Origin of the sequence: Dermabacter sp. HFH0086, assembly GCF_000413375.1 — a bacterium.
In the GTDB taxonomy this organism is placed as follows: domain Bacteria; phylum Actinomycetota; class Actinomycetes; order Actinomycetales; family Dermabacteraceae; genus Dermabacter; species Dermabacter hominis.
The window spans coordinates 1,129,531-1,187,201 of sequence record NZ_KE340308.1 but is presented as its reverse complement, the minus strand read 5'-3'; the positions used below and the strand labels follow the sequence as shown (position 1 = coordinate 1,187,201).

Here is a 57,671-nt window from a genome sequence, read left to right as displayed (position 1 = left end):
CAGTATCGCCTCGGTGTGCTTCAATCAACTTACCGAGGGCGTGCGAGGGTGAAGCTATTTGAAGCCCGGTTCTAAACTTAGGGTCAGAGCCAATGGGATTGAAGTAACGCAACGACAGTACGTTGAGGTCGCTCGCCGCAGCGATGTCTTGAAGCATTACCTCAAACATCGCCTTGCTTCTAGCGTATGGACTCGTAGGGGCCAGTTCTGAGCTCTCGTCTACCGAAAAGTCCTCGCTCACAGCGTAGATTGACGCCGAACTACTGAACACAAGCTGCGAACAGCCGTTCGCGATCAATCCGCGCACGAACGCCAGAGACTTGCTGATGTTCGCTTCGTAGTATCCCAGCGGGTCCGCAACCGAATCGGGAACCACTATCAGTGCTGCAAAATGAAGCACGACTGCGATGTCAGGATGCTCCTCATAGATCCGGTCTAGTAGGGCACGATCGTCGATATCACCCTCATAGAACGTCAAGCCCTTAACGAACTCACGTCGACCGGTGATGAGATTGTCCAGAACGACTACCTCGAAACCTTCGTCCCGAAGCCTAGAAGCAACCGTGCTTCCAATGTAGCCAGCTCCCCCTGAAATGAGCACTTTGACCGGGTGATTCATGAGCAACTCCTCAGATAGTCACAATAGTGGTTCAGATCCAGTCAATATAAATTCGTCAGAAACTTCCCAGATAGCCTGCGCCACGATCTCGTGTCCAAGCACCATTCCTGACCATTGATTGACATCTCGAGCGATCCGTGAAGGATCGGTGTGTCGGTAATTCTCAACTGTCAAACGTGACGGTCCAGCAGCCTCTAGGCCCAATGTAGGAACAACCAACTCAGGACTAAGCAACAGGGATTGCTTCTGCTCGTCGGGCAACTCCTCAACCTCCGCCACCTCGAATGAACATTGATCTATGTCAACGTTCGTGCCTGTCCCGCTCTTAAAAGACATACCGAACCAAGCTTCAGGAGTCATAATCTCCAGGCGCGAACTCGCCATAAACTTCGGTGACCGACACGACTACCGGTCCCCCAGCTAGAGCTACACCCGGCACCTCCGGGCAATGTCCGAACAGCTCTCAACTAAATTTATCATGGCTGACTCCACTTACCGAGAGGGTCCGAGTCCGAAGCCTGTTGGGAAGTTCAATCCTCATCATTCGCAAAACCTTCCTCACAGGGCATCAATTCGCAACAGAACTCGCTCACTGCTTCGTGAAGTTCAAGCCTATGATTTTCCACGAACGAGTTCCTCTGAACTCGTCTAAATAACTCGTTCGGATTGGACTTGCACTCACCTATTGGAGCAGCGCTGCGGTCGAGGCCGCGAACACCGGCACCAAGAACATCAAACGCACCGGCCGCGGATTCCGCAACCCAGAGAACTACCGGATGCGCATCCTGCTGACCAGCGCCGCAAAAACCGTAGCGTGAATACCCGCCCCAGCAGGATCATTCACCACAAATCGCGAAGAGCCGGTTATGGGGCTTCGGCGGAACCTCACGGATTTACCGCACCATTACCCCCACAACCCCTATGCAATTCAGTTATGAGTGGGTTAGTCCTCGTCGTCGTTCTTTCGCAGAAGCCAGATAGCCACGGCGATCGCGAGCAGCGCCACCACAATCACCGGGAGCCACAGCGCCCAGTTGAACGACTTCTTCTCATCGGTGACAACCTTGTCGGGTGTTTCGATCGACGTCGCAGTGGCCTCCGCGCTCGCCTTGTCATTCTTGTCGCCCTTACCGGCCGCATCGCCGCTCTTACCGGAGTCACCGGACGCCGAGCCACCGTCGGCCCCTTCGCCCGCGCTCTCTTCCGTGGCGGAGCTTGCCGCCTCCTCGGACGGCCTGCTCGGGTCTTCCTTGACGGTGTAGGTGAGCGTGCCCGAAATCGGGTGGCCGTCGGAACTCACGACGCGCCATTCGAGGGTCATGTCGCCGGGAGCTGGGAGCTGGTCGAGCTCGACACGGACCTCGTGTCCATCAACCTGGGGTTCACCCTCGAACAGAACGGTTCCGGCAGAATCCTTCGCGCGCACCTCGTTCCCAAGCTTGAGCGGTTCCGCAGAAAACTCGAGCGTAATGGTGCGAGCCTCCCCCTGGAGGATCTCGGCGCCATCCGCCGGCGTCGAGCCCACGAGTCGGTCGTGCGCGAGTGCAGGCGCCGCGAAAATCATCATCGCGGCAAGAGCCGCACACACGAGGGTAAAAAAGCGAGAAGCGGGGCGTGATAGCGCGTGCATGAAAGTCCTTTCGCAAACACCGGCAATCAGCGGCGCGAGCGGGCTTGCTCGAGCTGCTCGGGTGAATCAATATCGCTCAACGAGCGGGCCACTAGCTCCGGCGCTAGTCCGCTCGCGCCTGCAAGCGTACCAACGTCAAGCCACGCCGCCTGAACGGGCTCGGGCGTAAGCTCGCCGAGAGCGCGATAGAGGGACTTTGCGCTCGCCCCAACGAGAGAGCCGCCCTCCCCCGCAACATGCGAAAGGGCGCGCGCAAGCACCGCGCGCGGCCACGCGGCGCACAGGAATTGCCGACGCCCGCCCGCATCCACGGCACCCGCAACCTTTCCGGGTGCTTCCGCGCACTCTTTTAAGAGAGCGCCGAGCACGCGCGGCTCGAGCCATGGCATGTCTCCGCCGAGCACAAGCACCACCTCATCAGTACTCCCGAGCCGCTCCAACTCAGCCAGTCCGCGCGCGAGCCCCGCGACAGGGCCGGAAAAGGGCGGGTCCTCCCGCACGCACACCGCACCGACACCCTGCACGTCCGCGCCCGGCTCCCCCACGAGGACGAGAGGCGCACCCTCGCCGAGCGCCGAACGCGCCGCCAACAGCGCGCTCGCGCGCATGGACCGCTCCTCCACCTCGAGAGTGGGTTTATCGACGCCGCCCATGCGCGAACCACGGCCGCCGGCAAGCACGATGGCCGCACCTGTAACCTCGAAAGCTTCCATGTCTCCATCCTCCCACCCGCGCCGCTTCGCGTGACATCCGCTTCCGCGCACCGCTTGGAACTTTGAGGCTGCGACGATCGCCGCTAGAGTGGAAGGGCTCGAAAGCGTGAAGCATGCGCTTTTCGATTGCCCTCGTAGCTCAGGGGATAGAGCACCGCTCTCCTAAAGCGGGTGTCGGACGTTCGAATCGTCTCGGGGGCACAACGAAAGCCCAGGTCATAAGGCCTGGGCTTCGTCGTACGACCTTCCGGTACGCAGCGGATACGCAGTAGCTTCCACCGCCAGGCGACCGCCGCGTCAGCGCAGTGGCACGGGCCTTCCCGTGCGCACCGACTCCTGCGCAGCGTTCACGACCCGCACTGTGCGCGCACCAACGGCGCCCGACGGCTCTTGTGCCTCGCCGCTGCGCACGGCTTCAAGGAAGGCATCGAGAAGGAGCGCATCGAGGTTGAGGCCGAAGGGATGCCACTGCCCGGGACCATCGACGCGTTGCGAGAACGCATCGATCTCGAGCTGGCCGCCCGTGCCAGCCACGTGCAGTTTCAGGCCTCCCCACGTGGGGGCTTCGGCGGGCTGCGACCACGAGCAGTCGATCGTCGCGGTTAACCCGTTCGCGTAGCGAAGCGTCACGAGACCGCCGGTCTCGGCGTCGCCGTCGTTCGTGTGGCCGTACAGCACGCCGTTCGCGACCGCGTGCACGGATTCGGGTTCGCCGAAGAGCGAATCGAGAATTTCGGCGATGTGCACGACGTGGTCGACGAGCGCCCCGCCACCGGCAGCTTCCGGGTCGGTGAACCAATCGCGGCCTGCGGGAAGCTTGCCGTTGTTGGCGCCCGCGAGCGCGATGATTTCGCCGAGGCTGCCGTTGTCGACGGCTTGGCGCAGCGCAGCAACCTGGGGCGAAAAATGCACGGGGAAGGCCGTCATGAGCACGACTGAGGCGTTCGCGCAGGCGTCGACCATCTCCTCGGCGTCCTCAACGCTCGTCGCGAGCGGCTTCTCGCACAGGACGTGGATGCCACGACGCGCAGCCTCGAGCACGAGAGCTTTGTGGCCGGCATTGTCGCTACAGACGACGACGGCGTCGGGAGCCTCGCCGTCGAATGCCGTCCATGCCTCGTCGATCGTTGCGACGGTGTGCTCGGCGGGAACGTCGCCGTAGCCGTCTGGATCCGCGAGGATCACCTCGGTGTCGGCGCGGCTTTCCAAGAGGCGCACGTAGGAGGCAGCGTGGACGTGGGCGGCGCTCAGTACGGCCACGCGGAGGGCGCGGCCCGCAAGGGTGGGGTCGGTCGCGTTCACAGCACGATCCTTTCGCCGGTACGGATGGATTCGCGAGCGGCCTCGGCTACGGCGATGGCGCGGGTGGCGTCGGAACCGTTCACGCGCGGGGTGGGCCCGGGGTTTCCGACGCTCGCCTGCTTTACGCAGTTCCAGAAATCCTCGATCTCGGCCCCATAAGGGTCGCGCATCCCGGCGACGCTCGGCAGGTAGCTCTTGCTCTCACCCGACGAGGCGACCGCGTCGAATTCGATCCCGGTGTTTTTTGCGGAGTCGTACGTGAGTTTGCCGCTGCTTCCCGCGACGTCGAAGGAGTAATGGAAGACGGTGCCTTTCGCACCCCACAGGCCGCGGCAGAACGTGAGTGCGCCGTTTGCGTGGGTGAGGATCACGTGAGCGGCGCGCACGCTCTGATCACCGCTCGAGATGTTCTGCGTGGCGAAGACGCTCGTCACTTCGCCCGCGAGCCACAGCGCCTGGTCGATGTCGTGGATCATCTGGTCCATGATGATGCCGCCGCTGACGGATTCGTCGGCGAACCAGGGCTGCACGGGCATCGAACCGGAGCGCTCGAAGCGAAGCACGGCGAGTTCACCGAGGCGGCCAGCATCAACAGCACGGCGAAGCGCCTCGTATTGGGGGAAGAACCGCACGACGTGTGCGGGGAAAAGAAGCAGGCCTGCCTCGCGAGCGTGCTCCGCCATGCGCGCAGCCTCACCCGATGAGAGGGCGAGCGGCTTCTCGCACAGCACGTGCGTGCCGTGATCGAGCGCGGCGTGCACGTACTCGGGATGCGAAGGGGTCGGGGTACACACGTCAATGACGTCGACCGCCCCGAGGAGACTCTCGAACGAGTCGTGGATCGTGACGGGCGCAAACTGGGCGGCGAAGTCTTCCGCTCCCTGGTTGCTGAACACGTGGATGTCTGCGTCGAGGGCCCGCCAGCCGCGGGCGTGGGAACGGGAAATGCCGCCCGTGCCCACGATGCCCACGCGCGGGCGCGGCTCAGATTGGAGGATCATTCGTTCATTCTTTCAGGTGACACTGAACCGAAGGTTTTAGCGGAAGCTCGAGAGGGCAAAGCCTTCAATGACCTTCTTTTGCATGATGGCGAATGCGAGGAACACCGGGGCCATGGCCATGAGGCTCGCCGCCATAATCATCGGGTAGTCGGGCCCCACCAGGTGGTCGCCCTGGAGCATCGCGAGGCCTACTGCCACCGGGTATTTCTCGGTCGAGTTGATAACGACGAGCGGCCACAGGAGGCTGTTCCAGGCCGACAGGAGCGTGATCACGCCGAAGGAGAACAGCGCCGGTCGCGCGAGCGGAAGCATGATCTTCCAGAACATTTGCCACGGGTTGCAGCCATCGAGCTTCGCGGCGTCGACGAGTTCCTCGGGGATGCGACGGAAGTACTGCATCATGAAGAACACGCCGAATGCACTCACGAGGCCCGGGGCAAGGATCGCGAAGAAGTTATCGAGAAGCCCTGCCGCGTCGACCATTTGGTACTGCGGGATGAGGAAGATTTGCCCGGGAACCATGAGCACCGTGAGCAGAAGGAAGAAGATGACCTTGCGGCCACGAAAGCGCATCCGCGCGAACGCGTATCCGGCGAGTGAACACGTCACGAGTTCCGCAAGGACCCTCAAGATCGCGTAACTGACGGTGACGGTCATCTGCTCGGTGAACGGCACGAACTCGAAGACACGCGCGAAGTTCTCCCACCGGAGTTTCTCGGGCCAGAGGTTCATCGGGATTTCGACGACTTCGGCGCGGGTGCTGAGCGCGAGCTTGATCTGCCACAGGAACGGGAACAGCATCGTGAGGGCGCCGATCGCGAGGATCAGGTGCGCGTCCCACGTGTGCCCGTGCAGGCCTTTGCTGCGCTTTCGCTTCTTCTTTTTCTTCGCCTTGGTGTCGTCGAAGGGAAGATCGGGAGCGAGGGAATCAGTCATAGTTCACCCACTTCTTCTGGACCCGGAACTGGACGATCGTGAGAATGCCGACGATCACGAGGATGAGCAGGGCGATCGCGGAGGCGTAGCCCTTATCGTCGCCCGGGAACGCCGCGCGGTAGAACAGGTACACGAGCGAGAGCGTCTTCTTCGTGACGGGGTTGGCGTCGCCAAGAACCGCGAAGATGAGGTCGAAGAGCTGGAAGCCGCCGATGATGCTCGTGACCGTGAGGAAGAAGATGCTCGGAGTCAGCAGTGGAATCGTGATCGAGAAGAACTGACGCCACGTTCCCGCGCCATCGAGCTGCGCCGCCTCGTACACTTCGGGCGGAATCGTTTTCAGACCCGCACCGAGCACGATGATCTTGAAACCGATGCTCATCCAGAGCCCCACAATCGCGACGACGATTAGGGCGACCCATTCGGTTGTGATCCACCGAGGGCCTTCGATACCGAAGAAGCGCAAGATGACGTTCACGATGCCGGCTTCGCTGTGGAAAATCATGCGCCACACCATCGAGATCGCTGTGGGCATCGCGATGTACGGCAGGAAGAACAGGGCTCGGTAGATCCCGGCACCCTTGAGGCCCGGGCGCTCGAGCAGCGCCGCGAAAAGAACGGAGATCGGAATCGCGAGCAGAATGATGACCGTGTAGATCACCGTGTTGAGGAACGCACGCGGTAGTTGCGGATCCTCGGCGAGGCGTTTGAAGTTGTCGAGCCCCACGAAGTGGGCGGGCTCGAAGGTTGACCACGACGTGAGCGACATGCCGAAGCTCATGATCATCGGCACGAAATACATGAGGCCAATGCCGATCACGGTCGGGGCGATGAAGAGCCACGGCCAGATGCCGTCGCTCATGCTTCCGCGGCGTTTCTTCTTCCGCGGGGCCTGCTGGCCCGCCTCATGAATCTCTTCAGAGGCGGCGCCAGCGGCAGCGTTCGAAACGTCGAGCGAGCTCACTCGCCCTTCTCCTTCGCGAGCACCTCGTTCATGGCCTTCGCGAGCTCGGTGCAGCCTTCCTCGGCAGTGAGTTCACCGGTGAAGACCTTCGTGAGGTACTCCCCTTCGAGCTCCTGCCAGTCCGGGCAGCTCTTTGAAATGGGGAACGCCACGCCGTTCTTCTCGGCCTGGTCGATAAACACCTGGAGGTTGAGCTCCGGGTGAGCGTCGACGTAGCCATCCTGAGTGCCGTTGAGGGCGGGGTTCGCCGCGCCGGATTCGGCGCTGATCTTTGCGGCCTCTTCACCGGCGAGGAAGGCAACGAGAGCCTGAGCCGCCGGCATGTTCTTGGTGAATGCGGAGATGCAGTTGCCGATGCCGTGCACGACGGTCTTCGGGATATCGCCACCGGGCAGCGTCGCGACGGTCACGTCGTCCTTGGTCGAGGCCTTGAGCATGGCCGGCACGCGCCAGTTGCCCGACCACTGCATCGCGCATTTACCGCTCTCGAACATGGCGTAGGCGGAGTTCTCGGCTAGGTAGTCAAGGTCGGGGGATGCGCCGATCTCGATGAGATCGCGCCAGAACTTCACGCCTTCAATGGTCTTGGGATCGTCGTACCCCGACTTCTTCTTGTCGTCGGAGATCACATAGCCGCCCGTAATGGCGATCGAGTGGTAGTAAGACGCGGTGCGCGAGAACACCTCCGCGCACCCCCACACACCGTCGGGCAGCTTCTCGCCGAGTTCGACGGCCTTCTCCTTGTAGGTGTCGAGCGTCCAGGTCTCGTCGGGGTAGGCGACGCCGGCCTGATCAAAGAGCTTCTTGTTGTACCAGATGGCGACGGTGTCGAAGTCTTTCGGCGCGGCGAAAGGCTCACCGTCGACGCTGTACATGTTGGCGAGCGCTTCCGGGTAGTTCTTCGGATCGAACAGACCCGCATCCTGGAGCCCCTTGAGCGAGGCGAGCTGGCCGTTCTCGGCGTAGGAGCGGAAGTGCGGGCCCGTCATCCAGAACACGTCGGGAAGAGCTTTCGAGGACACCTGAGTGCGCAGCTTCCCGAAGTATTCCTTCCACGGGGTCATCTGGAGGCTAACCTTCACGTTCGGGTACTTCTCGTTGAACGCCTTGATCATTTCCTCCAGCATTTCCTGCTGGTTAACGTCCCAAAAGGCGTAGGAAATGCTGCCCTCGATCTTTGCGGGGTCGTCGCCGATTTCGTTCTTCGTGCCCTTACTCGAAGTGCCTCCGGTGCCGGAACCGCCACAGCCAGCGGCGGCGGCTGCGAACGCAGCGCCACCCGCGGCGAGGAGGGAACGGCGGGCGATGGTGGATTTAGACATGGTGTGCTCCTTGGATAGCGGGTATAGGGGTAGGGGTCAGCTGGCGAGCGCGTGGCTCGGGTGGTCAGCCCGCTCGGTTGCGGGGTCGTTTTCGGTCAGGGTCGTGGGGGCGGGCAGTTGCCAGTGTGCGAGCGCGGGTGCGCTCGGGTTCGTGAACGCGGTGTAGAGGGCTCCGACGGCTGTCGAATAGCGCCCGTGTGCCGAGCGCCTGATCCGCGGCAGGAAGGGGACGGTGAGGCGTTCCTTCAGGTAGGGGGCGAGGAAATCCGCGAGCGGTGCGGATGTCTCGCTCAGCGCGCCCGCGAGAACGAGAACCTCCGGGTCGAGGATCGCGACGAGGCGCGAAAGGGGGTCGGCGAGTGCTTTGAGATAGTCGTGCAGGCTCGCGAGGCATTCGGCATCCCCCGCGTGGGCCCGCTCGGCGGTCTGGAGGGGGCTTCTGCCAGATGGCCACTGCCAGTCACCGCATACCGATCCGGGGGTCCATTGAGTTCCGACGGCTGTCGTCATTTCGCCGGCGACGCCGTTGGCGCCTTCGAAGAGCTCGCCATTGAAGGTGACCGCGCTCGAGACGCGGCGCCCGAGCCACACCGTCACCTGGGATGAGTCGACCGTGCCGGCCCCGAGGCGGGCCTCGCCGAGCGCTGCAGCCTTGACGTCGTTACTCACAAAAAGCGGCACGTTTATGAGGGATTCAATTTCGCGATGAAAATCCCAATCATTAAGGTACGGCAGAACACGCGAAAGCTTGACCTTCTGCGCTTTGACGATACCCGGAACTGCGAGGCCAACCCCCGCGATCGAGGCGCCTTCGCCCACGATCCGAACCACGTCGTCGAGGTCTCGCAGGAACGTGTCGCGCGAGGGTTCGCGCACGCGATCCGCCTCGTAGCGCGCAAGAATGCGGCCCGCGCGATCGGTGGCGATCGCCCTGATCGCGTGCTCACCAATATCGACGCCCACCATCCTGTCGCTAGGAACGAAGGTGTATGTTCGCCCTGGTCGACCGGCTTTTCCTGTGGGACGTAGATCCGAGGTTACGATTTTTGCCGTCTCAAGAGAACGCAGAGCAGCGTCAATCGTGGGCCGCGAAAGATCGGTGCGGCTCGCGATAGCGCTTGCCGTGAGCGAGCGGTGGTCGCGCAGCAGGAGGAGGCACTGTTCTTCGGGGGAAACGTGAAGACCGGTTGCGCGCAGTTCGGGTTGAACCGAGCGCGATGCTGCACTCACATTTCGCGTGCGCGCCATGTGCGAACCTCCCCACCTCAGCGACTGCCGCGTTCGGGCCAGTAGTTTTTAAAGCCGCTTTAAATAAATCAATGCCGGGAGTTTTCGGCAAGACAAGCATCGAAATGTCGGAACCTGTTCATCGACAATTAAGATTCGCGCCGACCTCACGCCGTTTCCAGTAGGTCAGCGCACTATCAACCGCTCGTGGCAGCAAGAAGCCCCGAATGCGGGCGAGGCTACCAGCGCTCAGGATATCCGCCCTGTGTCGCGGGAATCGCCTGGCGCTGCGCGGCCGACCGTCGCGCCGCAACGATCGACATGCCTGTGACGGCAGCGATGATGAGGCCGAGACCCGCGAGAGCGCACAGGACCGCCGGAACGAAAACGTCGTGGGCAGCAACGTCGAGAACGCGCTGGACCACGGGCCCGGCAACGGTCGAATCGGTCAGAGTCTCGGGCACCCACAGCGCGTGGCCGTAGAGCACGCCGATCCAAGTCAGGGCCGTCACCAGTACGGCGACGCCCAGGAGCATGAGCGTGCGCAGCCGAACGCTCGACACGAGAAGCGCGCCGATGCCCGCAGCAATACCGACGACGGTAAGGAGGGTTGCGTTTACGGCGATGGCCTCAAGAATCTCAAACCAGCCGGCATCGAACGTACCGAGGTTGACGACGGTCGGTCCGACATCGGGGATGTCGAACGGGAGAATTGATTTCACGGGCGCGAGGAGCGCATCCCAGATTGGCGTGAGATCGGCGTGCACCGTCACGGTCGTGGCGCCGCTCGTGAGCTGGTCGTGGATGTCCCCCATCGTTCCCGACCACATCGTCCCGTAGGCCTCGGTGCCTGTGACCGCACCGACTTGGGACAAGAGCATGTCCTGCACCCCTGCCCGTAGGCTCTCGGGGATGGGGAGCCCCGCACCGACCTGGTTCATCGCCTCATTCGCGAGAGTCTTTTGCAGGTCGAGGTCGCGCGCGAGGGGGCTCGTGAGCGTCAAGAAGCCCTCGCGGTTCACGATGCGGTCGCGCACCCACGCGGCGGGCACGCTCACGGTTGTTGCCACGAACGAGACAAGCACCAGGAGCACGGCCCCGATTTCACGCACGATAGTCATAGGCTCACCTTACCGAACCGGCCATACCTCTTAAAAGGAAACGCCACCCCGGCACGATCCGGGGTGGCGTTCTCAAAGTCGTGATCAGTCAGCGATGCGGTAGAAGGACCAGTTCGCGTTCCAGAGCTTGCGGATGCTCGTGTTCTTTGCGCTGTTGCCCGCGTCGAGGATCATGCCGTTGCCGGCGTAGATGCCGACGTGGCCGGGGTAGTAGGCGAGATCGCCGGGGCGAGCCTCAGAGCGGGAGATGCGCTTGCCCATACGTGCCTGGGCGCCCGCGCTGTGCGGGAGGTGGATACCGTGCTGGCGGTACACCCACGACGTGAAGCCGGAGCAATCCCAGCCCGAGGGCGAGCTGCCACCGAACACGTAGCGAACGCCGATGCCTCGCTTAGCAGTCGAGAAGATCGAACCAGTAGCAGCCGACGAGCTCGGGGCTTCTTCGGTCTCGTTGTCGCGCTCCTCGCTCTTCTTTTCGCGCTTCTTGCGATCGGAGGTGTCCTCGGAGTTGTCGGTGTCCTCCGACTCGTCGTTTGCGCGCTCTTCGCGGCGGTCCGAGCGACGCTCTTCGGTCTCGTTGGTCTCGCGCGAATTCTCTTCGGTCTCGCGCGAATCCTCTTCGCGGTTGTCGGATTCGTCTTCGTCGCGGTCATTAAGAGCCTCGGGCTCTTCAACCTCAACCACGGGAGCTTTGGGCTTGAGGGTCGCGGCCGAAGCGGCGAACACGCCGAAAGCTGAGTCGTCGTGCTTCTGAGCGACGGGGATGGTCACAGCCGGGGCGGTGACGGGGGCGATGACATTCGTCGACTCGGCAGCGGCATCGGCCTGAGTCGTGCCGTCAGCGAGTGCGCCGGTGGAGCCGGTGAGCACGAAGGTCGCAGCGAAAGCAACGCCAGCGGTGCCACGGGTAGCGCGCGCCACGGGGGTAACGGGGCGCATCTGGCGGCGATGGGTGTTCGCGAAACGATTCGACACGTGGGGACCTTCCATGTTCTCGACCTTGCGGCTCCTGCCTAAGAGTTCGAGCTTCCCGGAGCAGGTATGAAAATCCAGGAGCTAGGGCGCGGCTCTTCCGCAACCGAGTACGACTCTACGAAACAAAACGCCTCCGTCAGTGGGATCTGACGGAGGCTGTTCCAAGTCTTTGACAGTCCTTTACCTAGACGGAATCAGGTCACACTGGATCGACCCCGATGTGGCCCGCATCGGAAGGAGTAAGCGAGATCGGTTCGCCGCCCTCGGTCTCGAGAACGATCGCATCCGCGTCGGCATAAACGCGCACGTCAGCACCGGGAACGACCCCGTGGGCCTCGAGATCCGCCAGGAATGACACGTCCGACTGAATGACCTCCCCGATCGACGCAACCCGCACAGTGCACGGCCCTGCGCTCAGGTCACAATCCACGAGTCTTTGACCCGCACTTTGCCGAACTCCCGAGCCGTTGACCCCCTCGGCTACACCGGGGTGGATATCTTCAAGGCCGCCCTCGAGTTCGGCGAGGCCCGGGATCGGATTTCCGTAGGGATCGCGATACGGAGGGGTGAGGAGCGACGCGATCTTACGCTCAACGTCGAGGCTCATCACGTGCTCCCAGCGGCACGCCTCTTCGTGCACTTTCGAGTACTCGAGGCCGATGACGTCGATGAGGTGGCGCTCGGCGAGGCGATGCTTGCGCATCACGCCCGTGGCAATCCGCTCTCCCTCGATACTCAAGTGAATGACGCGCTCATCGTCAAGGAAGAGCAAGCCATCGCGCTCCATGCGCGCAACCGTCTGCGAAACGGTGGGTCCAGACTGATGCAGTCGCTCCGCGATCCGCGCCCGCATCGGCGTAATCCCGAGTTCGAGCAGCTCGAACACCGTTTTCAAGTACATCTCTGTCGTATCGATCAGGTCAGTCACGATGCTCCTTCGAGTGGGGCGCACGGGGCGCAGAAAATATGGGGCGCTAAATATGGGGGCGCTGCTCGATTCTATAAGTGAGGTTCCGACGGCAGCCCGGCAAGCGTCGGACCCCACATTGCTTGCGCTCCCCCGCCTCGACCGAGACGCACAAAGCGCCTCGCACTACACGTCGTGTGCCACGATCCTCGCGAGTAGCGTGAGCACTCCTGCCGTCGAGGCAAAAAACGCCGCAATCGCCGCAACGGAACCGACGAACATGCCGGCGGTATCCCCGTCCCGGACTGCACGCGCGAGAACCCACGCGGCTAGGGCGAGCCCCGCCACTGCGAGTCCGATGCCGATGCCTATAACAATCGCCCACTTGAGGAGCCCGAGTGCGCCGCCCACGATTGCGAGAAATAGAGCGCCAATGGCAAGAGCGGGCAAAAGGAGCGGAGAGCGCGAAGGGGCGGGGGCGTGCATGGTCACGGTGTCACCTGGCCTCAAGTTTCAATGGGATTCGTTCGCTATGCCATTCAATTAACACGCCACTGCACGTTATGCTCCACGCCATCGTCATCCTCGTAGGCCCGTACCCCCTGGTGTGCGCTGCTCGTGAGCCAAAATTGCCTCGCGTTCGCATTGCTCCCGTTGCTCTTCGCGGTGACCTGAACCTGGCCCGCATCGACGGGAGTGCCGGGCGTTCCGGTCTGAAGAGGTGCGGGCGTGGGTTGCGGCTGATTCATTCCGGGACCGAGGGACGGTGCGCTCATGCGGCCATCATAGACGCCGGCCGGCCACAAAGGTATGACAGGTCACACCCTCCCGGTGCGAATAAAGAAATCGCCCCGCACCACGCTCCTCGAAGGAGATGGCACGAGGCGAAATCGCATTGAGCAGAGGTGTGCTACGACAGCATCGCGATGAGGCCAATGATGATGGACACGACGCCGATGATGATCGTGATAACCGAGAGCACCGACGCGATGATGCCGAGCGCCTTGCCACTACCGCCCTTGAAGCCGCGCGCGGCGCCCCAAGCACCGAGCACGAGCCCCACGAGGCCGAGCGGGAGTGCAAGGGCATACACGAACATGAGCGGCACGAACGAGAGCCCGATACCGATCAGGGCCAGCACAAGACCAATGATGGCGAGCACAGTGCCGTTCTTCTTCGGTGTGCTTGCGGCGGTGGGCGCTTGCTGGTTGTAGCCCGCGGGGGTCGGGTAGCCGGTATTTGCGCTCGGTGCCGAGTAACCGCTTTGCACACCCGGGTTGCTCGGCTGGAACTGGTTAGCGCTCGAGTTCTGGGCGCTGTAGCCGCCCTGCGGCGCTGCCCCGTGATCGCCGGAGTTCATCGCACTGTAGCCGCCCTCGGGGGCCTGCTGCTGGCCATAGCCCTGGGCGTAGCTAGGCTGCTGGTTCTGCTGGCCGTAGCTCTGCTGGCTGTAGTCGTTGCCGTAGCTCTGCTGGCCATAGCTCTGCGCTTGGGGTGCGGATTCACTGCCGTACCCCTCGCTCACGGCGCTTGAAGTCTGGGCGCCGAAGCCCTGCGCTTCACCGGGCTGCTGGAAGGCCGACGCCTGCCCGGATCCCGCGGCGGTCGAGTCAAACTGCTGCGGCTCGTTCGCCGAAGGGGCCGACGGAGCCGAGTACGCGGGAGCTGCCGAGGTTGCCGACGCTGCCGGGGTTGCCGAGTTTGCCGACGCTGCGGATGCTGCCGTGCCGTACTGCGCGGCGCTGCTGTCCGTATTCGAGTAGCCGCTATCAGGCGCGCCACTCGGGGCGCCATAAGTCTGGTTCTGCTGCGACGAACCGTAGCTGGGCGCTTCGCTCGGCGCGCCATAGCTGGGTGCGCCGTAGCTGGCCCCGCCGTAGCTCTGCGACTGGGACGCCGCGCCCTCGTGGCCCGGTGCGCCGTAGGCGCCAAACTGCGTGGATTGCTCGCTGTGCTGCTCGGTGGCGCTCGACTCACCGCCGTGCGACGGTGCGCCGTAGGAACCAAACTGCGTGGATTCTTCGCGCGGCTGTTCGGGCTCAACGCCCGCCGGCTCACCCTGAGCAGCCTCGACCTTTTCCGGCTGCGCCTGCTCATTCTGTGCGGACGCACCGTAGCTCGGAGCCGCGGGAGCCGCTTCTGCGGCGTTGCCGTAGTGGGCGGGCTGGTAGGTCGAGCCGTACGACGGCACGTCTTCGCTTGTGTCCGGAGTCGCTTCGGGATTCTGCGAAGCTTCGGGGGACTTTCGATCTCCCTCAGCCTCAGCATTCTGCGAGGCGAACGGGCCGACCTCGTGCACAACGCCGCCCTCGGGCGTCGCAGCAGCGGACTCGTCGTGCGAAGGGGCGAGCGCTTCCTGCGCCTGCCAATTCGGTGCCGATGACTGCTCCTGCTGGGCGTTCTCGACGCTCGGCGAATTCTCGGGTTTCTCGGGCTCTGGGTAGCCCTGGGGGTTGTTGACGGGATCGTTGCCGTAAGGAGTACTCATGCCTCCCATCCTAAAAGCGGCTTCCTTAGAAACCTTTGGCAACGCGTGGGGCGAGAAACCGTCGGATCTCAGGCCTTCCCCACCGGCATGAGGAACATAAACGCGTACGGAGTCAGCCCGAAGAACACGAGCGGGAACGAGGCGGCGATCGCGGCAAACGAGAGGAGGACGCTTCCGCCCTGTCGCTGCGAAAGGCGGACGCTCAAAAACGCGAGCACGAGCGCGAGAGCCGCGAGGGGCAGTGTTCCAAGGCCAAAGCGCTCGAAAGGTTCGACGAACGAGCACACGACGCAGACAAGACCGAGAAAGCTCAGCACGAGCGAGAGCGCGGCGAGGCCGAGACCCGTGCCAAAGAGGTACTTGAGGAACGCGCCGCTGCGAGAGGTGCGCGCGGGCGTGGAGTCCCAATTCGAAGCGCCCTCAAGCATCGAGGGGTTGAAGCGTGGGGCCTCGCTCGGCGTTTTCCTGGTGGGTCCTGATGTACTCATGCGGCAAGGCTACTGAGTGTGCCGGCGTCGCGGGGCGCGCAACTTGTCGCAATCTTGAGACAGCGAACGCGGTGCAGGACTCGCGAGCGAGCGAGGTCGAGCTTCGCCTATCCGTGACGGGAGGGGACGCCCGCTAGAGGCCCTCTCGTACGAGCCTCGCGGTCTCACTCGGACTCGTTCCCACGCGCACACCCGAAGACTCGAGCGCCGCCTTCTTCGCGCGCGCCGTTCCGCTTGAGCCGCTCACAATAGCGCCCGCGTGCCCCATTGTTTTGCCTTCGGGAGCGGTGAAGCCAGCGATATAGCCGACGACGGGTTTCGTGACCTTCGCGCGGATGAATTCGGCGGCGCGCTCCTCGGCGTCTCCCCCGATTTCACCGATCATGACGATCACCTCCGTCGCGGGGTCTGCTTCGAAAGCATCGAGGGCATCGATGTGGCTCGTGCCCACGACCGGGTCGCCGCCGATTCCGATCGCGGTCGTGAAGCCGATGTCGGAGAGTTCGTGCATCATCTGGTACGTGAGGGTGCCGGATTTAGAAACGAGCCCGATCGGGCCCGGGCCCGTGATGTGGTCGGGGATGATCCCCGCGTTGGACAGACCCGGCGAGACGATCCCCGGGCAGTTCGGCCCGATGATGCGCGTGCGACCACTGCGCTGCGCGCGCGCATAAAACTCGACGGTGTCCAGAACAGGGATGCCCTCCGTGATGACGACGACGAGTGGCATACCCGCCTCGATCGCTTCGATCACGGCCCCCTTCGCAAACCTGGGCGGCACGAAAACCACGGAGACATTCGCGCCGGTTTCGCGCATCGCTTCGGCCACCGTGCCGAAAACCGGGGTCCGACGGTTGCCGAGGTCCACGTCGCTCCCGGCTTTCTTCGGGTTGACCCCACCCACGATCTGGGCGCCCGCGGCGCTCATGCGGCGCGCGTGCTTGAGACCCTCGCTTCCGGTGATGCCCTGCACGATGATGCGGGAGTTGTCGTCAAGAAAAATCGCCATGATTGCCCTACTTTCCAGCGGCGAGCGCGGCGGCTTGCCTCGCGGCGTCGTCCATTGAATCCGCGATGTGCACGAGCGGGTGCTTCGCGCGGCGAAGAACCTCGCGCCCCTCCTCCACGGCGTTGCCGTCGAGTCGCACGACAATCGGCTTCGCTGCGCGGTCGCCGATTCTCTCGAGGGCGCCGACGATGCCGAGGGCGACTTGATCGCACGCGGTAATACCGCCAAACACGTTGATAAATACGCTTTTCACCTGAGGGTCGGCGAGGACCAACCCGAGCCCATCGGCCATGACGCTCGCCGATGCACCGCCGCCGATATCGAGGAAGTTCGCCGGATGAATCCCGCCGAAGTCGCGACCCGCGTAAGCGACAACGTCGAGAGACGACATCACGAGGCCTGCACCGTTGCCCACAACGCCGACTTCGCCGTCGAGCTTCACGTAATTGAGGCCGAGGCGCTGGGCCTCTTCCTCCAGGGGGTCCTTGCTGTCGGTTGAGGCGAGGGCGGCAAGGTCGTCGTGACGAAACAGCGAGTTATCGTCGATCGACACTTTGCCGTCGAGGGCGAGGATCTCTCCCCTCGTGGTGGTCACGAGGGGGTTGACCTCGACGAGAGTCGCGTCTTCGTCGCGATAAACCTCCCAAAGCCGTTCGAGAACCGGGACGATGGCGCCGATCTGCTCGGCATCGAAGCCCGCAGCTTCGAGAAGATCGCGCGATGCTTCCGCCGTGAGGCCCTCGAGCGGGTCGATTTCGTGGCGCGCGAGCGCCTCGGGCTTGTCTTTGGCGAGTTGCTCGATCTCGACGCCTCCCTCTTTCGAGCACAGCGCCGTGAGGCCGTGCGCCGAGCGGTCGAGAAGAATCGAAAAGTAGTGTTCCTCGGCGATCTCGGCGCCCTCGGTAACCAGGACGGAATGCACCGTGTGCCCCTTGATGTCCATACCGAGGATCGCGCGGGCTGCATCTTCGGCTTCCGCTGGAGTGCGAACGACCCGAACGCCGCCGGCCTTTCCGCGACCGCCGACCTTGACCTGGGCCTTCACGACCAGCACGGGAGAGTCGAGCGACTCCGCGGCTGTGCGCGCTTCCTGCGGTGTAGTCGCGAGACGGGCGTCGAGAACGGGAACGCCGTGGCGGGCGAATAGCTCACGCGCGTGATGTTCGAGAAGGTCCACGGGGGTCCTTTCATGGCAGGCAATTGTCACTCCAGGTTAGGGGATCGCCACAGCCAAGCGGCTCAGCGGACACCCGCGCGCCCGTCACACCCGCCATACCGGGCCCGTTACGATGGAACAATGACGAGCCCCCGCCCCCAGCGTAGAACGCTCCGCCAGCGCATCATGGATCACCTTTTCTTTTCCGTCGTGGTCATGACGCTCTTTTTCGTGGTCCTCTCACTCATGGGGATCAAGGCGAAGTTCGCAAGCCTCGTGCTGTCGATCCTGCTCACGCTCGCGCTCAACGTGGGGCTTTCCTACTACTACGAATGGCGTCGCGACCGCGAGCGCGCCGCGATCCGCGAAGGCCGCGCGAATGTGCGCGACAGACGCGATGGCGATATCCGCATGAGGGATGAGAAGTAATGGCCAGTTGGAAGACCTACGCGAAGGCGGCCCGCAACACGGCGCGCAAGCAGGCTCCCGGCGCGAAGCGCGCCGTGCAGCGGGAGGCCCGCGCCTACGCGAGCGGAGCGCAGAAAGTGTGGGAGGCGAAAGCAGCCGATAACGTGCGCCGTGGCGCCGAGAGCGCGAAGAACTCGGCGAGCGAATCGGCAAAGACGATGCGCGCGGCCGCGAAGGTCGCGGGGCGCCGGTATCGCCGCGCGAATATGACGAAGCGCCTGCTCGCGGCCCTGCGCGACACGTCAATCATCGCCCTCTCGCTCGGCGCGATCTGGTTTGTGTTCTCGAGGATCATCCCTATTCCGGTGACGTGGATGCTCATCCTCCTCGCGGTGATCGTGCTCTTGCGGATCATTGCCGCTCTCATGCAGGACGCCTACGAAGAAACAGACCTCGACGATCCGGAGGGCATTCCTGGCGAGGAGCTCCCCGAAGGCGCGAAGGTCAAGAGGTTTAAGTCCTGATCGAGTTCCCTTTTCGTCGATAGCATGAACGGGGCGCTTTTCGCGCCCCGTTTGTCGTCCCCGCACGGAAGGTCAGCCTTGCACTCGACCGAGAATCGCCCCAAAGGCTTCACCCGCCGCAGCTGGCACAGGAAGGCCACGAAACCCGTCTCCTACTGGATGATCGCGCTCGTGATCGCCGTCGCCGCGCACCCGTTCATCCCGCAGTTTCGGTGGCTACTCGTGCACATGGTGACGCTCGGCCTCGTGACGACATCGATCATGATTTGGGGCCAGCACTTCACGGAGGCGCTCCTTAAGACTCGCCTCGCCGAGGAATCCCGCCCGACGCAAGTGGGGCGCATTTGGGGCCTCACGGCGTCGATTGTGCTCACGATGGCGGGCATGCTCGCGAATCTCCCGCCCGTCACGGTGCTCGGTGCCGTCGGCGTGAGCGCCATGATCCTCTGGTATGCCTTTGCGCTTGGCGCGCAGCTCAAAGCAGCCCTCGCCCCGCGTTTCTCGTTCGTCGTGCGGGCCTACCTCATTGCCGCGTGCCTCCTCCCCTTCGGTGCAACGCTCGGCGCGATCCTCGCCTTCTCCCCCGGCGAACCGTGGCAGGGGCGTCTGCTCCTCGCTCATCAAGTCGTCAATATCCTCGGTTTCGTGGGCGTCACGGTCTCGGCAACGCTGCTCACGCTCTGGCCCACGGTCTTGCGCACGAAGCTCGATACGGCGAAAGCCTCGCGCGCCTCGCGTTTCCTCATCGTCATGGTGATCGGCACGCTCATCGCGATGCTCGGTGCGCTCGTCGACAACGTCCTCGTGGGGCTCGCGGGCCTCACCCTCTACATTCTCGGTCAGGTCGTCCTCGGCTCGCTCCTCGTGGCGCTTGCGCGACAATCGGCTCAGCAAACCCGTCGCGAGCCGCTCGCCCTCTTCCCCGTGCTCTCGATCGGCACGGCCGCGCTGTGGTTTCTCGGCACGTGCGTGGCGCTGTGGGGGCTGTGGTTCAGCTCGATCGGCAGTTCCGACGGTTCCCCGGTCACCTCGCCCCTCAACTTCTCGCTCACCGCGGCACGCCTCCACGATCTGAGCGTCCCCTTCGTCGCGGGCTTCCTCTTGCAACTTCTCCTGGGCGCGATGAGCTACCTTCTGCCGGCCTCGATGGGCGGCGGTCCGCGCGCTCTCAAGGCGGGTCTCGCCGTCATGAGCCGCTGGGCGATCTTCCGCGTAGTGACACTCAACCTCGCACTTGGCATGTTCGCGTTCGCGAGCGTCACCGGCACGGTTGGCGAGGCGCTCTTTGGTGCTCTCACATTCGGCACCTTCGCGCCGAGCCAGTTCGGCTCGGTCACGCGCGTTCTCGTGTCGGCGGTGGCGTTTATCGTACTCGCGTCGTTCATCGTCCTCATGCTCCGCATGGTCAAGGTGAATCTGCGCGAGCGCCTCGAGTTCAAGGAGCGCTCGGCGCAGCTTGGCATGCCGGGAGTGGGCGCACCGACCGCACCGATGCACGCAGCAGGCGGTGCTACTTCGGCATCCACGTCCTCTGCCGTGAGTGCACCTCGTGCGGACGCGCGCGAAGCACAGCCCTCGCGCGAACCCGCGATGCTCGACCGGCGCCACCTTACGAGCGCACTCGCTGGCGTAGGGACCGTGTTCTCCCTTGCCGCGGTCGGGCGCGCTTTCGACGGCACCCTTGCAGGCGCGGCGGCCGTCGGAAACCCCGCCGGAGGGGCCGAGCACACGAACGGTGCGGGCCCCGCCATCGCCCCGACCGGTCGCACGACGCGCCTCAAGGTCGAGGCGAATGCCGACATGCGCTTCGTTCCGAACACGCTCGAGGTGCCCGCGGGTGACCGACTCGAAATCGAGGTCCGCAACGTCGATCCCGCGAATACTCACGACCTCGTTCTCGCCACGGGCCCACACACGGCGCGCCTCCACCCAGGCGACACCGCCGTGCTCGAGGCCGGCATCATCACGGAACCCGTCGAAGGCTGGTGTTCGATCGTCGGTCACCGCGCGATGGGCATGACCCTCAAGATCACCCCAACCGGGGCGAGCACGAGCGAAACCGAGGGCGGCAACGCTGGCGCAGCAGGCGTCGGAACCGACCCCCTCACCCGAGTAAGCGCCGACCTCACTGCCGCGCCAGGTACCTCACGCACGCGGCGTGACCCGGTCGTGCCTGCAGTCCCCTCCCCCGGTACGCCGCAAAAACTCGCCTTCGACGTGACCGAGGCGAACCTCGAGATCGCACCCGGCATCGCGATGGAATCGATGGTGTACAACGGCGAGGTCATGGGGCCCGTCGTCACCTCCCCCCTTGGCGGAAAAGTCGAATTAACCCTCACCAACAGCGGCGAGATGGGCCACTCGATCGACTTCCACGCCGGCACCGTCGCGCCGAGCACCTACATGCGCACGATCGCGCCCGGCGAGAGCCTCGTGTACCCCTTCACCACTGACTACGCGGGCGCGTGGCTCTACCACTGCTCGACCGCACCCATGACCATGCACCTGTCTGGCGGCATGTATGGAATCCTCATCGTCCCGCCACAGGGACTTGCACAGGCCGACCGCGAATACGTGCTCGTCCAATCCGAGCACTACCTCACCCCGGAGGCCAGCACCGGCGCGGATGGAAGCCCTGTTCAGGGGCCCGACGGTTGCGCGGTTCACGCCATCTCCTCGGAAAAAATCTTCGCCGAACGCCCCGACTTCACCGTGTTCAACGGACACGCGAACCAGTACGTGCACGCACCCCTCGAAGCGAAGGTCGGCGAGCGCGTGCGCATCTGGGTACTCGCCGCCGGGCCGAGTCGAGGGATTGCCTTCCACGTCGTCGGTACCGTTTTTGACACCGTCTTCAAGGAAGGCAAATACCTGCTGCAGCCCGACAACACCACCGGCGGCGGCTCGCAAGCTCTCGACCTCGGCAGCTGCCAGGGAGGTTTCGTCGAAATGGTGTTCCACGAGGAAGGCACCTACAAGGCCGTCAATCATCAGTTTGCGGACCTCGAACGCGGGGCGCTCGCGCTCATTAACGTGACAGCCTGAGCGCCGGGCACCGGTGGTCCCTGCCCGTACGCGGCGGTGCGTGGCAGGCTGGAAGTACCGAACACGACCGCGAAGGAGCACCCATGAAAGCCCTCATCCTCAACGCCTCGATCTACGGGCACTCCGGCCGATACGCCGAGATGATCGCGAGCGCCCTCACGGATGCGGGCTGGGACGTGCACACCCTCACCACCAAAGGATTCACCGTCGAGGCGGCACGAGAGACGCTCGGAGGTGAACCCGACCTCGTCGTGTACGCGGGCGGCAACTATGCGGGTAAGCTCCACGACGTCAAGGCCTTCGTGAGTGCCGCGCACGCTTTCGAAGGCGCCCGCCTCGCCTTGCTCTCCGTTGCCTGGGCTGACCCGAGCCGCACCGACGAAGTCGATAAAGTTCATCGCGCGAACCTCCCGAGTGACGTGTATGCGCGCACCGAACGCTTCCACGCGCGCGGCGGACTTGCCCACTCCAAGGTGTCTTTCGCCCACAAGGCTGCACTCACCGGCGTACACGCTTTCATGAAGGCGGTGCCCGCGAGCAAGCGCCACGCGAACGACCAGGAAATGCTCGACACGTGGGGCACGGACACCGATTTCGTGAAGCGCGAAAACATCGAGCCAATGCTCAAAGCGCTCCTCGACTCCTGACTCCGGCCCTAGGACCCGCGGGCAAGATTGCCGCATAAAAGGGCCTCGCGCCCACCCACTACGGGTGCGCGCGGGGCCCTTGGCTGAACGAGAGAGGCTAGAGCGCCTTCGAAATTGCCTCGACGGAAGTCTTCGCGTCGCCGAGCAGCATGTCCGTGTTCTCGTTGAAGAACAGCGGGTTCTGAACGCCCGCGTATCCGGCGCCCATCGACCGCTTGAACACGACGACACGCTTCGCGTCCCACACCTTGAGCACGGGCATGCCCGCGATCGGGCTGCCCGGCTCCTCGGCAATCGGATTCACCGTGTCATTCGCGCCAATCACAAGCACGACATCAACGTCGGCGAAGTCGTCGTTCACCTCGTCCATCTCAAGCACGATGTCGTAGGGAACTTTCGCCTCGGCAAGAAGGACATTCATGTGCCCGGGCAAGCGGCCCGCAACCGGGTGAATACCAAACGTGACCTCCACGCCGTGTTCGCGGAGCTTCTTCGTGAGTTCCGCGACCGGGTACTGCGCCTGTGCCACAGCCATGCCGTAGCCGGGAGTGATCATGACCGTCGAGGCACCCTTGAGAAGCTCCGCCGTCTCTTCAGGCGTGATCTCGGTGTGCTGCCCGTAATCACGCTCGACGGTGGAGGAGCCACCGTCGGAACCAAACCCGCCGAGGATCACCGAGATGAACGAACGGTTCATCGCCTTGCACATGATGTAGCTCAGGTACGCACCCGACGAGCCGACGAGCGCACCCGTGATGATGAGCAGGTTGTTGCCGAGCATGAAGCCCGCGGCCGCCGCGGCCCAGCCCGAGTAGCTGTTGAGCATCGAGACGACGACGGGCATGTCGCCACCGCCGATCGCCGCCACCAGGTGGAAGCCAAGGAAGAGCGCAAGGATCGTGAGCAGAAGAATCGAGGCCCAGCCGGCAAAGCCCTCGCCGCCGCTCGCCATGAACGCGATCGTGAGAACGAGCGAGAGAACGAGGACGCCGAGGTTGATCCAATTGCGGCCCGGAAGCATGAGCGGCGCGCCCTTGATCTTCGCCGAAAGCTTGAGGTAAGCCACGATCGAGCCCGTGAACGTCACGGCGCCGATGAAAATACCGAGCGCCACCTCGCCCAAATGGAAGGTCTCCATCGCGGGGGAAATACCGTGCGGATGAAGGAAGCTATTAAAGCCAATCAGCACCGCCGAAAGACCCACAAACGAGTGAAGCATGGCGATGAGCTCGGGCATGCCCGTCATCTCCACCTTCTTCGCGAGCGGAATGCCGACGCCGGCGCCAATCCCCATCGCGAGAATGATCAAGATGAGGGTGACGATCGGGCCGTTGAAATGCTCGGGATCCACGTGCGAGTTCGCGAGCGCACGCGCGATCGTGGCAACGAGCGCAATGGCCATACCGGCCGCACCAAAAATGTTGCCGCGCTTCGCGCTCTTTTGCGCGCTGAGCCCCACGAGCGCGAGGATGAAGAGAATGGCCGCGGCAATGTAGGCGAGGGTCGTGAGCCTCAACGTCCAGTCAACCAGCTGCATGTCCATCGATCAGCCCTCCCTCGAAAACATGGAGAGCATGCGGTGCGTGACCGTAAACCCGCCAAAAATGTTGATGCTCGCAATCACGATCGCGATGAACGACAGAATCGCCACGGCAATATTCGCGCTGCCCACCTGCAAAATCGCGCCCACGAGAATAATCCCGGAAATCGCGTTCGTCTCGCTCATGAGCGGCGTGTGCAGCGAATGCGTGACCGACGTGATCACGTAGTAGCCCACCACGATCGCGAGCATGAGCACCATGTACTGCTCCGCCACCTGGAAGGGGCTCGCAAGCACAAGCGCCACACCGAGGATTCCACCAATGATCGCCGCGATAGTCCCCGCGTGGGACTTCTTCGCTTCGGGCGCTTCGGCAGGAGCCGGTGCCGCTTCGGGTGCAGGTGCAGGCGCCGCCGACACCTTCACGGGAGGCGGTGGCCACAGCACATCCGCCTGGCCATCGTGCGCGAACGTCACCGTGATGCCACGAACGATCGTGTCCTCGAAATCGAGCATCATCACGCCATTCTTCTGAGGCGTCACGAGCTTCATGAGGTTCACGATGTTCTGCCCGTACAGCTGGCTCGCCTGACCGGGAAGCCGGCCCGCGAGGTCGGTGTGGCCCACGATCGTCACGCCATTCTCGATCTGGTAGACCTCGCCAGGCCTCGTCAACTCACAGTTGCCGCCGTTCGCGGCAGCCATATCCACGATCACCGAGCCGGGCTTCATGTTCTGAACATCAGCGGCGGTGAGAAGCACCGGCGCCTTGCGGCCCGGGATATTCGCGGTCGTAATGACGATGTCCGCCTCGGCCGACTGCCGCGAATAGAGCTCCGCGGCCGCCTTCGCTTGGTCCGCCGTCATCTCCTTCGCGTAGCCATCCTCAGACTTCTCCGTCTTCGCCTCGATCGGGACGAACTCCGCGCCCATCGACTCGACCTGCTCGGCAGCCTCGGGGCGAAGATCGGTAGCCTTCACGATCGCGCCCATCGAATTCGCCGTTCCGATAGCCGCGAGACCCGCAACGCCGGCCCCGATTACATACACGTTCGCGGGCGGCACCTTGCCAGCCGCCGTGACCTGCCCCGTAAAGAGACGCCCAAAGTTGCTCGCCGCCTCGATCACCGCGCGATAGCCGGCAATGTTCGCCATCGAACTGAGCACATCCATCGACTGTGCTCGCGAAATACGAGGCACCGCGTCCATCGCGAGAGCCGTCAGGCGATGCTCCTTGAGTTCGTCGATGAGCTCCGGGTTGCGACCCGGCGCCATGCGAGAAATGAGCACGGCACCGGCGAGCATCCTCTCGCGCATCTCGCGCGGGGGCGTATCGAGCGTCGTCACGATATCGGACTGCCACACCTCCTCCCCCACGATCTCGGCGCCAGCGTCGGCGTAGGCGGCATCGAGGTATGAAGCGCGCTCCCCAGCACCGCGCTCAACCGCGACGTCGTAACCAAGCTTCCGGAGCTTGCGTACGGTGTCGGGCGTGGCGGCGACGAGCGGCTGATCCTCGAGTGTTTCTCTCGGGATTCCGATTCGCAATGTCACTCCTTAGTGCGAGATGCCCATGTGCGCATGGGACCTGCTACGAATCTACCGCGTGCCTGCGAGACGTACAGCCCGAAACTCACGAGGGTCGAGAAAAACTGCGTCTCGAGCCCGAGAAACGGATGCCCGGACGGTCGCCGGCCCCACTCGCTCAGAGCTTCGTAATCGGCGCGTAGCGCACCAGGAGGCGCTTTTTCCCGTGCGGCTCCCGGAACTGGACCTCGACCTGGAGCTTCTCCCCCGCCCCGGTCGCGGAAACGACGGTCCCCATGCCGAAGCTGTCGTGCGTCACGCGGTCGCCAACCTCGAGGTTCGGGATTTCGCTCGCCGTCTTCGCCTTCTTGCCGGAACCGAAACTCGGCCGCGATACGTCGCGGCGGCCGCCGCCGACGCCTACGCCGGTAACAGATGGGCCACGCCTGCTCGAAGTACCCCAACCGTCGGAACCGCCGAAGCCGCCACCAAAGCCACCGCCGAAATCGGCGTACGCACGCGCGTTGCCTGCGCGCGCTACGTGCACGAGGGCCTCGGGGATCTCTTCGAGGAACCGGGACGCGGGGAAGAACTGCGGCGTGCCCCACGCGGCGCGCACGCTCGCACGCGTAATGAACAGCCGCTCGCGCGCTCGGGTAATCCCCACGTAGGCGAGGCGGCGCTCCTCCTCGAGTTCTTTCGGGTCGGCGAGGGTCCGCTGGTGCGGGAAGGTGCCGTCTTCCATGCCCGTGAGGAACACGATCGGGAACTCGAGGCCCTTCGCGGTATGGAGGGTCATGAGGGTCACGAACTGATCGTCGCCCTCGGGGATCTGATCGGAGTCGGCGACCAGCGAAACCTTTTCGAGGAACTGATCGACGAGCGAACCACTAGGGGCCTCGGGGCCGCCCGGCTCGTCCTCGAACTCGGAAGCCGCGGCTTCGGCGGCCGCGAGATCCGCCTCGAAGTCAGCGGCGACACTCACGAGCTCCGCGAGGTTCTCGAGGCGGGATTCATCCTGGGGATCGTCGCTGCTCTGGAGGGAGGCGTAATACCCGCTCTCGCTCAGGATCTCTTCGAGAACGTCGCTCGGGCCCTCGCCCTTTTCGACCTTTTCGCGCACGCGCGACATGAGTGACACGAACTTCTCAATCGCGCCCAGGGAGCGCGTTGCAATGCCGGGAGCTTCGCTCGCACGCTCGAGCGCCTCGCCAAAACTGATCCGCTCCTGCTCCGCGAGCACTGACACGGCGGCCTCAGCCCTCTCGCCGATTCCGCGCTTTGGCGTATTGAGGATGCGGCGCAGATTGATTTCATCTGCGGGGTTCGTCAGCACGCGAAGGTACGCGATCGCGTCCTTAATTTCTCGCCGCTCATAAAAGCGCGTTCCGCCCACAACCTTGTACGGGAGACCCACGCGAATGAGCTGATCCTCAAGCGCGCGGGACTGGGCATTCGCCCGATAGAACACCGCGATGTCGCCAGCCTTCGCCCCCTCATCGATGAGAGCATCAATCTGGCGGGTGATGTACCGCGCCTCGCCCTGCTCATCGTCGGCCACATACAGCGTGATCTGCTGGCCCTCGCCCTGATCGGTCCACAGCTTCTTGGGCCGCCTGCCCTGGTTTTCCTTGATGACCGCGTTCGCGGCGCTGAGGATCGTTTGGGTCGAGCGGTAGTTTTGCTCGAGCACGATCGTGCGGGCGCTCGGGAAATCCTGCTCGAACTCGATGATGTTGCGGATCGTCGCGCCGCGGAACGCATAGATCGACTGGTCCGAGTCGCCCACGACCGTGAGGTCCGCATGAGGGTCATCGCCGACGAGCTCGCGCACAAGCCTGTACTGCGCGGTATTCGTGTCCTGATACTCATCCACGAGCACGTGCCGGAACCGACGGCGATAGCCTTCGCGAATCCCCGGATTCTCGGCGAGCAGGCGCACAGTCAGTGCGATCAAGTCGTCGAAGTCCACGGCGTTCGCCGTGCGCAGCCGCTCCTGGTACTGGGTGTAGATCTGCGAGATCATCCGTTCGGCGGGGTTCTTCGCGTTCTCCGCCTGGGCAGCGTATTCCTCGGGCGTCACGAGCTCGTTCTTGAGGGAGGAGATTTTTGCCTGGAACGCTCGGGGCGAGTGCCTTTTCGAGTCGAGCCCCATGTCCTTCGCGATGTTCGTGATGAGCCGCTTGGAGTCTGCCGAGTCGTAGATCGAGAACGTGGACTTGAGCCCGGCTGCGGCCGCATCTCGCCGCAAAATACGCACGCACGCCGAGTGGAAGGTCGACACCCACATGTACCGGGCCGCGGGCCCAATGAGCGCCTCAACCCTCTCCTTCATCTCGGAGGCAGCTTTGTTCGTGAAGGTGATCGCGAGAATTTCGCCCGGAAGAGCCTCTCCACTTCGCAAAAGGTGAGCGATGCGGCGGGTCAGCACGCGGGTCTTGCCGGAGCCTGCCCCGGCAACGATCAACAGCGGGGAGCCGCGATGTTCGACCGCATCGCGCTGGGGCGGGTTGAGCCCCTCGACGATCTCCTCGAGAGCAGCCTCATCGCGCCCGCCCCAGGCCGCAAAACTCTCATGACGCACGGGCTCGGGCTCATCCGGAACCGGCTCAAAGTTCACCCCCGCCTCGGGATTGGGCGATTGCGACACCTGCTCGTCAAACGCGGTTTCCCAATCCTCGGGCGGGGCATCCTCGGAAAAATCCCATTCGTCGGGAGGCGGGCAAGCGTCGGACTCCCCTCGCGCACCCCCGCTCTGTGCGCGCGCACCCGTGCCACCCTCGCCTTTGATTCCCTTCCCGGCCTCGCCAAGCGCGCGGAAGGATTCGGGAAGTGGAAAATCGTCAAAAAGCGAGGACATAGAGGCACCTTCACGTACGGATAGGGCGGATAGTTAACGGATGCGTGGGCGCGCATGCACAGGTTCATGCGCTGCGGGCCTACCCCGTGTAGCGGCTTGCCCGTGCACGGGGGCGCTTACACGCGCTCTCACATGAACAGCGCAACCGCGATATTCACGACGATGCCCGTAGGAATCGCGAACCAGACCGGCGCGGGCGTTGCTTCGCGCTTCTTGATCGCGATGAACGCACACACCGCAACGATGACCGACAGCACAAGCTTGATACCGATCACCATGTGGTTGATACCCATGTCTGCGGCGATCCCAATGAGGGCGGCGATCAGGCCAAACACGGGTGCGGCAGCGGCCATGTGCGCCATGCCGGGACGAGGCTGGCGGTTCTTGGCAGCGGCGATCCACATGCCGAAGGCGCCGGCCCAACAAAGGATGTGGAGGAAAACAAAAATCATCATGAACGTATGCATGACTCCACTCTACGAAAGGGGTGAGACATTTAAACTCAGGGGCCCCGACGGGGTCGCTCGCATCACGTCGAGACCGCGCGTTTCTGCGAGAATGGTCCGCGATGAACGACTCCTCCAGCCCCACGCCCCTCACACGCGAACAAAAACTTACGCGCGCCCTGCTCGCCGTCGGCTCCATTGCCCTCGCAGCAATTCTGATCGTGTGGCTCATCCCCCGCGCTCTCGACACATCGTGGACACACATTTTCGCGTCCTTCACCGGGATCAGCGTGTGGTGGGTCCTCGCGCTCCTCGCGGTCGCGCTTGTCGTCCTCGCGATCGACTCAATCGGTTTTTCCGCCTGCTTTCGCGGCGTGAGCCTCAGGGCCAGCGCCGAAACGAATGCTGTTGCCCAAGCCGTCACCGTCGCAATCCCGATGGGATCAACCATCTCCCTCGGCCTTATCTACGCTCGACTCAAACGCGCGGGGGCGAGCGCGAAAACGATCGCCTCGGGCACCCTTCTGGCTTCGATCGCCGACATCCTCGCGCAGATCCTCCTGCCGATCCTCGCCGTTACCCTCCTCGCTCTCGCCCCGCTCGACATTCCGCTGTGGGTCCGCATCGCCCTCGTCGTTGCCGCCGCGCTCGGCCTCGCCCTTACGAGCACGGCGCTCGGACTAGCCTCGAGCGAAACACTGCTGCGCACACTCCTCGAACGCGTGCAAACGATCACCGACGCCTTCCACGAGGGCTACGGCGGGCGAAGCCGCGACATCGTCACACCCGCCCTCGCCACGCGCAACATGGCGATCGCCGACGCTCAGGGTTCACGCGCCTTGATCCTCGGCGCCCCCACCATTGCGCGCATAGTGCAGGGCCTCGCGTTCATTGCCTGGTGCACGTTCGGCTACGGCTTCACCATCAGCCCGCTCCTCCTCTTCGGCATCTATGCCCTCAGCCGCTTACTCGCCCTCATCCCTCTCACGCCGGGAGGCATCGGCGTGATCGACGTCGGCGTCGCGTGGGCCCTCGTGCAATGCGGCGCACCAAACGCCGCGGCTGTGTCGTGTGCGCTCGCGTTCACGCTCAGCCAAATACTCACGCCTGCCCTCGCCGGTGCGCTCGCCATCCCGATCGGGGTTCGCGATGCCGAGGCTGACGCCAAGGCCAGAAGGGCCTAAAGTCCGCGCCTCTCCATGAATGCGGCAAGCTCAGCGAAAAACATCTTCCTCGGGGCCTCGAACGCGAGGGCCATGTCGTGCGTTGCTCCAGGAATCCGCGCGATCGTCAGATCTCGCCCCGCGTTGCGCGCGTTCCTCACCTGCTGCTCGACGTTCAAGATCGCATCGCTCGTGTAGGCACGGCGCGTGAAAAACGGTTCGAGAGCGGATCGCGTCGAGGCCGTCATGAAAATAGGCTCGCGGATATTGAGCCCGCTCGCGAGCTGATTCTGGGCCCGTGCAACGGCAGCGAGTGTGCATGCCGGCATCGGGAACGACTCGAACGGCTTGTACGGCACATGCCAATCCCAATGCCCCCCAAAGTGGGTGTGAAGCGTCCGGGCATAAAAATCGGGCGTGCCCGGAATTACCGAGCTTAGGGGCCGCGTGCGCGCGAGCGCCTCGAGCATAGGAAGGAGGGCTCGGCGGACGAGCGGCCCGCCATGCAGTTCGAGCCACGGCGAATTGAGCAGAAGGGCCGACGCTTGCCCCGGGTTCCTCGCCGCCCAAGTGACCGTCGTGATCCCTCCCGTCGAGTGGGCATAGATGACCGGTTTCTTTGGGGTGAGGCCACGCTCGCGGGCGGCCGTGCTCGCCATGTCGATCGTGCGGCTGATCTCCTCTGCGTAGTCGCTTAGGTCGCCAATCGCGGTCGCCACATCTCCCTCGCGCAGCGAACGACCGTTTCGGCGCAGGTCGATCGCCCAAAAATCGTAGCCGCGGTCGTTAAAGAAGTTCGCGACGTGCGGGTGAAAGAAGTAGTCGCTCCAGCCGTGGAGGTACAACGCGATGGCGCCCGTCGCTCGCTCTTTCGGTGCGGGCCGCGCGATCGTCGTGAATCCCCACGGCCCGAGTGCGTCCTCGCCGCCGTCGTGGTGGCTGATGTCGAAACCATGCGCGACGAGAGCTGAATCGTCAACGGGCGGATAGGTGCGGTCGTGTTCGGCGGACATGGCTGGAGCTTTCTTTCGTCGCTATTCGCACTCGGTAGCAGGGCATTTTTCCCGGTGACGGAGCCGCCGTCGGGTGTGACGTGGCCCCGCGCGGGCCTGCTTCTACTTTAAGTCCCAGGCGCCGCAGTGTAACCTAGAGTCCGAAACTTACTCTCCAGGGCGAAAGACGCCCGCATGTTCGACGCACAGGGGGTCGTACCTATGGGTCGTGGCCGTCAGAAAGCCAAGCAGGCCAAGATTGCTCGGGACCTCAAGTACTACAGCCCGCCCACGGATCTCAACGCTCTTCAGCGTGAGCTGAGCGGGAAAAAGAACGAGTCCGCTTCGTGGGACGAAGATGACCGCTACGAAGACAAGTGGGCAAGCGAGTACGACGACTGGGCTGACGAGGACGAGGAGTCCTGACCGCCCCTTCATTGTGAACTGACGCCGCCAAACGAAGGTAATTCGCGAGAACTACAGCCGTTTGGGGGCGTCATTTTTTATGCGGTGAAGCCCACCCCCTCCCCGGTCCCCGCCCCCTCGAATTGCATAGGGTTTGTGGGGGTTTGGTTCGCGCCCAAAACCCCCGCAGCGCCTATGCAATTCAGATTTTTGGGGACAGTTACGTAGTGACGAGGACGGGGCCGCCGTGCGCCCCCTTTGCCCCCTGCACGAGCACATCGCTTTCGCCGCGCGGCTGTGCAAGATCCTCGCGCCGGGTGACTTCGCCGATCACCCGCGAGCGCACGCCCTCGGCCTCGAAATGCCGCACAACCGCGTCGGCGCTTTCTTCGCTCACAACCGCGACCATGCCAATACCCATGTTGAGAGTCGCCTCGAGGTCCGCGAGCGGCACATTTCCCCACTCGCCGATCGCGCGGAACACCGCACCGGGCTCCCAAGAGCCACGGCGAACGTGAGCGCCACAATCGGTGGGAATCACACGGGCAAGATTCGCGGCAAGGCCACCGCCCGTCACATGAGAGAGTGCGTGGAGGTTTCCGACGCCTGCCTTCTCGAGTACGCGCAGGATCTGTGCGCTGTAGATGTGGGTCGGGGTAAGGAGTTCCTCGCCGAGGGTCTTGCCGAAATCGTCGATGTGTTGGTCAAGGCTCAGCCCTGCGTGGTCGACGACGGCGCGCACGAGGGAATAGCCGTTGGAGTGCAGGCCGCTGGAGTCCATGCCGATGAGAACGTCGCCGGCTTTCACACGCTCGGCGCCGAGCATCTGGGAGGCTTCGACGACGCCGACGGCTGCGCCCGCCACGTCGTAATCATTCTCGCCCATGAGGCCGGGGTGCTCGGCCGTTTCGCCGCCCACGAGTGCGGTCTCGGCAAGGATGCAGCCCTCGGCGATGCCGCGCACGATGTTGGCGATCCGCTCGGGGTGAACCTTCCCGCACGCGATGTAGTCGGTCATGGCGAGCGGTTTCGCACCGCTCACGACGATGTCGTCTACGACCATCGCCACGAGGTCCTGACCGATCGTGTCGTGCACATCGAGCGCCTGGGCGATCGCGATTTTCGTCCCCACGCCGTCGGTACTCGAGGCGAGCAAGGGCCGCTCGTAGTTTTTGAGTGCACTCACGTCGATGAGACCGGCGAAGCCGCCAACACCGTCCACGACGCTCGCGCCGTGGGTCTTTTTTACGGCGGCCTTCATGAGTTCGACGGCGCGGTCCCCCGCGTGCGTGTCGACGCCGGCAGCGGCGTAGGTGAGGCCCTCGCCTTTCGGTGCGTTGGTCATTTCTGGATCTCCTTGTCGGCCATGCCAAGCAGTTCGCGGCCCTCGGAATCGGGAGCGGGCAGTGGGATGGGATATTCCCCGGTGAAGCATGCAGAGCACAGCTGGTTCGGTTGTTGCGCGGTCGCGCGGACCATGCCGTCAAAGCTGATGTATCCGAGGGAGTCGGCACCGATCGACCGGCAGATCTCTTCGGTATCAAGACCGTTGGCAATGAGTTGGGCGCGATCCGCAAAGTCGATGCCGTAATAGCAGGGCCACTTCACAGGCGGTGAGCTGATCCGTACGTGCACCTCGCTCGCGCCCGCCTCGCGGAGCATGCGAACCACGGCTCGCTGCGTGTTGCCGCGCACGATTGAATCGTCGATAACCACGAGGCGCTTGCCCTCGATAACTTCGCGAAGCGGGTTGAGCTTGAGGCGAATACCGAGCTGTCGAAGTGTTTGCGTGGGCTGGATGAACGTGCGACCCACGTAGGCGTTCTTGACCATGCCCTGCCCGTAGGGGATGCCGGATTCTTGGGCGTACCCGATCGCGGCGGGTGTGCCCGATTCGGGCGTGGGGATCACGAGGTCAGCGTCGACGGGGTGTTCGCGCGCAAGCTCGCGCCCCATCTCGATGCGCGACTCGTTCACGCTCCGCCCATTGAGGTTCGTGTCAGGGCGCGAGAGGTAGACGTACTCGAATACGCAGCTCTTGCGCGCGGGTTCGAGGACCTGCTCGCAGCGCAAGCCGTCTTCGTCAATCGCGATGAGCTCGCCGGGCGCTACTTCGCGCACGAAGCTCGCGCCGCAAATGTCGAGGGCGGCGGTCTCGGAGGCCACAACCCACCCGTTCGACAGCCTGCCGAGCACGAGCGGGCGGATGCCTTGCGGGTCGCGCGCCGCGTACAGGGTCTTTTCATTCATGAGCACGAAGCAGTAGGCACCGCGGATACGGCCCATGAGGTCTTTGAGGTTCTCCTCGAGGCTCCCGTCGTGATTGAGAAGCGCCGTCACGATCGCCGTGTCGGTCGTGTTGCCCTGCTTGAGCTCACCGATTTTCGCGCTGCCCTGGCGCTCGTGGAGAAGCTCGAGGAGCTCGAGGGTGTTCACGAGGTTGCCATTGTGGGCGAGGGCGATCGTGCCATCGGGGCGAGGGCCGAGCGTCGGCTGGGCATTCACCCAGTGGCTTGCCCCGGTCGTGGAATAGCGCGTGTGGCCCACGGCCATGTGGCCCTGAAGAGTCTTGAGATTGCCTTCGTCGAACACTTGCGAGACGAGACCCATGTCTTTGTAGACGAGGATCTTTTCGCCGTTTGAGGTCGCGATGCCCGCCGACTCCTGGCCGCGGTGCTGAAGCGCATAGAGCCCGAAGTAGGTGAGGGTGGCGACGTCTTCTCCTGGCGCGAACACGCCAAAAACGCCGCATTCGTCTTTCGGTTGGCGATCGTCGGGAAGGAGGTCGTGGGTAAGTCGTCCGTCTGCGGGTAGCACTAATCCAGTCTAATACGGCACACGCCCCTCGTGAATTGCATAGAGACTGTGGGGGTTTTGCCACGAGGCCCGACCAATTGCATAGACGTTGCGGGGGTTTGATCCGCTTCCGAAACCCCCACAACCCCTATGCAATTCAGGTTATCTATTTCGCGCGCGTGCGCTCGAGGAGCCAATCGATGATCACGGCGAGAAGGGCGAGGGCACCCCCGATAAAGAGAACCCCGTAGAGCGCGGCGATCACGAGCGGCGCCACATCGAAAACACCCCGGAACATGCCCCACACGAGCCCGGAAAGGGCTCCGAGCACGAGGGCGAGCACGACCCACCCACCGAGATTCATGCGGCGTTCACGCCTCACGAAGAGCGCTGTTGGCATCGGCGTCGCGTGAGGATCCGCGCCCGCGGCACCCGCATCGTCGGAGTCGACCTCAGCTGGCGCAGCGGCCTCAACATTCGCCTGGCTATCGTCCTGTCCGTGATGCTCGACGTGTGCGTCGGAGGCATCGGCGGGGAGGGAGCCGGCTTCGGGCGTGTTCTCGCTCGTCACGTGTTAATTCTCCTCGGTCGTAGTGGGGCGGGCGGGCGCTTCTTCAGCGGCGATTCTCCGGGCGATCGGCACGGGCAGAATTTCAGAGAGGTCGCTGCGTTCGCCGGATGCGCTCACACCGCCGCCTTTCGCGCGGCCCTCTGCCCACGTCAGCTCACCCGTCGCAAGGCGCATCCAGGTTGCTGCATCCATCTCCACGACTGCGGGCGGGGTTCCGCGCGTGTGGCTCGTGCCCTCTATGATCTGCACGGCGCCGAACGGTGGAACGCGCAGTTCGACGGCGCCGCCCGGGTATTCCTCGGCGAGCGCCTGGAGGGTGAATCGCACCGCGAGCGCGAGGGTAGGTCTCGCCGTGTCTTTGCCGTTCTCGCACCACGAACGGATCGCGGCCGTGCCGTCGGAGATCGGGATCGGCTTACGCGCCGGCACCGTCGAACCCTTCACCCGCGAGGCGTTCCTCGCCGGGAATGAGCGAGTGCACCGCGATCGTGTCATCGCGGTCCGGGCCAACACCGATCGCCGAAATGCGGCAGCCGGCAAGTTCCTCGAGTCGGCGCACGTAGTTTTGTGCCTCGATCGGAAGCTGCTCGAACGTGCGAGCCTTCGAGATGTCTTCGCTCCACCCGGGCATCGTCTCGTACACGGGCTTCGCGTGGTGGAACTCAGTTTGCGTCATGGGCATGTCTCGATGGATTTCGCCATCGATCTCGTAGGCGGTGCAGATCGGCACCTCGTCGAGACCCGTGAGAATGTCGAGCTTCGTGAGCACGAGATCGGTGAAACCGTTGATGCGCACGGCGTGGCGAATCATGAGGGCGTCGTACCAGCCGCAACGGCGCGGTCGCCCCGTATTGACGCCCACTTCGTGGCCCTTCTGCTGAAGGTATTCGCCCCATCTATCGAAGAGTTCCGTGGGGAACGGACCAGCGCCCACACGCGTCGTGTACGCCTTGACGATGCCGATCGCGCGGTCGATGCGCGTCGGGCCGATACCGGAACCCGTGCACGCGCCACCCGCGGTGGGGTTCGAGCTCGTCACGAACGGGTACGTGCCGTGGTCCACGTCGAGGTAGGTCGCTTGGCCGCCCTCCATGAGCACGAGCTCACCTCGGTCGAGCGCCGAGTTCAGCATCTCGGTCGTGTCCACGACCATGGGGCGGATCCGCTCCGCGTACTGGAGAAGGCCTGCCACGATCTCCTCAACCTCTACGGCCCGACGGTTGTAGAGCTTCACGAGCACGCCATTCTTCTGGCGAAGCGAGCCTTCAACCTTTTGGCGCAGGATCGACTCGTCGAATAGGTCCTGAACGCGGATGCCGAGGCGCCCCACTTTGTCCATGTAGGCGGGCCCGATGCCGCGGCCGGTCGTGCCGATTGCGCGCTTGCCGAGGAAGCGCTCGGTGACGCGGTCCATCGTTTGGTGGAAGGGGGCAACGATGTGCGCGTTCGCGGAAATGCGCAAGTGCGAGGTGTCGACGCCGCGTGATTCAAGAGTGTCGATTTCCTCGAAGAGCGCATCGAGGTTCACGACCACGCCGTTGCCGATCACGGGCGTCGCGTTCGGCGACAGAATCCCCGCGGGGAGGAGTTTAAGCTCGAACTTTTCGCCGTGGACGACGACCGTGTGCCCCGCATTGTTGCCGCCGTTGGGCTTGACAACGTAGTCGACGCGATCGCCGAGAAGATCGGTTGCCTTTCCCTTTCCTTCATCGCCCCACTGGGCTCCAACGATCACGATCGCGGGCATGACATCTCCTTGTGCGCGGCGTCCTGGTGCGCGCGGTAACGAAACAGCAAAGGCCTATTTTACGCGGGGTGATTGCCGACGTTAAGGGGCGAGCGTTGTGGCGTCGCTCAGGCTCGGGTCGGATTCGGCGATGAAATCCCTCAGGCGTTCTACCTCGCCGGTCTCGCCGATCGCTTCTGCGGCACGCGCAAGGTGCAGGAGGCACAGAAGAAAACCGCGGTTTGGTTCGTGGGAGGCGGGGACTTCACCCTGGCCTCGCCAGCCGGCGCGGCGCAGCGCGTCGAGGCCGCGGTGGTAGCCGACGCGCGCGAATGCGTAGGCCTCGATCGTGTCGCCGTCGGCACTTGACTCCTGGGCGAGGAGCGCCCAGGCGAGCGGGGAGGTGGGGTGGTCAGCAGCGACCTTCTTCGGGTCGTCACCTTCGCGGTCGCGAACGGGGCGATCGAGCTCGTCGGGCAGGAAGGTCGGCTTCGGGCCAAGCAGGTTGCCGCCAAGCTCGGGGCGAGGGCGGGAGGTCGTGTTTTCACTCATACCCCCACCCTACAAAGTGTCTGTGCCATACACCCTGCGTACACGGCTGTTTAGAAGGGCCCGGCCACAACCTGCAACAATGGGGGCATGACAGAGACCCTTGACGGTTCCGAGCTTCTCACGGGGCCCCAGGCCGGAGGTGTGCTCGAGGCGGCCGTCACCAACGCGGGCGGCGAGCTCGTCGAATGGACGCTCGACCACGTCGACCACCGCCCTTCGCGCTCCACGAAAGCAATGTTCCGCACGAAGGTGCGCTGGGTGGAGCTTGACGGCGCCGAGGCTGAACCTCGCGATGAGCTCTTCGGCGTGAGTGCCCACATCGGTGAGCAGGAAAAGAACGTGCTCGCCCCCGAGCAGTCCCTCGTGATGACCGACGGCGACATGAACGTGCGCGTGTGGCGCTACCCCCACGACCCGTGGCTGCCGATGCTCCCGCAGGTGTGCTACCCGGATGTTCTCCACGAAACCCTCGCCCGTCTCGGTGTTGCCACGGGCTTCGCGGAGGGCACCCCCGTGCCGGTTGAGGTTGTGAGCTACCGCCCCGGTCGCCGCGCCGTGCTCAAGGCCACCCTCGCCGACCGCAACGTGTTCCTCAAGGTGTTCCAGCCGCACACGACCTCGAGCGTCGTCAACCTCCACCACAGCCTGCTCGAGGCAGGCGTTCCGGTCCCCGCCGTTCTCGGCTCGACGGACGGCCTCGTCGTGCTCGCCGAGTTGCCCGGCACGGTTCTCGCGAAGGCGGTGATCGAAGAGGGCGAGCGCGCGTGCCACGCCGAGGATCTCGTCGCGATGCTCGACCGCCTCCCCGCTTCCCTGATAGATCAGCCCGTGCGCCCGCCGTGGACCGATTCCGCCGAGTTTTACGCTGGCGTTGTCGCCTCGAGCCTCCCCTCCCTCAAAGACCGCCTCGATGTCCTCGTGTACCGCATCGAGCTGGGCCTCGCCGACGTCGAGCGTCGCATTGGCCTCGAGCCCACCGAAGTCGTCCACGGCGACTTTTACGAGGCGCAAGTGTTCGTGGACAATTCTCGCGTCGTTGGCGTCCTCGACATTGACGGGGTTGGTCCGGGCCGCCGCGCCGACGACCTCGCGTGCCTGTGCGCCCACCTCTCCGTGCTTGGCGACTACGCGAATCAGGGTCGCCTGACGCTCGACATTCACGAACGGGTCGCGGAAGCGATTCGCACGTGGTATCCCGTTTTCGCGAACCGCGTTGACCCGCAAGAACTCGCACTGCGCGCCGCCGGCGTCGTCCTTTCCCTCGCAACGGGCCCGCACCGCCAGCAGGAACCCGATTGGGAGCGCGCCACGGAAGCGATGGTTCGCGTTGCCGAAACGTGGGTGCAGGTCGCCGAGTACGGGCCGCACTACGTGGGGCCCATGCCGGGCGGGCTCATTTCCGGATCCGACGCCACCCGGCCACGCACCGATGCCACGACGAATGCCGAGGCGACGAGTGCTCCGGCGGGCGACGCCGATGGCGCGCCAGCCGGACAACCGGAACAGGACCCCTCGCCGTCGCCGATCATCGTGCCATCCGTTCCAAGCGCCGACACCTCGTTCGCCCACGGCGCCGCCCACTTCGAGCAGGATCCGACGATTCCGCTCCCGCCGATTCCCGAGCTGTCCGGTCAGCAAATGGAACTCGCGCTCGGCGGCGCCAACGAACAGCCCCACGAACACTTCGGGCGCGCGGGCATCACGATGTCCCCGCCGACCCCCGTCTACGTGCCGGGAATGCGGCGACGCCCTCACGTGCGCCCCGCACGCCACACATTCCTGAAGTCGATGGAGGCGGCGCAACCGTCGGAACCCGTGCGGCGTAATACTCACCGCGCCGACGCTGCCGAGGATCCTCCAGCAAAGGCCAACGAGGAAGGAGAGAGCTGATGCGCGCGATCGTTCAGAAGGTGAACGGAGCGAAGGTCGAGGTGCTCGATACTCACGACAGCCCCCGACGCACAACAGGCGAGTTCGAGGGCGAGGGCCTCGTCGTGCTGCTGGGCATCACGCACGACGACGGCGAGAGCGCGGTCGAAACGATGGCGCGGAAGATCTGCGAACTGCGCATCCTCGACGACGAAAAATCCGCGCTCGATAAGAGCGCGCCCGTCATGATCATTTCCCAGTTCACGCTGTATGCGGACGTGCGCAAGGGGCGCCGCCCGAGCTGGAACAAAGCCGCTCCCGGGCCCGTTGCGGAGCCGCTCGTGCAGCAGGTCATTGACAGGGTGCGCGAGCGTGGCCTCACCGTGCACGAGGGCGAATTCGGCGCACACATGCAGCTCAGTATCACGAACGATGGTCCCATGACGATACTCATCGAGACCGAGTAGGGTGGATGTATGACATACACACTGGTACTGCTCCGCCACGGCGAGAGCGAATGGAATCAAAAGAACCTGTTCACCGGTTGGGTCGACGTTCCTCTTTCGGAGAAGGGCCGCGGTGAAGCCACTCATGGCGGCGAGCTCATCAAGGAATCGGGCATCCTTCCCGACGTTGTGCACACGTCGCTCCTGCGCCGCGCCATCATGACCGCGAACCTCGCGCTTGATGCCGCTGATCGCCACTGGATCCCCGTGAAGCGCGATTGGCGCCTCAACGAGCGTCACTACGGCGCGCTTCAGGGTCTCGACAAGGCCGAGACCCGCGACAAGTACGGCGACGAGCAGTTCATGCTGTGGCGCCGCTCGTTCGATGTTCCGCCGCCCGCCATCGAGGAAGGCAGCGAGTTCAGCCAGGACGGCGACCCCCGCTACGAGGGCACCGAGGTTCCGAAGGCCGAGTGCCTCAAGGACGTCATCGCGCGCTTCCTCCCCTACTGGGAAGAGGGCATCAAGCCCGACCTCGCCGCCGGCAAGACCGTTCTCGTGGCTGCGCACGGCAACTCGCTTCGCGCCCTCGTGAAGTACCTCGACGACATCTCTGACGAAGACATCGTCGGCCTCAACATCCCGACCGGCCAGCCGCTCGTTTACGAGCTCGACGAAAACTTCAAGCCTGTCACCAAGGGCGGTCGCTACCTCGATGAGGAGGCCGCGCGTAAGGCGGCAGAGGCCGTCGCCAACCAGGGTAAAAAGTAGACTCTCGGATTGCATAGGGGTTGTGGGGGTTTCGGGCTCACGCCCGCCCCGTAACCTCTCGAGTTCCGACGGTTGCCTACACACGAGGCCCCGGAGATCCTCTCGGATCCCGGGGCCTTCGCTTCCCCCCCTTTTCGAATTGCATAGGAGTTGTGGGGGTTTAGTGCCGATTCAGCGCTGCCGATTCAGCGCGGGTAAGGCGCGAGCGCCGAGGCTTCCGGGACGTCCCATAGCGCCGGCGCCGCCGATACGTTCGTAGGCACCAGCGCTCCAGTCGCCCATTATCGGCGACGCTTGCGAGTCGTCCCGAACAGCGAACGCGTAATCTCACGCCCGAGCACCGTCCCCGCCGAACGAAAGAAACTCTTGACCGCGCTATTGCCCGCGATCTTCTCCACCAATCCAGGCTCTTCCTTCGCGGGCTTCGCCTTCGCAGCGGGGGCTGCGCCTGCACCGGGCTTTTCAGTTCCGACGGCTGCCGGGGAAACGTCGGACTCCCCCTGCCCGACCTGGCCACCCTCCGCACGCGCCTTGAGGATCTCGTACGCGCTTTCGCGATCCACAACAGTGCTGTACTGGACCGCGATCTGGCTGGACGCGATAATCCGATCGATCTCAGCTTCAGGCGCGGGCTCCATCGAGGATTCGGGAGCGCGCATCGCGGCGTAGGCCACGGGGCTCGGCGCGCCCTTCTCGTTCATGACGGTGACGACCGCTTCGCCCGTGCCGAGGGAGGTCAAGAGCTTTTCAAGGTCGTACTCGGTTGTGGGGTAGGTGGCGACTGCTTTCTTGATGGCCTTTGCGTCATCGGGCGTGAAGGCGCGCAAAGCGTGCTGGACGCGGTTGCCGAGCTGCGCGAGAACGTCGGCGGGAATGTCCTTGGGCGATTGGGTAATGAAGAATACGCCGACGCCCTTGGAGCGAATAAGCCTCACGGTTTGGATGACTTGGTCGATAAAGGCACTGGATGCGCCCTTGAAAAGCAGATGCGCCTCGTCGAGGAAGAACACGAGTTTCGGCTGGGGAAGATCGCCCACTTCCGGCAGCACCTGGTAGAGCTCAGCGAGCATCCACATCATGAAGGTTGAAAACACTTCTGGCCGCTCGGCAACGCCGGGAAGTTCGAGACACGAGATGATCCCGCGACCGTCGGAATCTTTCCGGAGGAAATGCTCGACGTTGAAAGCCGGCTCTCCAAAAAACACGTCTGCACCGGAGTTTTCGAACTGGGTGAGGTTGCGCAGAATAACGCCGGCGGTCGCGGTGGAAATACCGCCGATGCTCTTGAGCTCATCCTTGCCATCGGTCGTGAGGTACTGGATGAGGGCGCGCAGATCCTTGAGGTCGAGGAGGGCAAGGCCAGTCTGGTCAGCGTAGTGAAAGATAAGCGAAAGGGAGGATTCCTGAGTCTCGTTGAGACCCAGCACCTTCGAGAGGAGAACCGGCCCGAATTCGGTAACCGTCGTGCGAATCGGCACGCCCTTACCGTGTCCACCCAGCGAAAAGAATTCGGTGGTGCCAGCGCGAGATACCCAGTCTTGGGCGCGAGCCTTCGCACGTTCGGTGAGTTTTTCCGACGCCTGCCCGGGAACAGCAATGCCGGAAAGGTCACCCTTCATATCCGCGACGAAAACGGAGGTACCGGCGGCCGCGATTTGCTCCGCGATGAGCTGCAAAGTTTTTGTTTTGCCGGTGCCGGTAGCGCCGGCGATCAAACCGTGCCTATTGAGCATTCCGAGTGGCATGTAAAGCGGCGCTTCGGGGTTCGGCTCGCCGCCATCGACGACCGCGCCGAGATGAATCCGCGGCTCCTCAAACGCGTAGGCGGCAACGAGGTCGTTCGTGTCGGGCTGAGAGATATCGGCCATGAGGTAGGAGCTCCTTCGCGGTGGTCAGTTAGAGGCGAACACGACCTGAGTCAAGAAAGTCGAGAACGATCGGCAAAGCGTCCGCGAGCGAGAGATCGCGGCGCACAGCAATAGCGTAGACGCTGCGCGCCATGGCGAATCCCCAGGCAACGTGAATCGCCGCTGCATCACGAGCGTCGTCCGCCCCCATGCTCGGGGTGAGACGCTCGGCGATGACCGCGCTGAGTTCGCGGCTCACTCCCCTGTTACGGTCGGTGAGGATTTGCAGCAGCTGCGGCTCGCGAGAAAGCACGCGGTGTGTGAGCTCGCGGGTGTCACTGCGACGAGAAGCGTCATCAGCGTGGATGCGAAGGAGCGCACGAATAGAGTCGCGAACGGGCTCCTGCGCGGGGCGAGAGGCAAGAATGTCCACAAAACGACTGCTCTGTTCAGGATCGACGCCCAGCACGGCCGCTTCCTTGGAACCCCAGTAATTGAAGAACGTGCGCGAGCATACCCCCGCCCTCTCCGCGATCTGATCGACCGTCACCTGGGCAAGACCGTGCTCGGCTACGAGTTCGAGCGCCGAAAGATGCATCGCTTCGCGCGATTCGCGTTTCTTTCGCTCGCGCAAACCCTCGTGGCTGGCGGCCAGGTCTGACGCCTGCTCTTTCTCCGTTGCGGCTGTGTCGCTCATGTCAATCACGCCTCCTCGTATCGACGTGCGGTGCATCTTCGTGTTCGAGGTGACCGTCAAGCGGTCCCTCTCAGCATGGCCGGGCGCTAGTTGGTGCTGCGCAGCTCGGTGTGGCGGATGAACAGGGAAAGCACGAGAGCGACAACCGCGAACGGGGCCGCCGTCGTGAAGACAACCTGCATGGCGTCTCCCATGCCGTGGCGAATGGCCTCGACGATCGGGGCGGGAATGCCCTCGAGCTTCGAGGGGTCAAGAATCGCCGCTGCACTACCGCCGGACTCGCCACCGATCTTTCCCATTGCGGCTGCGACCTGCGGCGGAAGCTGCGCCTGGATCTTTGGCATGAGATTCGCCGACATGACGGAGCCGAGAACGGCGGTGCCGATCGTCGAACCGACGTTACGGAAGAACTGCACGGCAGACGTCGCGACACCGAGATCCTCACGAGCGACGGCGTTTTGGACAATGAGGGTGTAGGTCTGCATACACATGCCGAGCCCCGTGCCGATCACGATCATGACGAGCGTGAGATGCAGTTGCGAGGATTGCCAGTCGAGGCCTGCAAGAAGGATGTATCCGACGCTCATGACGATACCGCCGAGAACGAGGAGTCCCTTGTAGCGGCCCCACTTGGTGATCATGATGCCCATGAGAATCGACGTCACGATCATGGCGACGTTGAGCGGGATGAGGATCGCGCCCGAATTCGTTGCGGATACCCCGAGGACGCCTTGCGCGAACACGGGGATGTAGATGATTCCGCCGAACATTGCGACCGCGATCGCGAAGCTCGCGAGGATCGATAGGGAGATGCGGGAGTCGGCGAGCATGCGGAGCGGGACGAGCGGGTTCTCCGCTCGCATCTCGACGACCACGAAAAGCGCAAGGAGGATTGCCGCAGCCACGAACATGGTGATGATGACCGAGGAGTCCCAATCGTAGGTATTGCCACCCCACGACACGGCGAGCAGGCCGATGACAAGGCCGGGCGTGAGAGTCAGCGCGCCAATGAGGTCGAACTTTCCAGCGCTTGCCGTATGCGGCAGGCGCATGAACTTTGTGAGGAACACGAGGGCAGCGACACCGAGCGGAAGGGCGAGATAGAACAGGTAGCGCCAACCGAAGTTGTCGGTCACCCAGCCTCCGAAAAGCGGACCAGCGATCGAGGACACGCCGAACACGGCACCCATGATGCCCTGATACTTTCCGCGCTGGCGCGGCGGGATGATGTCGCCGATGATCGTCTGGCTGAGCGGCATGATCGTGCCCATACCGAGGCCCTGGACGGCACGCGAGAACACAAGGAACCAGAAGTTTGTGGCCATGCCGGACAGGGCCGAACCGATCATGAACACGACGAGGCCCGCGATATAGAACGTCTTGCGGCCGTACATGTCGGAGAGCTTGCCGACGACCGGCACCGCGACCGCCGAGACGAGCATGGCCGCGGTCGCGATCCAGCTGTAGTGCTCCATGCCGCCGAGTTCGGCGACGATGCGCGGCATGGCGGGGCCGACGATCGTCTGCGAGATCGACGCGACAAACATACCGAGCATGAGGCCGAGGAACACGAGTTTACCGTCGCGGTCGAGGCCGGTGAATTCCACGGGAGCGTCGCCGCGCGCCGCGCGAGTTTGAAGTGATGTAGACATGGTCCCCTTTTCGTCCGTGCACCGCCACAAAAATTATGCAGCGACTGCAAAATCCTTAACGTGTGGGAGACTATCGCCTCCTGCCCGCCTCACCAAGGGGTGCGCGGCGGAACGTGACAAACGGAGCAGGGCGGCGGGCTCGCCTCGCTCACGGCCCGTCTGCGCCCCGCCCCTCGTCTTCCCTCGCCGTGTCCCCCTCGCCTCCCCTCCTCGCCGCGTCTCCCCTTCCCTCCTCGCCTCCCCTCCTTCGGTTCTGTACCCAACGTTTGTGGCGGTATCCGGCCTCATTCCGCCACAAACGTTGGGTTTAGATCCCTCGCACGCGGCAGAGAGCGTACAGGGGGACACCTTGATCGGCGCCCCAGCCCAGGATCGATTCCCCTCAACCTAATCCTGTAGGTGCGGCAGAAGGTCCTACCTAGGCACGAGCCTCGACTCGAACACCCACAACGTCGCCGGTCGTCCGCGCACTTTCGAGCACCGCCTCGAACATTCGATCCCAGCGGGGGCGCTCGGGAAGCGTGCGCGCAAAGGTGTCGGAAGTGCCGTCGGACCTCGCCTGCTGAAAAATCAGCGTTCGCGCTCCCCTCTCCACCCCAGCCTCGCGCCAGAGATCCGAGGCGACCTCAACGATGCGCGGGGCGTACGGGGCGAGCACCGGGGTGAGGGTCGTGCGCAGCTCAATCTCCACACCGGCGCGCGCAAGTGCGAGGAACGACTCGCGTGAGCGTTCAAAGGCGCGGCTCGCGTTCGGGTTCACGCTTCTCAGTCCGACGGTTTCCTCAAACACTTCGGGCGGTGCTTTGAGGTCAAATCCGACCCAATCGACGAGAGGCCCGCCTGGGTCCGAGGAGACGATGTCGTGAATCCGGGACGGAAAGGCACCTCCCGTGTGCAGGCCGGTGCGAAACCCAAGCGCCCGCACCTCTTGAAACGCAGGGATGATGGCACGCTGGAGCGTCGCCTCTCCCCCGGAAAACACGACACCATCGAGGAGCCCGCGCCTTCTTGCCAAGAGATCCTCGACCTCGCCCCACGTGACCGTGCCCGGAGTTCGGGGGTCGAGGATCGCGTGGTTGTGGCAATAGCTGCACCGCCACGGGCAGCCCTGGAGAAAGAGCGTCGCGGCAAGCTTTCCAGGCCAATCCACCGTCGAGAGCGGCACGAGGCCCGCAATTGCGAGATCATGCGGACTCAGGGCTGCGGAATGCTCACTCATGCAGGGACGACGGTTTCCGGGCGAGCTTCGGACGCGCGAAGTTCCCCGTGGCGCTCAGCCGCACCTTCCGTGAAGAACTTACGCTCCTCGAACTCGCCCTTCTTCCCGATGTTGAACGAGCTTACTGGCCGGTGATAACCCATGACACGCGTCCATACTTCGCACACGTCGCCGCATGCGGGGCACTCGTGGTGTTCACCCTTGAGGTAGCCGTGGCTCGGGCAGATCGAGAAGGTTGGAGTGATGGTGAGATACGGAAGATGGAAGTTCGAGAGGGCACGCTTCACGAGCTGTTTCGCCGCCTCGGGCGAACTCATCTGTTCATTCATGTACAGGTGCAAAACCGTACCGCCCGTGTATTTGGTCTGCAGCTCGTCTTGCCATTCCAACGCTTCAAATGGATCGTCGGTCGCACCCACGGGAATTTGGGAGGAGTTCGTGTAGTACGGGTTTTCGGCGGTACCCGCTTGAATGATCGCGGGAAAGCGCTCGCGATCCGCTTTCGCGAGGCGGTAGGTAGCGCCTTCGGCGGGGGTCGCCTCAAGGTTGTAGAGATTCCCGGTTTCTTCCTGGAATTCGACCATTTTCCCGCGAATATGGTCGAGAATCCGCACGCACATCGCGCGCCCCTCGCCCGTCACGAGATTGTGGGCATCACCCGTAAAGTTCCGCACCATTTCGTTCATGCCATTAACCCCGAGCGTCGAGAAGTGGTTACCGAGGTGGCCCATGTAGCGCTTCGTGTACGGGTAAAGCCCGCGATCGATGAGCTCCTGCACCGTCGCGCGCCGCCTCTCGAGAGTGTCTTTACCCAGGTCAAGGAGGCGATCGAGAGCATCCATGAGCGCGGCTTCATCACCCTTGTGGAGGTAGCCCAGGCGCGCCATATTGATCGTGACCACGCCAATCGAGCCCGTGAGTTCAGCGCTTCCGAAAAGGCCATTGCCGCGTTTGAGGAGCTCTCGAAGATCGAGCTGGAGGCGGCAGCACATCGAGCGAATCTGCCCGGGATCAAGCTCCGAGTTGATGAAGTTTTGGAAGTACGGGAGGCCGTACTTCGCGGTCATCCGGAAAAGACGCTCTGAGTTCGGTGAGTCCCAATCAAAGTCCCGCGTGATGTTGTACGTCGGAATCGGGAAGGTGAACACGCGACCATTCGCGTCCCCCTCCGTCATCACGTCGATGTACGCGCGATTAATCAGGTCCATTTCTTCTTGCAGCTCGCCGTACGTAAAGTCGCACACCTCTGAGCCAATAAGCGGATACTGATCCTTGAGGTCATCCGGGCAGTTCCAATCAAACGTCAAGTTCGTAAACGGGCACTGGCTCCCCCAGCGACTCGGAACGTTCAGGTTATAGATGAGCTCCTGCATGTTCTGCCGCACCTCTTCGTAGCTCATCGCATCGAGCCTCACAAACGGCGCCATGTAGGTATCGAATGAGCTGAACGCTTGCGCACCCGCCCACTCATTTTGCAGCGTCCCGAGGAAGTTCACGATCTGCCCGCAGGCACTGGAAAAATGCTTCGGGGGCGCGGAGGCAATCGCGCCCGGCACACCATTGAAGCCCTCCTGCAAGAGCGTGCGCAGCGACCAGCCCGCACAGTATCCCGTGAGCATGTCGAGGTCATGGATATAGAGATCGCCCTCGCGGTGGGCCTGGCCAGCCTCCGCGCTGAAAACCTCATCGAGCCAGTAGTTCGCGACCAGCTTTCCCGCCGAGTTGAGCACGAGCCCGCCAACGCTGTACCCCTGGTTCGCGTTCGCATTCACGCGCCAATCGGCGCGGCCAAGATAATCATTGATCGTCGAAATCGGGTCTACAAGGGTGCGCTCGGCGTGGTGGCGTGCGGGCATGGTGCGCTCCTATCGCAAATGGGGTGGTGTGCTTCGATGTGCCGATAGGCCCCGCGTGCGGAGCTTTCGGCTGCCCACCTAGATTCACTCGCGAGAGGCACATCTTGTGCCGCGACACGCGGAGGCCACAACATGTAGTGGTTTCGTGACGGTGTGAGCGGCACAGATCGGGACGAACGTCCCGGTGAGCAGGCATCCGGGGCGACACCTTATTGACTGTCGCTAAATGCGCCCCCCCCAAACAGCCGCCCCAACCCCCGCCCGGCAGCCGCCCCTCTCGCGAAAGTGGTGAAAAACAGCCCCAGATGCCCGGATCCAAGCTCCAGGCGGCCACTTTTCACCACCTTCAAACAAGCAACCACCAACGAACCGACCGACACCCCACCCCAAAGCCAACCGCGCCAGCACCCGCAACACCCACCGTCAGCGCCCCAACGCCCGATGCCCCTCAAAACCCGCAACCCCCACCTTCAATACCGCCCCTCACCGAGCAAGAAGTGCGTGCGCACTATCCCCCTAAATCAGACCAATACGCTGTGGAACTTTAAATATCCAGAAAAACTCCCAATTAGGAGGATTGCGGGCAACAAATATCGACGAGCGCTGCCCACTTTCAGTCTCGCCGTGCAGTTTCAAAGGTGTCGCAACCGTACTTAAGGGTGTCGCCCCACTGAAACGCCAAGGCCCACCCCCCCCGACGAGGCACACACCACACTGCGCCCGTAGTCACGGTGTCACGCATGCCACCATCGGACCCCAAAGGCAAAGCCGCAGGCCGCAACACTGGGAGCGCCCCATCCACAAAAGGATCTAGATCACTATTTGGGTGAACTTGGACGGGGCTGCAGAGAGGTGCACAAAACCCGACCCCACGCAAATCGCAGACGCGCTCAACGTAAACATCCCGTTACGGCAGCAAGCGAAGGGACTTAACTCCCTAGAAAAACACAACCTCGAAGGTGTAGCGTCATGGTGTCGGACAGAGTTGTGCCGACGAGATTTTCTCCAATGCAAGGAAAGTGAAAATGCTCCGCAGGACTATTGGAGTCAGCGCCGCTCTTCTCGGCTCTGACACAACGATCCATCCGATTCCCGGCTACGAACTGACCGCACTCCAGGGCGGCGACCTCGCGAACATCTCCGCGATCATCCTCGACCAGGATGACATCGACGCGGGTAAGGTCGCCGAGATCAACGAATACGGTTTCGGTATTCCCGTTTTCGCCGCCGTGAAGAGCACCAAGGACACCACTAACCTCGAGGGCCTCCACGGCGTTATCGCCCTCGACGAGCTCCAGGGCGACTACTTCGCTCGCCAGATCGCTGCCGCCGCTGACAAGTTCGAGGACGAGGTTCTCCCCCCGTTCTTCGGCGCGCTCACGAAGTACTACAACCGCGGCTTCTCGCCGTTCGACTGCCCCGGACACCAGGGCGGCCAGTTCTTCCGCCAGCACCCGGCCGGCCGTCGCTTCTTCGACTTCTACGGCGAAGAGCTCTTCCGCACCGACCTTTGTAACGCTGACGTCGCCATGGGTGACCTCCTCATCCACGACGGCCCGCCCGTCCAGGCCACTGAAGCTGCTGCTCGCATCTTCAACGCCGACAACACCTGGTTCATCCTCAACGGCACCTCGTCGTCGAACAAGGTTGCCATCAACGCTGTTGTTGGCCCCGACGATCTCGTGCTGTTCGACCGCAACAACCACAAGTCGAACATCCACGGCGCCCTCGTCATGGCCGGCGGCAAGCCCGTCTACCTCGAGACCGCACGTAACGCGTTCGGCCTTATCGGCGGCATCGACGAGCACTGCTTCGAAGAGGACTACATCCGTGAGCGCCTCGAGAAGGTTGACCCCGAGCGTGCAAAGGCTGAGCGCCCGTTCCGCCTCGCGATCATCCAGCTCGGCACCTACGACGGCACGATCTACAACGCCCGGCAGGTCGTCGACAAGATCGGTCACCTCTGTGACTACATCCTGTTCGACTCCGCATGGGTTGGCTACGAGCAGTGGATCGACATCATGAAGGAAGGCTCGCCGATGCTCCTCGAGCTCGACGAGAACGACCCCGGTATCCTCGTGACCCAGTCGGTGCACAAGCAGCAGGCTGGCTTCTCGCAGGCCTCGCAGATCCACAAGAAGGACTCGCACATCAAGGGCCAGGATCGGTACGTGAACTTTGATCAGTTCAACAACTCGTACATGATGCACGCCTCGACGAGCCCCTACTACCCGCTGTTCGCCTCGCTCGACATCAACGCCAAGATGCACGAGAACGGCGCCGGCGAGAAGCTGTGGCACGAAGCCCTCAAGAACTCGATTGAGGCTCGTAAGCTCATCCTCGGCAACCTCAAGATGCTCAAGCCGTTCGTTCCCGCCGAGGTCGACGGCAAGCCTTGGGAGTCGTACGACACCGAGACCATCGCTTCGAACCGTAAGTTCTTCGAGTTCCACCCGGGCGAGCAGTGGCACGGCTTCGACAGCTACGTTGAGGGCCAGTACTTCGTTGACCCGATGAAGCTCCTGCTCACCACTCCGGGCCTCATCAACAAGACCGGTGGCTTCGAGTACGAGGACTTCGGCATCCCGGCGAATATTCTCGCGAACTACCTGCGCACGCAGGGCATCGTTCCCGAGAAGTGCGACCTCAACTCGATCCTGTTCCTCCTCACCCCGGCGGACACGATCCAGAAGTACTCGAACCTCGTCGCTGCGCTCCGCCGCTTCGAAGAGGCTGTTGAGAAGGACGTTCCGCTTCAGGAAGTTCTCCCGGAGATCTACGCTGCGAACGAGGACCGCTACCGCGGTTACACGATTCGCCAGCTCTGCCAGGAGATGCACGACTTCTACAAGAACCGCACGGTTGCTCAGCTCCAGAAGGACATGTTCCGCGAGGAGAACTTCCCGAAGGTCGAAATGACCCCGCAGGAAGCAAACGTCGAGTTCATCCGTGGCAACGTCGACTACCTCCCGATCGAAGAGTGCAAGGGCCGCATCGCGGCCGAGGGCGCTCTTCCCTACCCCCCGGGCGTCGTCGTGGTTGTCCCCGGTGAGGTTTGGGGCGGTCCGCAGTACGACTACTTCATGGCACTTGAAGAGGGCATCAACCAGCTGCCCGGCTTCGCTCCTGAGCTCCAGGGCGTTCACATGGTGACCGAAGACGACGGCCGCCAGCGCGCCTACGGGTACGTCATCCGCAACAAGTAAGGACGGGTAGACCAACATCTGCCAATAATTTCGGCGGGGCGCCCGCGTGGAAAGCTAGCATTCCACGCGGGCGCCCCTTTATGTGCGCTTTCGTGGCCAAAAGGTTCACCGACCAAATTGCAGCTTGACCGCGAATAAAGATCAGCAACCTATTTCCCTATTTCCATATATCCAGGCGAAAAAACCGTCCCCCGGGAAACTAACTGAGAAGCCAATACACAGTAAGACAGGCAACACAGCCGCGCAGATTTGCTGTTACACTGACTTTGTTCCTTACCTAGGAACAATGTCACAACATCAAGAGAGAGAGATCATCGTGTCTGAGCTCAATGCTGGCCCCCAAGCGGGCGTCGAGACCCAAACTACCGCTGACCAACGCGCGGTGCGCATGGGCAAGCGGGCCGACATGCTCAAGCAGCAGGAGCGTCTGCCTTACCCCGTTGGTGTAGAAAACACCTCGACGATTCAGGCCGTCCTCGAAAAGCACGGTGAACTAGAAGGTTCCGAAGTAAAGACCGGCGACGTAGTCGGCCTTTCTGGACGCGTCGTCCACATCCGCAAGACCGGCAAGCTCGTTTTCGCCGTTCTCCAAGCCGGGGATCACTCACGCTTGCAGTCAATGCTTGTGGAGAATGAAGTTGGCGAACAAGCATTCGAAGACTTCAACCGCCTCGTTGATATCGGTGACCACATCTTCGTGCACGGAGAAATCGGCACCTCCAGGACTGGCGAGCTTTCCATTTACGCTGACCGTTGGGAAATGGCTTCGAAGTCGCTTCGCCCACTACCGAACCTCCACACCGACCTCAGCGACGAAATGCGAATGCGTCGTCGCTATGTCGACCTCATTGTCAACCCCGAGGCACAGCGCATCGCACGCTTGCGAACTCGTGTGATCCAGGCTCTGCGCGACACCTTCCGCGAGCGTAACTACATCGAGCTCGAAACGCCTATGCTCCAGGTTGTGCCCTCAGGTGCATCCGCGCGTTCCTTCGATACGCACATGAACGCGTTCGATATGCAGGTTTCGCTACGTATCGCTCCTGAGCTCTTCCTCAAGCGTGCCGTTGTAGGTGGCCTCGACCGCGTATTCGAGATCAACCGCAACTTCCGCAATGAGGGAGCGGACTCGACGCACTCCCCCGAGTTCACCATGCTGGAGTGCTACGAGGCGTACGCCGACTACAACGTCATGGCCGATCTGGCACAAGAACTCATCCAGAACGCAGCCATCGCAGCAACCGGCTCAACCTTGGTCACCCTCGATGACGGCACTGAGTTCGACCTCGGTGGCGAATGGAAGCGCATCGACCTCTACGAGAGCATTTCACACTATGCAGGGGAAGAGATCACTCCTGAAACCTCCGCCGAGCACCTTCGCGAACTCGCCCGCAAGTTTGAGGTAGATGTGGATGAAGAGACGCTCGGCCACGGAAAGCTCGTCGAAGAAATTTGGGAGCATCTGATCCCCGCCGAAGAGCTCTACAATCCCGTTTTCGTCATGAATTACCCAGTCGAGACGAGCCCGCTCACTCGCGATCACCGCGACCGCCCGGGCGTCGTGGAGAAGTGGGATCTTTACATCCGTGGCTCGGAAATCGGCACAGCCTACTCCGAGCTTGCTGATCCGGTTATCCAAAGGGAGCGGTTCGTGCAGCAGGCGCAGCTTGCAGCTGGCGGCGACGAAGATGCAATGCGTTACGACGAAGATTTCTGCGACGCCATGGAATACGGATTCCCTCCGTCAGGCGGCATGGGAATCGGCATCGACCGTGTACTCCAGACCATCACCGGTCTCGGTATCCGTGAAACCATCCTTTTCCCGCTTATCAAGCCCATCGAGAACTAGGAATCCACGGGGCTCAAGCAGTGGATTAATAGCCATTAGCTTCGTGAGCCTTCCTTGACCCCGGGCCACCACAGGCCGGCATTTTTGCCCCTGTGGTGGCCCGGTCACTACTGCATATAAGCAGCCGGAACTCGCATACAAACGCGAATCAGCTCTAAGACCGAAAGCGTAGAAATAGCCGCAGACTTCTGCTATAGTTGGATAATCGCGCCATTAGCTCAGTTGGTTAGAGCAACTGACTCTTAATCAGTGGGTCCGGGGTTCGAATCCCTGATGGCGCACGGTAATCCCCACCTTCCCAGGTGGGGATTACTTTATGTTGGCTACCCACCGACCCGTGGACGCCTCACACGTATTCGAAAGCCACATCCCTATGCTTGCTCATCGATAGTGTTCTGTTGGCACAACGCTTGATCTTCACAACGAAACCAAAGACTAGAGTTTCTCACTATTGCCCCGAGGCTCAATGCCATCACTTCACTTCCGCCAACACTAGCTATTTCAAGACAGAAGAACGTTCAAGACGTTTGCGGAATCGCGCGAACTACTACCGCAGCGACGTTGTGGCAGTCCGCTCGGACGCAGGGGACTACAGCCGCCTGGCTCCTGTATGGACCATTCGCACTTGATTGCATACGGCAGTCATCGACCAGGAGTCACCTCCGGTGGAGCATTTTGGACGCCCCACGATTCTATTGCTGTTTTGCATGTCAACAGCGTCCCTGAGGATCTGGCACACTACACAAACTTAGTACTTCGTCTAGTTTCGGCAACCTGAATGGCTTAGAAGTCCACCTGGACACCAGAGAATCTTGAACTCTGCTGACAAATCACATTCATTCACTAACAGCTAGTGACGCCGATGCCAAATGCCTTCGCATTCGATCACAGCGACCTGCGCACACCGCTGGCGACGGTCTCCTGTTCTGCCCGTTCCAATCCCGTCCGTAAGGGGGGGTAGCACCTCGTGTCGTTTTAGCAAAGAACGAAGGGTGAGCACACCCAAAAGCCAGGCACAAAAAACCGCCCCGCTTACAGGAGCTATTAGCAAGCGGGGCGGTAGTTAGTTATATGGGTTCAGTCCTGACACTCATATAGAGCCGGGAACGAACCCGTTAGGCTCAAGCTAGATCAGGCCGACGCTGGGTTAAGGCCGGAGTTGGTTTGCTTAGCCTGTTCAATCTCTTCGTGGGCTTTGGCATCGTCGCCCTTGCCCCCGTCAAGCAGTCGCGGAGCGAGGACACCGAAGAGGGTCCAACCGAAGAAGGTGACAAGCGCTCCACCCATCATGGCCTGCTCGCCAGCGGTGAAGAGGGAGTAGAGCGAGTAGAGAGCCGCAATAAATGCGAGCACGTTCACTGCGCGTGCCTTGCCTGCAGGAACTCCAGAACGCTTCTGCAGAATCTTGACCGCACCCATAGAAAGGAGGTAGGGAATCAGGTTGGTGATAACTGCAAGGTTGACAAGCACCTCGAACTGTTCAGCAAGGCTCGGGCTCATCGTGAAGAACGAGAGGAGAGTCTGCAGACCGGTGATGATGCACATACCGATGATCGGCGCGCCAGCTTTGGTCACGTGGTTGAAGATCCTAGGCAGCTGCCCAACCTTCGCCATCGAGCGGGCAACTTCCGCAATGGTGAACTGCCAGCCGAGGAGCGAGCCGAAGCAGGCAATAACCATGAGTGCAGTGATGATGCGTCCAACAACCGGGTTGAACATGTGTGCGAAGGCAAGGCCGAACGGACCGTTCGATGCAGCGAGCTCCTCGTGGTTGACGATGCCGGCGACAACGTTGGTCGAAAGGATGTACATAACTGCAGCACCGAGAGTACCGCCCATAACCGCGATAGGAACGTTCTTCTCGGGATTTTCAACGGCATCGGAGTTCGCAGAAGCGGACTCGAGACCGAGGAAGGCCCAAAGGGTCATTGCGATCGAGGACGAAACTGCCTTGAAGAACCCAAGGTCATGCGGGTTCCAGGCGGCGGCCCATGTGGACGGCGAGAACCAGAACCAGCCGATGATGCAAATGCCGAGCACCGGTGCGATAACGCCCCAAACGGTGATGGAGCCGATCTTGCCAGTGATGCTGGCACCACCGAAGTTGAGCACGGTTGCAAGCCACATGGTGGCGATGGCAAGACCACCCACGATAAGGGGACCATTGCTCATGCCTGAAGTATCGATATCGAAGAGCGTGAGGCCGTAGCCAACAGCCGAAATCGCGATCGCGATGTTCGCAATACCGAGCGAAAGAATGTAGGTGTAGTTGGCCATGAACGAGCCGGACTTACCGAAAGCATATTCGGCGTAGCCGCCCATGCCACCGGCGTTTCGACTGTAACGACCAAGCTTTGCAAAGCAGTACGCGAGAATCGTCGCACCGCCGGCGGTGACAATCCAAGAAAGGATCGAGATTGTGCCGATCTGAGCAAGCTTCGTAGGAAGCATGATAATGCCGGAGCCCATCATGTTAACCATCGTGAGGATGGTCAACTGCACAACTCCCATTTTCTTTTGAACTGGTTTATCGTTCATGTTTCAATTCTCCATAGTCTAGGGGCGGAGCCGCGGGACCGCCGCGGCCCCACCCCTTTGACAAATTAATTAGTTTTTGACCACGTACGCGTATGCACGCGTAGAGCCGTCGTCTTCATTCACCATGTGCACACCCTGGAGCTCCGGTGCGAAGCCGGGAAGCACATTGATGCCCTCTTCAAGGGTGAGGAAGTACTTGAGCTGGGCACCACCCCATACCTCACCGGGAACAACACAAATGATGCCCGGGGGGTAAGGCAATGCGCCCTCGGTTGCGATTCGACCCTCTGCCTCACTGAGCGGGATGAGTTCAACATCCCCCGCAATAAGGGCGGTGTTCGCATCTCGTGCACTCATTTCGCTCTTCGGCAGGGTCTCTTCACGGAACATTGCTCGCTGAAGTTTCGCGACCTCACGCTCTTTATAGAAGTCGTGCATCTCCTGGCAAAGCTGGCGAATGGTGTAGCCGCGGTAGCGCTCTTCGTTTTCAGCATAAACGCGCGGGAGCACCTCGGCCAACGGTACATCCTCGTCCAGCATTTGTTCAAACTGAACAAGTGCAGCAACCAGTTCCTGCATCTTCGGCAGAGTTTCTGCGGGCGTGATGAGGAAGAGGATTGTATTGAGGTCACACTTTTCAGGAATGATACCGAGCGTACGCAGGTAGTTAGCGAGGATATTGACCGGAACGCCAAAGTCCTCATACTCGTAACCGTCCTCAGTGTTACGAACACCGGGAGTTGTGAGAAGGAACTTCATCGGGTCGATGAAGTACTGGCCTTCGCGGTACGAGGGGAATCCATGCCAAGTTTCGCCCGGCTTGAACTCGAAGTACTCACGGCTCGCCATGATTTCTTCGGTCGGAGTGTCTTCCCACTTAACACCGTTAACGGTCGGCGGGAGGAACGGACGAATGTACTTGCATTCCTTCAGGATCATCTTGCGGGCTTCAATCGAAACCCTGAGCGCCTCAGCCCAAAGTTTTTCACCAGAGCCATCTGCGTGGATGCGTGCGTTAACGTCGAGTGACGCATACATCGGGTAGAACGGGCTCGTGGAGGCATGCATCATGTATGCATTGTTGAAGCGATCGGAATCGCAGTAACGAGCCTGGTCCTTGATGTGGTTGTCCTTCTTGTGGATCTGCGAAGCCTGCGAGAAGCCCGCCATACCCTTGTGGACAGACTGGGTCACGATAATGCCGGGGTCGTTCTCTTTGAGGTCAAGAAGCATCGGCGAGGACTGCTTCATGATCGGGATCCACTGCTCGTAGCCAACCCATGCGGAGTCGAACAGGACGTAGTCGCAAAGGTGACCGATCTTATCAATGACACGGCGAGCGTTGTAGATGGTGCCGTCGTAGGTGCCGAGCTGGAACACGGCGAGGCGAACGGGTCGCTCGGCCTTGGCACGCTCGGGATCGACCTTCGCGACACGCTCGCGGATGTAGGCTTCGTCGAAGCAGTGCGCGTCGATACCACCGATGAGACCGAACGCATTTCGCTCGGTTTCAAGGTAGACAGGCTTAGCATCGGCCATGACGAGGCTGCCATGGTGAACCGACTTGTGGTTGTTGCGGTCGAACAGGACGACATCTCCCGGCGCAAGGAGAGCGTTCAGAACAACCTTGTTGGATGAAGAGGTGCCGTTCAGGACGAACCAAGTGTCGTCAGCGTGGAAAACTTCAGCTGCACGTTCGAGAGCTTCTTCGGGGGCACCTTCGTGAATCAGAAGGTCGCCAAGCGCGACGTCCGAACTGGAAAGGTCAGTGCGGAAAAGGTTTTCGCCATAAAATTCAAAAAACCGGCGACCTGTGGGGTGCCGGCGGAAGTACTGACCGCCGTGGTGGCCAGGACTCGGGAAGTTCGAGTTGCCAAGGTCACGGTAGTCAACCAGAGCTTCGAAGAACGGGGGGAGAATTTCGCGGTCGTAACGGCGAGCAAATTTCTCAACCTTACGTGCGAAATAATCGCTCTGAATGCGGTCTTTGGTGATCACATCATCGATTTCACCCTTACCGATAAGATCTTTACGGTCGGCCGAGACACACGCAATAACCGGGAGACCCCAGCCGAGTTCTACAATCTCTTTGCCTTTACCGTCTTGAACATCCTCTTCGGACAGCACGACCACAGCAGCATCGGTGAGGTCAGTTTCGCTAAGAGCAACTACCTGGCGTTCAGTTGGGAACCAACGTTTATAACTTTCAGCGAGCGAGTCGCTAACAACTACGTTTCCGTGTTTCACTTCAATCCCTCGGCAGAGCCGGGGCCCTTTCTAACGATACGGATATACTGCATTGTTCAACCTTTCACCTAGAGGGCTACCCAGCCCGGGTTCTAGGTCTCAAGGCCTAGTGAAATCCTCACATAGATGACACCCGAGCACCAGGACACTGGTCCCGCAAAATGGACAAAGTTGACAGCCGCCGCCCCAAATCTGCTTCCGCGCCCTCATGTGCCGTCCATGTCACCCACTGGGACCGCTAGTAAAGGTCATCGACCGCCGTCGGGAACGCCTCCGCGCAGATGCTCGAGTCGCCAGCCCTGAGAGGTGGTCCACCACACACCCCAATAACGATGTTCCCCACACTTGCGGGCCAAGCAGTCACGCGTCAGATATACTGGATCCATAAACTAAAGATTTAAAGACGGTGTATAG

48 protein-coding genes and 2 tRNA genes (1 of these 50 running past the window's edge) are annotated in these 57,671 nt (G+C 62.5%); 14 read left to right on the top strand and 36 right to left on the bottom strand.

All coding sequences use genetic code 11. The features are described 5' to 3' along the window. Window positions 1–619, bottom strand: the 5' portion of a protein-coding gene (gene galE, locus HMPREF1484_RS05105) for a UDP-glucose 4-epimerase GalE (RefSeq protein WP_016663956.1). 395 nt of this gene lie to the left of the window's left edge; the window shows 619 of its 1,014 coding nt (coding positions 1–619); its start codon is at window positions 617–619; its stop codon lies off the left edge, out of view. A 665-nt stretch (window positions 620–1,284) separates the two neighbouring features. Between galE and HMPREF1484_RS11890 the strand changes: the two genes are divergently transcribed. Continuing rightward, window positions 1,285–1,437 carry a transposase gene (locus tag HMPREF1484_RS11890; protein ID WP_255348419.1) on the top strand — a complete coding sequence of 51 codons (153 nt, stop codon included), beginning with the start codon at window positions 1,285–1,287 and terminating at the stop codon, window positions 1,435–1,437. A 125-nt stretch (window positions 1,438–1,562) separates the two neighbouring features. Here the strand turns inward: HMPREF1484_RS11890 and HMPREF1484_RS10925 are convergent, their stop codons facing one another. Together HMPREF1484_RS10925 and HMPREF1484_RS05095 are read right to left on the bottom strand one after the other, a co-directional pair. Further along, window positions 1,563–2,249, bottom strand: coding sequence for a copper resistance CopC family protein (locus HMPREF1484_RS10925; RefSeq protein WP_016663955.1), 687 nt, complete (start codon window positions 2,247–2,249; stop codon window positions 1,563–1,565). A gap of 26 nt (window positions 2,250–2,275) precedes the next feature. Next, window positions 2,276–2,962 (bottom strand): molybdenum cofactor guanylyltransferase, encoded by a 687-nt coding sequence (locus HMPREF1484_RS05095; protein ID WP_016663954.1) that lies wholly within the window; start codon window positions 2,960–2,962, stop codon window positions 2,276–2,278. Between the two features lie 128 nt (window positions 2,963–3,090). On the opposite strand from HMPREF1484_RS05095, the gene HMPREF1484_RS05090 reads away from it, so the two are divergent. Continuing rightward, window positions 3,091–3,163: transfer RNA gene (locus tag HMPREF1484_RS05090), tRNA-Arg, on the top strand. Window positions 3,164–3,259: 96 nt separating this feature from the next. On the opposite strand, the gene HMPREF1484_RS05085 is transcribed toward HMPREF1484_RS05090, so the two are convergent. The 15 genes from HMPREF1484_RS05085 to sucC form a co-directional block, all read right to left on the bottom strand. After that, window positions 3,260–4,264 carry a Gfo/Idh/MocA family protein gene (locus HMPREF1484_RS05085; protein WP_016663953.1) on the bottom strand — a complete coding sequence of 335 codons (1,005 nt, stop codon included), beginning with the start codon at window positions 4,262–4,264 and terminating at the stop codon, window positions 3,260–3,262. Beyond that, on the bottom strand, window positions 4,261–5,265 hold the full coding sequence (locus HMPREF1484_RS05080) for a Gfo/Idh/MocA family protein (RefSeq protein WP_016663952.1): 1,005 nt from the start codon (window positions 5,263–5,265) through the stop codon (window positions 4,261–4,263). The genes HMPREF1484_RS05085 and HMPREF1484_RS05080 overlap by 4 nt, the downstream gene beginning before the upstream one ends. Before the next feature lie 36 nt (window positions 5,266–5,301). Continuing rightward, a complete protein-coding gene (locus HMPREF1484_RS05075) occupies window positions 5,302–6,201 on the bottom strand; it encodes a carbohydrate ABC transporter permease (protein ID WP_016663951.1) in 900 nt (299 codons plus the stop codon). Further along, complete coding sequence (locus HMPREF1484_RS05070; protein WP_016663950.1) at window positions 6,194–7,165, bottom strand: carbohydrate ABC transporter permease; 972 nt, start codon at window positions 7,163–7,165, stop codon at window positions 6,194–6,196. The genes HMPREF1484_RS05075 and HMPREF1484_RS05070 overlap by 8 nt, the downstream gene beginning before the upstream one ends. Beyond that, entirely contained in the window at window positions 7,162–8,487 is a 1,326-nt protein-coding gene (locus tag HMPREF1484_RS05065) for a sugar ABC transporter substrate-binding protein (protein ID WP_016663949.1), read from the bottom strand. The genes HMPREF1484_RS05070 and HMPREF1484_RS05065 overlap by 4 nt, the downstream gene beginning before the upstream one ends. A gap of 36 nt (window positions 8,488–8,523) precedes the next feature. Beyond that, window positions 8,524–9,735: an ROK family transcriptional regulator gene (locus HMPREF1484_RS05060; RefSeq protein WP_016663948.1), complete on the bottom strand. Its 1,212-nt coding sequence runs from the start codon at window positions 9,733–9,735 to the stop codon at window positions 8,524–8,526. A 218-nt stretch (window positions 9,736–9,953) separates the two neighbouring features. Beyond that, window positions 9,954–10,835, bottom strand: coding sequence for a hypothetical protein (locus HMPREF1484_RS05055; protein ID WP_016663947.1), 882 nt, complete (start codon window positions 10,833–10,835; stop codon window positions 9,954–9,956). An 84-nt stretch (window positions 10,836–10,919) separates the two neighbouring features. Next, window positions 10,920–11,825, bottom strand: coding sequence for a C40 family peptidase (locus HMPREF1484_RS05050; RefSeq protein ID WP_016663946.1), 906 nt, complete (start codon window positions 11,823–11,825; stop codon window positions 10,920–10,922). Between the two features lie 184 nt (window positions 11,826–12,009). Then, on the bottom strand, window positions 12,010–12,738 hold the full coding sequence (locus HMPREF1484_RS05045) for a metal-dependent transcriptional regulator (protein ID WP_016663945.1): 729 nt from the start codon (window positions 12,736–12,738) through the stop codon (window positions 12,010–12,012). Window positions 12,739–12,903: 165 nt separating this feature from the next. Continuing rightward, a complete protein-coding gene (locus HMPREF1484_RS05040; protein WP_016663944.1) occupies window positions 12,904–13,209 on the bottom strand; it encodes a hypothetical protein in 306 nt (101 codons plus the stop codon). Between the two features lie 47 nt (window positions 13,210–13,256). Next, window positions 13,257–13,493 (bottom strand): hypothetical protein, encoded by a 237-nt coding sequence (locus HMPREF1484_RS05035; protein ID WP_016663943.1) that lies wholly within the window; start codon window positions 13,491–13,493, stop codon window positions 13,257–13,259. Between the two features lie 134 nt (window positions 13,494–13,627). After that, complete coding sequence (locus HMPREF1484_RS05030; protein ID WP_016663942.1) at window positions 13,628–15,205, bottom strand: hypothetical protein; 1,578 nt, start codon at window positions 15,203–15,205, stop codon at window positions 13,628–13,630. Window positions 15,206–15,273: 68 nt separating this feature from the next. After that, on the bottom strand, window positions 15,274–15,693 hold the full coding sequence (locus tag HMPREF1484_RS05025; protein ID WP_016663941.1) for a hypothetical protein: 420 nt from the start codon (window positions 15,691–15,693) through the stop codon (window positions 15,274–15,276). Between the two features lie 133 nt (window positions 15,694–15,826). Beyond that, window positions 15,827–16,702, bottom strand: a complete 876-nt coding sequence (gene sucD / locus HMPREF1484_RS05020; RefSeq protein ID WP_016663940.1) for a succinate--CoA ligase subunit alpha — start codon at window positions 16,700–16,702, stop codon at window positions 15,827–15,829. 7 nt (window positions 16,703–16,709) lie between these two features. Further along, window positions 16,710–17,879, bottom strand: coding sequence for an ADP-forming succinate--CoA ligase subunit beta (gene sucC, locus HMPREF1484_RS05015; RefSeq protein WP_016663939.1), 1,170 nt, complete (start codon window positions 17,877–17,879; stop codon window positions 16,710–16,712). Window positions 17,880–17,999: 120 nt separating this feature from the next. Here sucC and HMPREF1484_RS05010 point away from each other — a divergent pair, with 120 nt between their 5' ends. The 4 genes from HMPREF1484_RS05010 to HMPREF1484_RS04995 all read left to right on the top strand — a co-directional run bounded on the left by HMPREF1484_RS05010 (window position 18,000) and on the right by HMPREF1484_RS04995 (window position 22,482). Beyond that, window positions 18,000–18,287 carry a hypothetical protein gene (locus HMPREF1484_RS05010; protein ID WP_016663938.1) on the top strand — a complete coding sequence of 96 codons (288 nt, stop codon included), beginning with the start codon at window positions 18,000–18,002 and terminating at the stop codon, window positions 18,285–18,287. Then, window positions 18,287–18,790 (top strand): hypothetical protein, encoded by a 504-nt coding sequence (locus HMPREF1484_RS05005; RefSeq protein WP_016663937.1) that lies wholly within the window; start codon window positions 18,287–18,289, stop codon window positions 18,788–18,790. Before HMPREF1484_RS05010 ends, HMPREF1484_RS05005 begins: the two co-directional genes overlap by 1 nt. A 78-nt stretch (window positions 18,791–18,868) precedes the next feature. Next, entirely contained in the window at window positions 18,869–21,835 is a 2,967-nt protein-coding gene (locus HMPREF1484_RS05000) for a multicopper oxidase domain-containing protein (protein ID WP_016663936.1), read from the top strand. An 83-nt stretch (window positions 21,836–21,918) separates the two neighbouring features. Beyond that, the gene (locus tag HMPREF1484_RS04995; protein ID WP_016663935.1) at window positions 21,919–22,482 is read left to right on the top strand and encodes a flavodoxin domain-containing protein; all 564 of its coding nucleotides are present in this window, start codon (window positions 21,919–21,921) and stop codon (window positions 22,480–22,482) included. A 97-nt stretch (window positions 22,483–22,579) separates the two neighbouring features. Here HMPREF1484_RS04995 and pntB read toward each other — a convergent pair whose 3' ends face one another. The 4 genes from pntB to HMPREF1484_RS04975 form a co-directional block, all read right to left on the bottom strand. Then, a complete protein-coding gene (gene pntB, locus HMPREF1484_RS04990) occupies window positions 22,580–24,025 on the bottom strand; it encodes a Re/Si-specific NAD(P)(+) transhydrogenase subunit beta (protein WP_016663934.1) in 1,446 nt (481 codons plus the stop codon). Between the two features lie 3 nt (window positions 24,026–24,028). After that, entirely contained in the window at window positions 24,029–25,570 is a 1,542-nt protein-coding gene (locus tag HMPREF1484_RS04985; protein ID WP_016663933.1) for a Re/Si-specific NAD(P)(+) transhydrogenase subunit alpha, read from the bottom strand. Window positions 25,571–25,727: 157 nt separating this feature from the next. Next, entirely contained in the window at window positions 25,728–28,409 is a 2,682-nt protein-coding gene (pcrA, locus tag HMPREF1484_RS04980; protein WP_016663932.1) for a DNA helicase PcrA, read from the bottom strand. A 128-nt stretch (window positions 28,410–28,537) separates the two neighbouring features. Next, on the bottom strand, window positions 28,538–28,876 hold the full coding sequence (locus tag HMPREF1484_RS04975) for a hypothetical protein (RefSeq protein ID WP_016663931.1): 339 nt from the start codon (window positions 28,874–28,876) through the stop codon (window positions 28,538–28,540). Window positions 28,877–28,977: 101 nt separating this feature from the next. Between HMPREF1484_RS04975 and HMPREF1484_RS04970 the strand changes: the two genes are divergently transcribed. Continuing rightward, window positions 28,978–30,039, top strand: a complete 1,062-nt coding sequence (locus HMPREF1484_RS04970) for a lysylphosphatidylglycerol synthase domain-containing protein (protein ID WP_016663930.1) — start codon at window positions 28,978–28,980, stop codon at window positions 30,037–30,039. Here HMPREF1484_RS04970 and HMPREF1484_RS04965 read toward each other — a convergent pair. Further along, window positions 30,036–31,031, bottom strand: a complete 996-nt coding sequence (locus tag HMPREF1484_RS04965) for an alpha/beta hydrolase (protein WP_016663929.1) — start codon at window positions 31,029–31,031, stop codon at window positions 30,036–30,038. The two genes, HMPREF1484_RS04970 and HMPREF1484_RS04965, sit on opposite strands and share 4 nt — an antisense overlap. 201 nt (window positions 31,032–31,232) lie before the next feature. On the opposite strand from HMPREF1484_RS04965, the gene HMPREF1484_RS04960 reads away from it, so the two are divergent. Next, entirely contained in the window at window positions 31,233–31,436 is a 204-nt protein-coding gene (locus HMPREF1484_RS04960; RefSeq protein WP_016663928.1) for a DUF3073 domain-containing protein, read from the top strand. A gap of 199 nt (window positions 31,437–31,635) precedes the next feature. Here the strand turns inward: HMPREF1484_RS04960 and purM are convergent, their stop codons facing one another. The 6 genes from purM to HMPREF1484_RS04930 form a co-directional block, all read right to left on the bottom strand. Continuing rightward, window positions 31,636–32,760 (bottom strand): phosphoribosylformylglycinamidine cyclo-ligase, encoded by a 1,125-nt coding sequence (gene purM / locus HMPREF1484_RS04955; protein ID WP_016663927.1) that lies wholly within the window; start codon window positions 32,758–32,760, stop codon window positions 31,636–31,638. After that, window positions 32,757–34,232, bottom strand: a complete 1,476-nt coding sequence (gene purF / locus HMPREF1484_RS04950; RefSeq protein ID WP_016663926.1) for an amidophosphoribosyltransferase — start codon at window positions 34,230–34,232, stop codon at window positions 32,757–32,759. Before purF ends, purM begins: the two co-directional genes overlap by 4 nt. A gap of 145 nt (window positions 34,233–34,377) precedes the next feature. Then, window positions 34,378–34,782, bottom strand: a complete 405-nt coding sequence (locus HMPREF1484_RS04945) for a hypothetical protein (protein ID WP_016663925.1) — start codon at window positions 34,780–34,782, stop codon at window positions 34,378–34,380. A gap of 3 nt (window positions 34,783–34,785) precedes the next feature. Beyond that, window positions 34,786–35,226, bottom strand: coding sequence for a sterol carrier family protein (locus HMPREF1484_RS04940; RefSeq protein WP_369707158.1), 441 nt, complete (start codon window positions 35,224–35,226; stop codon window positions 34,786–34,788). Further along, window positions 35,198–36,529 (bottom strand): adenylosuccinate synthase, encoded by a 1,332-nt coding sequence (locus tag HMPREF1484_RS04935; protein ID WP_016663923.1) that lies wholly within the window; start codon window positions 36,527–36,529, stop codon window positions 35,198–35,200. The genes HMPREF1484_RS04940 and HMPREF1484_RS04935 overlap by 29 nt, the downstream gene beginning before the upstream one ends. An 81-nt stretch (window positions 36,530–36,610) precedes the next feature. Continuing rightward, a complete protein-coding gene (locus HMPREF1484_RS04930) occupies window positions 36,611–37,060 on the bottom strand; it encodes a DUF3151 domain-containing protein (RefSeq protein WP_016663922.1) in 450 nt (149 codons plus the stop codon). Between the two features lie 87 nt (window positions 37,061–37,147). Here HMPREF1484_RS04930 and HMPREF1484_RS04925 point away from each other — a divergent pair, with 87 nt between their 5' ends. The 3 genes from HMPREF1484_RS04925 to HMPREF1484_RS04915 are packed head-to-tail and all read left to right on the top strand — an operon-like array spanning window position 37,148 to window position 40,146. Then, window positions 37,148–38,950, top strand: coding sequence for a phosphotransferase family protein (locus HMPREF1484_RS04925; RefSeq protein ID WP_016663921.1), 1,803 nt, complete (start codon window positions 37,148–37,150; stop codon window positions 38,948–38,950). After that, complete coding sequence (gene dtd, locus HMPREF1484_RS04920) at window positions 38,950–39,396, top strand: D-aminoacyl-tRNA deacylase (protein WP_016663920.1); 447 nt, start codon at window positions 38,950–38,952, stop codon at window positions 39,394–39,396. Before HMPREF1484_RS04925 ends, dtd begins: the two co-directional genes overlap by 1 nt. A gap of 9 nt (window positions 39,397–39,405) precedes the next feature. Beyond that, complete coding sequence (locus tag HMPREF1484_RS04915; RefSeq protein ID WP_016663919.1) at window positions 39,406–40,146, top strand: phosphoglyceromutase; 741 nt, start codon at window positions 39,406–39,408, stop codon at window positions 40,144–40,146. A 281-nt stretch (window positions 40,147–40,427) separates the two neighbouring features. Here the strand turns inward: HMPREF1484_RS04915 and HMPREF1484_RS04910 are convergent, their stop codons facing one another. The 5 genes from HMPREF1484_RS04910 to HMPREF1484_RS04890 form a co-directional block, all read right to left on the bottom strand. Beyond that, a complete protein-coding gene (locus tag HMPREF1484_RS04910) occupies window positions 40,428–42,014 on the bottom strand; it encodes a helicase HerA-like domain-containing protein (RefSeq protein WP_016663918.1) in 1,587 nt (528 codons plus the stop codon). 28 nt (window positions 42,015–42,042) lie between these two features. Next, window positions 42,043–42,690 carry a TetR/AcrR family transcriptional regulator gene (locus tag HMPREF1484_RS10920; protein ID WP_016663917.1) on the bottom strand — a complete coding sequence of 216 codons (648 nt, stop codon included), beginning with the start codon at window positions 42,688–42,690 and terminating at the stop codon, window positions 42,043–42,045. Between the two features lie 86 nt (window positions 42,691–42,776). Beyond that, the gene (locus tag HMPREF1484_RS04900; protein WP_016663916.1) at window positions 42,777–44,342 is read right to left on the bottom strand and encodes an MDR family MFS transporter; all 1,566 of its coding nucleotides are present in this window, start codon (window positions 44,340–44,342) and stop codon (window positions 42,777–42,779) included. Between the two features lie 418 nt (window positions 44,343–44,760). Next, window positions 44,761–45,561, bottom strand: a complete 801-nt coding sequence (locus HMPREF1484_RS04895) for an anaerobic ribonucleoside-triphosphate reductase activating protein (protein ID WP_016663915.1) — start codon at window positions 45,559–45,561, stop codon at window positions 44,761–44,763. Then, entirely contained in the window at window positions 45,558–47,417 is a 1,860-nt protein-coding gene (locus tag HMPREF1484_RS04890; RefSeq protein WP_016663914.1) for a ribonucleoside triphosphate reductase, read from the bottom strand. The genes HMPREF1484_RS04895 and HMPREF1484_RS04890 overlap by 4 nt, the downstream gene beginning before the upstream one ends. A 1,025-nt stretch (window positions 47,418–48,442) precedes the next feature. Between HMPREF1484_RS04890 and speC (HMPREF1484_RS04885) the strand changes: the two genes are divergently transcribed. From speC (HMPREF1484_RS04885) to HMPREF1484_RS04875, 3 genes are all read left to right on the top strand, one after another. After that, a complete protein-coding gene (gene speC, locus HMPREF1484_RS04885) occupies window positions 48,443–50,623 on the top strand; it encodes an ornithine decarboxylase (protein ID WP_016663913.1) in 2,181 nt (726 codons plus the stop codon). Between the two features lie 286 nt (window positions 50,624–50,909). Continuing rightward, window positions 50,910–52,472 carry a lysine--tRNA ligase gene (lysS, locus tag HMPREF1484_RS04880; protein WP_084813926.1) on the top strand — a complete coding sequence of 521 codons (1,563 nt, stop codon included), beginning with the start codon at window positions 50,910–50,912 and terminating at the stop codon, window positions 52,470–52,472. Between the two features lie 207 nt (window positions 52,473–52,679). Continuing rightward, window positions 52,680–52,753 (top strand) — tRNA-Lys (locus HMPREF1484_RS04875). 850 nt (window positions 52,754–53,603) lie between these two features. On the opposite strand, the gene potE is transcribed toward HMPREF1484_RS04875, so the two are convergent. Together potE and speC (HMPREF1484_RS04865) are read right to left on the bottom strand one after the other, a co-directional pair. Beyond that, window positions 53,604–55,010, bottom strand: a complete 1,407-nt coding sequence (potE, locus tag HMPREF1484_RS04870; RefSeq protein WP_016663911.1) for a putrescine-ornithine antiporter — start codon at window positions 55,008–55,010, stop codon at window positions 53,604–53,606. 69 nt (window positions 55,011–55,079) lie between these two features. Then, entirely contained in the window at window positions 55,080–57,257 is a 2,178-nt protein-coding gene (gene speC / locus HMPREF1484_RS04865) for an ornithine decarboxylase (RefSeq protein ID WP_016663910.1), read from the bottom strand. Window positions 57,258–57,671 lie beyond the last annotated feature (414 nt).

Bases quoted from the DNA above. Each gene is read 5' to 3' on its own strand.
- HMPREF1484_RS10925 (WP_016663955.1), bottom strand. From the start codon at position 2,249: ATGCACGCGCTATCACGCCCCGCTTCTCGCTTTTTTACCCTCGTGTGT.
- HMPREF1484_RS05095 (WP_016663954.1), bottom strand. From the start codon at position 2,962: ATGGAAGCTTTCGAGGTTACAGGTGCGGCCATCGTGCTTGCCGGCGGC.
- HMPREF1484_RS05080 (WP_016663952.1), bottom strand. From the start codon at position 5,265: ATGATCCTCCAATCTGAGCCGCGCCCGCGCGTGGGCATCGTGGGCACG.
- HMPREF1484_RS05075 (WP_016663951.1), bottom strand. From the start codon at position 6,201: ATGACTGATTCCCTCGCTCCCGATCTTCCCTTCGACGACACCAAGGCG.
- HMPREF1484_RS05065 (WP_016663949.1), bottom strand. From the start codon at position 8,487: ATGTCTAAATCCACCATCGCCCGCCGTTCCCTCCTCGCCGCGGGTGGC.
- HMPREF1484_RS05060 (WP_016663948.1), bottom strand. From the start codon at position 9,735: ATGGCGCGCACGCGAAATGTGAGTGCAGCATCGCGCTCGGTTCAACCC.
- HMPREF1484_RS05055 (WP_016663947.1), bottom strand. From the start codon at position 10,835: ATGACTATCGTGCGTGAAATCGGGGCCGTGCTCCTGGTGCTTGTCTCG.
- HMPREF1484_RS05050 (WP_016663946.1), bottom strand. From the start codon at position 11,825: ATGGAAGGTCCCCACGTGTCGAATCGTTTCGCGAACACCCATCGCCGC.
- HMPREF1484_RS05035 (WP_016663943.1), bottom strand. From the start codon at position 13,493: ATGAGCGCACCGTCCCTCGGTCCCGGAATGAATCAGCCGCAACCCACG.
- HMPREF1484_RS05030 (WP_016663942.1), bottom strand. From the start codon at position 15,205: ATGAGTACTCCTTACGGCAACGATCCCGTCAACAACCCCCAGGGCTAC.
- HMPREF1484_RS05025 (WP_016663941.1), bottom strand. From the start codon at position 15,693: ATGAGTACATCAGGACCCACCAGGAAAACGCCGAGCGAGGCCCCACGC.
- sucD (WP_016663940.1), bottom strand. From the start codon at position 16,702: ATGGCGATTTTTCTTGACGACAACTCCCGCATCATCGTGCAGGGCATC.
- HMPREF1484_RS05010 (WP_016663938.1), top strand. From the start codon at position 18,000: ATGACGAGCCCCCGCCCCCAGCGTAGAACGCTCCGCCAGCGCATCATG.
- HMPREF1484_RS05005 (WP_016663937.1), top strand. From the start codon at position 18,287: ATGGCCAGTTGGAAGACCTACGCGAAGGCGGCCCGCAACACGGCGCGC.
- HMPREF1484_RS04995 (WP_016663935.1), top strand. From the start codon at position 21,919: ATGAAAGCCCTCATCCTCAACGCCTCGATCTACGGGCACTCCGGCCGA.
- pntB (WP_016663934.1), bottom strand. From the start codon at position 24,025: ATGGACATGCAGCTGGTTGACTGGACGTTGAGGCTCACGACCCTCGCC.
- pcrA (WP_016663932.1), bottom strand. From the start codon at position 28,409: ATGTCCTCGCTTTTTGACGATTTTCCACTTCCCGAATCCTTCCGCGCG.
- HMPREF1484_RS04975 (WP_016663931.1), bottom strand. From the start codon at position 28,876: ATGCATACGTTCATGATGATTTTTGTTTTCCTCCACATCCTTTGTTGG.
- HMPREF1484_RS04970 (WP_016663930.1), top strand. From the start codon at position 28,978: ATGAACGACTCCTCCAGCCCCACGCCCCTCACACGCGAACAAAAACTT.
- HMPREF1484_RS04965 (WP_016663929.1), bottom strand. From the start codon at position 31,031: ATGTCCGCCGAACACGACCGCACCTATCCGCCCGTTGACGATTCAGCT.
- HMPREF1484_RS04960 (WP_016663928.1), top strand. From the start codon at position 31,233: ATGGGTCGTGGCCGTCAGAAAGCCAAGCAGGCCAAGATTGCTCGGGAC.
- purM (WP_016663927.1), bottom strand. From the start codon at position 32,760: ATGACCAACGCACCGAAAGGCGAGGGCCTCACCTACGCCGCTGCCGGC.
- HMPREF1484_RS04935 (WP_016663923.1), bottom strand. From the start codon at position 36,529: ATGCCCGCGATCGTGATCGTTGGAGCCCAGTGGGGCGATGAAGGAAAG.
- HMPREF1484_RS04930 (WP_016663922.1), bottom strand. From the start codon at position 37,060: ATGAGTGAAAACACGACCTCCCGCCCTCGCCCCGAGCTTGGCGGCAAC.
- HMPREF1484_RS04925 (WP_016663921.1), top strand. From the start codon at position 37,148: ATGACAGAGACCCTTGACGGTTCCGAGCTTCTCACGGGGCCCCAGGCC.
- dtd (WP_016663920.1), top strand. From the start codon at position 38,950: ATGCGCGCGATCGTTCAGAAGGTGAACGGAGCGAAGGTCGAGGTGCTC.
- HMPREF1484_RS04915 (WP_016663919.1), top strand. From the start codon at position 39,406: ATGACATACACACTGGTACTGCTCCGCCACGGCGAGAGCGAATGGAAT.
- HMPREF1484_RS04910 (WP_016663918.1), bottom strand. From the start codon at position 42,014: ATGGCCGATATCTCTCAGCCCGACACGAACGACCTCGTTGCCGCCTAC.
- HMPREF1484_RS10920 (WP_016663917.1), bottom strand. From the start codon at position 42,690: ATGAGCGACACAGCCGCAACGGAGAAAGAGCAGGCGTCAGACCTGGCC.
- HMPREF1484_RS04900 (WP_016663916.1), bottom strand. From the start codon at position 44,342: ATGTCTACATCACTTCAAACTCGCGCGGCGCGCGGCGACGCTCCCGTG.
- HMPREF1484_RS04895 (WP_016663915.1), bottom strand. From the start codon at position 45,561: ATGAGTGAGCATTCCGCAGCCCTGAGTCCGCATGATCTCGCAATTGCG.
- HMPREF1484_RS04890 (WP_016663914.1), bottom strand. From the start codon at position 47,417: ATGCCCGCACGCCACCACGCCGAGCGCACCCTTGTAGACCCGATTTCG.
- speC (WP_016663913.1), top strand. From the start codon at position 48,443: ATGCTCCGCAGGACTATTGGAGTCAGCGCCGCTCTTCTCGGCTCTGAC.
- lysS (WP_084813926.1), top strand. From the start codon at position 50,910: ATGTCACAACATCAAGAGAGAGAGATCATCGTGTCTGAGCTCAATGCT.
- potE (WP_016663911.1), bottom strand. From the start codon at position 55,010: ATGAACGATAAACCAGTTCAAAAGAAAATGGGAGTTGTGCAGTTGACC.